54 protein-coding genes (1 of these 54 running past the window's edge) are annotated in these 55,563 nt (G+C 67.6%); 23 read left to right on the top strand and 31 right to left on the bottom strand.

Annotated features, from left to right (window positions below):
- Positions 1–377: 377 nt before the first annotated feature.
- From Q8S38_RS08380 to Q8S38_RS08370, 3 genes are read right to left on the bottom strand one after another with little or no spacing between them, the layout of a single operon-like run.
- On the bottom strand, positions 378–1,292 hold the full coding sequence (locus Q8S38_RS08380) for an ABC transporter permease (protein WP_305679965.1): 915 nt from the start codon (positions 1,290–1,292) through the stop codon (positions 378–380).
- Positions 1,289–2,257 (bottom strand): ABC transporter permease, encoded by a 969-nt coding sequence (locus Q8S38_RS08375; protein WP_305679964.1) that lies wholly within the window; start codon positions 2,255–2,257, stop codon positions 1,289–1,291. Before Q8S38_RS08375 ends, Q8S38_RS08380 begins: the two co-directional genes overlap by 4 nt.
- A 9-nt stretch (positions 2,258–2,266) precedes the next feature.
- Positions 2,267–3,814, bottom strand: coding sequence for an AMP-binding protein (locus Q8S38_RS08370; RefSeq protein WP_305679963.1), 1,548 nt, complete (start codon positions 3,812–3,814; stop codon positions 2,267–2,269).
- 190 nt (positions 3,815–4,004) lie between these two features.
- Between Q8S38_RS08370 and Q8S38_RS08365 the strand changes: the two genes are divergently transcribed.
- The 4 genes from Q8S38_RS08365 to Q8S38_RS08350 all read left to right on the top strand — a co-directional run bounded on the left by Q8S38_RS08365 (position 4,005) and on the right by Q8S38_RS08350 (position 9,007).
- Positions 4,005–4,781 carry an enoyl-CoA hydratase/isomerase family protein gene (locus tag Q8S38_RS08365; RefSeq protein WP_305679962.1) on the top strand — a complete coding sequence of 259 codons (777 nt, stop codon included), beginning with the start codon at positions 4,005–4,007 and terminating at the stop codon, positions 4,779–4,781.
- A gap of 24 nt (positions 4,782–4,805) precedes the next feature.
- Positions 4,806–6,320, top strand: coding sequence for an AMP-binding protein (locus Q8S38_RS08360; protein WP_305679961.1), 1,515 nt, complete (start codon positions 4,806–4,808; stop codon positions 6,318–6,320).
- A gap of 71 nt (positions 6,321–6,391) precedes the next feature.
- A complete protein-coding gene (locus Q8S38_RS08355; RefSeq protein ID WP_305679960.1) occupies positions 6,392–7,225 on the top strand; it encodes an IclR family transcriptional regulator in 834 nt (277 codons plus the stop codon).
- A gap of 186 nt (positions 7,226–7,411) precedes the next feature.
- Positions 7,412–9,007, top strand: coding sequence for an ABC transporter substrate-binding protein (locus Q8S38_RS08350; RefSeq protein WP_305679959.1), 1,596 nt, complete (start codon positions 7,412–7,414; stop codon positions 9,005–9,007).
- Between the two features lie 120 nt (positions 9,008–9,127).
- On the opposite strand, the gene Q8S38_RS08345 is transcribed toward Q8S38_RS08350, so the two are convergent.
- From Q8S38_RS08345 to Q8S38_RS08320, 6 genes are read right to left on the bottom strand one after another with little or no spacing between them, the layout of a single operon-like run.
- Positions 9,128–10,210, bottom strand: a complete 1,083-nt coding sequence (locus Q8S38_RS08345; protein WP_305679958.1) for a hypothetical protein — start codon at positions 10,208–10,210, stop codon at positions 9,128–9,130.
- Complete coding sequence (locus Q8S38_RS08340) at positions 10,207–11,742, bottom strand: class I adenylate-forming enzyme family protein (RefSeq protein ID WP_305679957.1); 1,536 nt, start codon at positions 11,740–11,742, stop codon at positions 10,207–10,209. Before Q8S38_RS08340 ends, Q8S38_RS08345 begins: the two co-directional genes overlap by 4 nt.
- Positions 11,743–11,767: 25 nt before the next feature.
- Positions 11,768–13,534 carry an ABC transporter permease subunit gene (locus tag Q8S38_RS08335; protein WP_305679956.1) on the bottom strand — a complete coding sequence of 589 codons (1,767 nt, stop codon included), beginning with the start codon at positions 13,532–13,534 and terminating at the stop codon, positions 11,768–11,770.
- Positions 13,531–14,589, bottom strand: coding sequence for an ABC transporter ATP-binding protein (locus Q8S38_RS08330; RefSeq protein WP_305679955.1), 1,059 nt, complete (start codon positions 14,587–14,589; stop codon positions 13,531–13,533). Before Q8S38_RS08330 ends, Q8S38_RS08335 begins: the two co-directional genes overlap by 4 nt.
- 23 nt (positions 14,590–14,612) lie before the next feature.
- Positions 14,613–15,683, bottom strand: a complete 1,071-nt coding sequence (locus Q8S38_RS08325) for an ABC transporter substrate-binding protein (protein WP_305679954.1) — start codon at positions 15,681–15,683, stop codon at positions 14,613–14,615.
- Positions 15,684–15,743: 60 nt separating this feature from the next.
- Positions 15,744–16,517, bottom strand: a complete 774-nt coding sequence (locus tag Q8S38_RS08320) for an enoyl-CoA hydratase/isomerase family protein (protein WP_305679953.1) — start codon at positions 16,515–16,517, stop codon at positions 15,744–15,746.
- Positions 16,518–16,635: 118 nt separating this feature from the next.
- Between Q8S38_RS08320 and Q8S38_RS08315 the strand changes: the two genes are divergently transcribed.
- From Q8S38_RS08315 to Q8S38_RS08300, 4 genes are all read left to right on the top strand, one after another.
- On the top strand, positions 16,636–17,469 hold the full coding sequence (locus Q8S38_RS08315) for an IclR family transcriptional regulator (protein WP_069054657.1): 834 nt from the start codon (positions 16,636–16,638) through the stop codon (positions 17,467–17,469).
- A 107-nt stretch (positions 17,470–17,576) separates the two neighbouring features.
- Positions 17,577–17,885: a (2Fe-2S)-binding protein gene (locus tag Q8S38_RS08310; protein WP_305679952.1), complete on the top strand. Its 309-nt coding sequence runs from the start codon at positions 17,577–17,579 to the stop codon at positions 17,883–17,885.
- A complete protein-coding gene (locus Q8S38_RS08305) occupies positions 17,878–19,245 on the top strand; it encodes an FAD/NAD(P)-dependent oxidoreductase (RefSeq protein ID WP_305679951.1) in 1,368 nt (455 codons plus the stop codon). The genes Q8S38_RS08310 and Q8S38_RS08305 overlap by 8 nt, the downstream gene beginning before the upstream one ends.
- Positions 19,242–20,450 (top strand): NAD(P)/FAD-dependent oxidoreductase, encoded by a 1,209-nt coding sequence (locus tag Q8S38_RS08300; RefSeq protein ID WP_305679950.1) that lies wholly within the window; start codon positions 19,242–19,244, stop codon positions 20,448–20,450. Before Q8S38_RS08305 ends, Q8S38_RS08300 begins: the two co-directional genes overlap by 4 nt.
- A 321-nt stretch (positions 20,451–20,771) precedes the next feature.
- Here the strand turns inward: Q8S38_RS08300 and Q8S38_RS08295 are convergent, their stop codons facing one another.
- Positions 20,772–21,815: an MBL fold metallo-hydrolase gene (locus Q8S38_RS08295; protein ID WP_371125858.1), complete on the bottom strand. Its 1,044-nt coding sequence runs from the start codon at positions 21,813–21,815 to the stop codon at positions 20,772–20,774.
- Between the two features lie 472 nt (positions 21,816–22,287).
- Here Q8S38_RS08295 and Q8S38_RS08290 point away from each other — a divergent pair, with 472 nt between their 5' ends.
- From Q8S38_RS08290 to Q8S38_RS08270, 5 genes are all read left to right on the top strand, one after another.
- Positions 22,288–22,701: a hypothetical protein gene (locus Q8S38_RS08290; RefSeq protein WP_305679949.1), complete on the top strand. Its 414-nt coding sequence runs from the start codon at positions 22,288–22,290 to the stop codon at positions 22,699–22,701.
- 219 nt (positions 22,702–22,920) lie between these two features.
- Positions 22,921–23,544 (top strand): hypothetical protein, encoded by a 624-nt coding sequence (locus Q8S38_RS08285; protein ID WP_305679948.1) that lies wholly within the window; start codon positions 22,921–22,923, stop codon positions 23,542–23,544.
- A gap of 58 nt (positions 23,545–23,602) precedes the next feature.
- The gene (locus Q8S38_RS08280) at positions 23,603–23,944 is read left to right on the top strand and encodes a hypothetical protein (protein ID WP_305679947.1); all 342 of its coding nucleotides are present in this window, start codon (positions 23,603–23,605) and stop codon (positions 23,942–23,944) included.
- A gap of 50 nt (positions 23,945–23,994) precedes the next feature.
- Positions 23,995–24,294 carry a hypothetical protein gene (locus Q8S38_RS08275; RefSeq protein WP_305679946.1) on the top strand — a complete coding sequence of 100 codons (300 nt, stop codon included), beginning with the start codon at positions 23,995–23,997 and terminating at the stop codon, positions 24,292–24,294.
- Between the two features lie 82 nt (positions 24,295–24,376).
- Positions 24,377–26,035: a tetratricopeptide repeat protein gene (locus tag Q8S38_RS08270; protein ID WP_305679945.1), complete on the top strand. Its 1,659-nt coding sequence runs from the start codon at positions 24,377–24,379 to the stop codon at positions 26,033–26,035.
- Between the two features lie 80 nt (positions 26,036–26,115).
- Here Q8S38_RS08270 and Q8S38_RS08265 read toward each other — a convergent pair whose 3' ends face one another.
- Positions 26,116–27,555, bottom strand: coding sequence for a hypothetical protein (locus Q8S38_RS08265; RefSeq protein WP_305679944.1), 1,440 nt, complete (start codon positions 27,553–27,555; stop codon positions 26,116–26,118).
- A gap of 311 nt (positions 27,556–27,866) precedes the next feature.
- Here Q8S38_RS08265 and Q8S38_RS08260 point away from each other — a divergent pair, with 311 nt between their 5' ends.
- The 4 genes from Q8S38_RS08260 to Q8S38_RS08245 all read left to right on the top strand — a co-directional run bounded on the left by Q8S38_RS08260 (position 27,867) and on the right by Q8S38_RS08245 (position 33,137).
- Complete coding sequence (locus tag Q8S38_RS08260) at positions 27,867–28,037, top strand: hypothetical protein (protein ID WP_305679943.1); 171 nt, start codon at positions 27,867–27,869, stop codon at positions 28,035–28,037.
- A gap of 192 nt (positions 28,038–28,229) precedes the next feature.
- A complete protein-coding gene (solA, locus tag Q8S38_RS08255; protein WP_305679942.1) occupies positions 28,230–29,381 on the top strand; it encodes an N-methyl-L-tryptophan oxidase in 1,152 nt (383 codons plus the stop codon).
- The gene (locus Q8S38_RS08250) at positions 29,374–31,470 is read left to right on the top strand and encodes a hydantoinase/oxoprolinase family protein (protein ID WP_305679941.1); all 2,097 of its coding nucleotides are present in this window, start codon (positions 29,374–29,376) and stop codon (positions 31,468–31,470) included. The genes solA and Q8S38_RS08250 overlap by 8 nt, the downstream gene beginning before the upstream one ends.
- Positions 31,467–33,137 (top strand): hydantoinase B/oxoprolinase family protein, encoded by a 1,671-nt coding sequence (locus Q8S38_RS08245; RefSeq protein WP_305679940.1) that lies wholly within the window; start codon positions 31,467–31,469, stop codon positions 33,135–33,137. The genes Q8S38_RS08250 and Q8S38_RS08245 overlap by 4 nt, the downstream gene beginning before the upstream one ends.
- Before the next feature lie 434 nt (positions 33,138–33,571).
- Here Q8S38_RS08245 and Q8S38_RS08240 read toward each other — a convergent pair whose 3' ends face one another.
- The 4 genes from Q8S38_RS08240 to Q8S38_RS08225 form a co-directional block, all read right to left on the bottom strand.
- Entirely contained in the window at positions 33,572–34,015 is a 444-nt protein-coding gene (locus tag Q8S38_RS08240) for a PaaI family thioesterase (protein ID WP_305679939.1), read from the bottom strand.
- A 12-nt stretch (positions 34,016–34,027) separates the two neighbouring features.
- Positions 34,028–35,029 (bottom strand): tRNA dihydrouridine(20/20a) synthase DusA, encoded by a 1,002-nt coding sequence (gene dusA, locus Q8S38_RS08235; protein ID WP_305679938.1) that lies wholly within the window; start codon positions 35,027–35,029, stop codon positions 34,028–34,030.
- A 56-nt stretch (positions 35,030–35,085) separates the two neighbouring features.
- Positions 35,086–36,099 carry a DNA topoisomerase IB gene (locus Q8S38_RS08230; protein ID WP_305679937.1) on the bottom strand — a complete coding sequence of 338 codons (1,014 nt, stop codon included), beginning with the start codon at positions 36,097–36,099 and terminating at the stop codon, positions 35,086–35,088.
- Between the two features lie 71 nt (positions 36,100–36,170).
- Positions 36,171–37,313, bottom strand: a complete 1,143-nt coding sequence (locus tag Q8S38_RS08225) for an alpha-D-ribose 1-methylphosphonate 5-triphosphate diphosphatase (protein ID WP_305679936.1) — start codon at positions 37,311–37,313, stop codon at positions 36,171–36,173.
- A 161-nt stretch (positions 37,314–37,474) separates the two neighbouring features.
- On the opposite strand from Q8S38_RS08225, the gene Q8S38_RS08220 reads away from it, so the two are divergent.
- From Q8S38_RS08220 to phnE, 3 genes are read left to right on the top strand one after another with little or no spacing between them, the layout of a single operon-like run.
- Positions 37,475–38,344 carry a PhnD/SsuA/transferrin family substrate-binding protein gene (locus tag Q8S38_RS08220; protein WP_305679935.1) on the top strand — a complete coding sequence of 290 codons (870 nt, stop codon included), beginning with the start codon at positions 37,475–37,477 and terminating at the stop codon, positions 38,342–38,344.
- Positions 38,344–39,189, top strand: coding sequence for a phosphonate ABC transporter ATP-binding protein (locus Q8S38_RS08215; RefSeq protein ID WP_305679934.1), 846 nt, complete (start codon positions 38,344–38,346; stop codon positions 39,187–39,189). The genes Q8S38_RS08220 and Q8S38_RS08215 overlap by 1 nt, the downstream gene beginning before the upstream one ends.
- Entirely contained in the window at positions 39,186–39,992 is an 807-nt protein-coding gene (gene phnE / locus Q8S38_RS08210) for a phosphonate ABC transporter, permease protein PhnE (RefSeq protein ID WP_305679933.1), read from the top strand. The genes Q8S38_RS08215 and phnE overlap by 4 nt, the downstream gene beginning before the upstream one ends.
- A gap of 61 nt (positions 39,993–40,053) precedes the next feature.
- Here phnE and Q8S38_RS08205 read toward each other — a convergent pair whose 3' ends face one another.
- From Q8S38_RS08205 to Q8S38_RS08130, 16 genes are all read right to left on the bottom strand, one after another.
- Positions 40,054–40,635 (bottom strand): HupE/UreJ family protein, encoded by a 582-nt coding sequence (locus Q8S38_RS08205; RefSeq protein ID WP_371125857.1) that lies wholly within the window; start codon positions 40,633–40,635, stop codon positions 40,054–40,056.
- Positions 40,636–40,657: 22 nt separating this feature from the next.
- A complete protein-coding gene (gene ureG / locus Q8S38_RS08200; RefSeq protein ID WP_305679932.1) occupies positions 40,658–41,290 on the bottom strand; it encodes an urease accessory protein UreG in 633 nt (210 codons plus the stop codon).
- A 291-nt stretch (positions 41,291–41,581) separates the two neighbouring features.
- Positions 41,582–42,256, bottom strand: coding sequence for an urease accessory protein UreF (locus Q8S38_RS08195; protein WP_305679931.1), 675 nt, complete (start codon positions 42,254–42,256; stop codon positions 41,582–41,584).
- An 11-nt stretch (positions 42,257–42,267) separates the two neighbouring features.
- Positions 42,268–42,981, bottom strand: coding sequence for an urease accessory protein UreE (locus tag Q8S38_RS08190; protein ID WP_305679930.1), 714 nt, complete (start codon positions 42,979–42,981; stop codon positions 42,268–42,270).
- A 29-nt stretch (positions 42,982–43,010) separates the two neighbouring features.
- Entirely contained in the window at positions 43,011–43,319 is a 309-nt protein-coding gene (locus Q8S38_RS08185) for a putative quinol monooxygenase (protein ID WP_305679929.1), read from the bottom strand.
- A gap of 72 nt (positions 43,320–43,391) precedes the next feature.
- Positions 43,392–43,595 carry a hypothetical protein gene (locus tag Q8S38_RS08180; RefSeq protein ID WP_371125856.1) on the bottom strand — a complete coding sequence of 68 codons (204 nt, stop codon included), beginning with the start codon at positions 43,593–43,595 and terminating at the stop codon, positions 43,392–43,394.
- Positions 43,596–43,653: 58 nt separating this feature from the next.
- Positions 43,654–43,905: a hypothetical protein gene (locus tag Q8S38_RS08175; protein WP_305679927.1), complete on the bottom strand. Its 252-nt coding sequence runs from the start codon at positions 43,903–43,905 to the stop codon at positions 43,654–43,656.
- Between the two features lie 73 nt (positions 43,906–43,978).
- Positions 43,979–45,715, bottom strand: coding sequence for an urease subunit alpha (ureC, locus tag Q8S38_RS08170; protein ID WP_305679926.1), 1,737 nt, complete (start codon positions 45,713–45,715; stop codon positions 43,979–43,981).
- A gap of 7 nt (positions 45,716–45,722) precedes the next feature.
- Positions 45,723–46,121: a PIN domain-containing protein gene (locus tag Q8S38_RS08165; RefSeq protein WP_305679925.1), complete on the bottom strand. Its 399-nt coding sequence runs from the start codon at positions 46,119–46,121 to the stop codon at positions 45,723–45,725.
- On the bottom strand, positions 46,121–46,402 hold the full coding sequence (locus Q8S38_RS08160) for an AbrB/MazE/SpoVT family DNA-binding domain-containing protein (protein WP_305679924.1): 282 nt from the start codon (positions 46,400–46,402) through the stop codon (positions 46,121–46,123). The genes Q8S38_RS08165 and Q8S38_RS08160 overlap by 1 nt, the downstream gene beginning before the upstream one ends.
- Before the next feature lie 51 nt (positions 46,403–46,453).
- Positions 46,454–47,074: an urease subunit gamma gene (locus Q8S38_RS08155; protein ID WP_305679923.1), complete on the bottom strand. Its 621-nt coding sequence runs from the start codon at positions 47,072–47,074 to the stop codon at positions 46,454–46,456.
- Positions 47,071–47,400 carry a hypothetical protein gene (locus Q8S38_RS08150; protein WP_305679922.1) on the bottom strand — a complete coding sequence of 110 codons (330 nt, stop codon included), beginning with the start codon at positions 47,398–47,400 and terminating at the stop codon, positions 47,071–47,073. Before Q8S38_RS08150 ends, Q8S38_RS08155 begins: the two co-directional genes overlap by 4 nt.
- 10 nt (positions 47,401–47,410) lie before the next feature.
- Positions 47,411–48,265, bottom strand: coding sequence for an urease accessory protein UreD (locus Q8S38_RS08145; RefSeq protein ID WP_305679921.1), 855 nt, complete (start codon positions 48,263–48,265; stop codon positions 47,411–47,413).
- A gap of 115 nt (positions 48,266–48,380) precedes the next feature.
- On the bottom strand, positions 48,381–49,274 hold the full coding sequence (locus tag Q8S38_RS08140) for a PfkB family carbohydrate kinase (protein WP_305679920.1): 894 nt from the start codon (positions 49,272–49,274) through the stop codon (positions 48,381–48,383).
- Positions 49,274–49,438, bottom strand: coding sequence for a hypothetical protein (locus Q8S38_RS08135; RefSeq protein WP_305679919.1), 165 nt, complete (start codon positions 49,436–49,438; stop codon positions 49,274–49,276). Before Q8S38_RS08135 ends, Q8S38_RS08140 begins: the two co-directional genes overlap by 1 nt.
- Before the next feature lie 45 nt (positions 49,439–49,483).
- Entirely contained in the window at positions 49,484–49,933 is a 450-nt protein-coding gene (locus Q8S38_RS08130; RefSeq protein ID WP_305679918.1) for a VOC family protein, read from the bottom strand.
- Positions 49,934–50,142: 209 nt separating this feature from the next.
- Between Q8S38_RS08130 and Q8S38_RS08125 the strand changes: the two genes are divergently transcribed.
- The 3 genes from Q8S38_RS08125 to Q8S38_RS08115 form a co-directional block, all read left to right on the top strand.
- The gene (locus Q8S38_RS08125; RefSeq protein WP_305679917.1) at positions 50,143–51,588 is read left to right on the top strand and encodes a cation diffusion facilitator family transporter; all 1,446 of its coding nucleotides are present in this window, start codon (positions 50,143–50,145) and stop codon (positions 51,586–51,588) included.
- Between the two features lie 100 nt (positions 51,589–51,688).
- Positions 51,689–54,334, top strand: a complete 2,646-nt coding sequence (pepN, locus tag Q8S38_RS08120) for an aminopeptidase N (protein WP_305679916.1) — start codon at positions 51,689–51,691, stop codon at positions 54,332–54,334.
- 212 nt (positions 54,335–54,546) lie between these two features.
- A protein-coding gene (locus Q8S38_RS08115; RefSeq protein WP_305679915.1) for a sensor histidine kinase crosses the window boundary here: on the top strand, positions 54,547–55,563 show its 5' portion. Its footprint extends 1,278 nt past the window's final position; the window shows 1,017 of its 2,295 coding nt (coding positions 1–1,017); it begins with the start codon at positions 54,547–54,549; the stop codon falls past the right edge of the window.

Genomic DNA, 55,563 nt, shown 5'->3' with positions numbered 1-55,563 from the left:
GGATGAAGAACGATACGAGACGGACAGCTCTGAAGAGAGAGGCACAGTGTTGCCTCGATTGTCGGTCGAGTTCCGCAATCTGACATCCGACGCCGGCTTCGCTCAGTTCCCAGCAGCAGGGTTCTGTCGACGCGAGCAATTCAGCCCGACCTGTGCAAGCGCGCCAGTTCCGCCAAGAACCTGCCGGAAAACGAGTGGCTCTTTGCCGGTCGGCTAACTTAGCGCAGCGGCTCCCCCTCCCCGCAGGCCGTCCATCGGATTCGCGGGCGGTCCTCGAAAGTCGATAGCAGCGACGACCTATCTGCCCTTGATCGTCGCACGAGGTGATGGGTGCGCTTGGAATAGACGACTGGCGTTGAGGGCGCGAACCGCAGCTGTCAGGCGACCCTGCGAGGGTTTAGAACGTCGCGCAGGTGATCGCCGACCATGTTGATCGCCACCACGGTCGCGAGCAGGGCGAGACCGGGATAGAAGCTGATCCAGAACTTGCCGGACAGCATGTACTGGTAGCCATTGGCGATCAGCATTCCCAGGCTCGGCTCGGTCACCGGAACGCCCAGTCCGAGGAACGACAGGGTCGCCTCCAGTGCGATGGCGCGCGCGATCTGGACGGTTGCGATGACCATCAGGGGCGGCAGGCAATTCGGCAGCAGGTGCCGGAACAGGATCCGCATCGGCCGCGCGCCCATCGCGAGCGCCGCCTCGATGTACTCCTTGCGGCTTTCGATCAGCGCGCTGGCCCGGGCCGTGCGGGCATAGGTTGCCCATTCGACGATCACCAGCGCGAGGACGACATTGGCGATGCCCTTGCCCAGAAAGGCGAGGATCATCAGCGCGATCAGGATCGTCGGAAAGGAGAGCTGCAGATCGACCAGCCGCATCAGCGCTGTCTCGATCCGCCCGCCTGCATAGGCCGCGAACAGGCCCAGCGTGGTGCCGACGGCTGCCGCCAGCAGAGCCGAACAGATGCCGACCGCGAGCGAGATCCGCAGGCCGTAGAGGATGGCCGAGAGCATGTCCCGGCCCTGGTCGTCCGTGCCGAGCCAGTAGGTCATCCCGGTGCCCGAGACGGAGCCCGGCGGCAGCCGTCCCTCCAGGATGTCGAGCTGCATCAGGTCATAGGGGTTCTGCGGCGAGATCCAGGGCGCCAGCAGCGCAGCCAGCGCGATCGCGGCAAAGACGACGAGGCCGCCCATCGCGAGCTTCGACGACGCGAAGGCCCGCATGAAGCGCCGCGCGGGCGTCGCGCGCGGCGGGGGGGCGATCTCCGGTATCGATGCGGGTGCCGTCATTTGCCCAGCCTCACCCGGGGGTCGAGCGCCGTGTAGAGGCAGTCGACCAGCAGATTGATGACCACGAACATCAAGACGATGATCATGAGATAGGCGACGATCATCGGGCGGTCGAGCACGTGGATGCTGTCGATGATCAGCTTGCCCATGCCGGGCCAGGCAAAGATCGTTTCCGTCACCACCGAGAAGGCGATCACCGAGCCGAACTCGAGCCCGATGATGGTGACGACGGGTATCATGATGTTTTTCAGCAGATGCCGAAAGATCACGCTGCTCTCGGGCAGCCCCTTGGCGCGCGCCGTGCGGATGTAATCCTGCGGGATGACCTCGCGGGTCTCGGCCCGCACCAGCCGCATGACCAGCGAGATCTTGAAGAGCGCGAGATTGAGCGCCGGCAGCACCAGATGCTGCAGGCCGTCGAGCGTCAGGAACGACCAGCCGATGCCCAGCAGCTGGCGTGTCTCGCCGCGCCCCCCCGAAGGCAGCCAGCCGAGCTGCACCGCAAAGACCATGATCAGCAGCAGGCCGACCCAGAAGCCCGGCAGCGAGAAGCCCAGGATCGAGCCGGTCATGATCACGCGCGCCATCGGCGCATTCGGCTTCAGTCCGGCATAGAGGCCGAGCGGGATGCCGATGACGGTCGACAGGAGCATGGCGCAGAGGGCGAGTTCGAGCGTCGCCGGCATGCGCTGGAGAATGACCTTCAGGGCCGGCTCGTTGTAGACGAAGCTCCGGCCGAGATCGCCATGAAGGGCACCGTGCAGGAACGACAGGTACTGCGCCCAGAGCGGACGATCGAGACCAAACGCCGCGATCGCCCGCAACCGCTCCGCCTGGTCGGCATCGGGGGAGATCAGCACCTCGACGGGATCGCCGATGACGCTGACGCCGATGAACACGATCAGCGTCATCGCCAGCATGACGAAGACGGCCTGGAGCAGTCGCTGAAGGAACCAGCCGGTCATGGCGTCCCGCTACCTCCCGATCTTGTAGCCGGAGGCTTCCAGGTCGAAGCTCTCGCCGACGCTCCGGCTCAGGTCGCTCTTCTTGATCCGTTGCGTGGGGGTTTTCGGGAATTCCTCGATCGCCTCGATATAGCGCGGAATCTGGAAATACGGCATCCGCGACTCGCACCAGCGGATCAGGTCGAGCGGTGCAGGCTCGCGCCCTGGCGTCGCACGAATGAAGAGCTTCAGGTCGTCGTCGCCCATCTCGCTGGGCACGCCGATCAACGCGCATTCCTCGATGTCGTCATGGGTCAGGACGATGCGCTCCACCTCCCAGGCCGAGATGTTGACGCCGCGCCGCCGGACGCTGTCCTTCTTGCGCCCGGAGTAGAAAAGGAAGCCGTCCTCGTCCTTGCGGGCGAGGTCGCCGGTCGAAAACCAGCCGTCCTTGACCAGAGCGGCGCCAGCCTCCTCCATGCGGAAATAGCCCTTGAACGCCAGGCCGGGCTCCAGCGGACGCACGACGATCTCGCCCGGCTCGCCCACCCCGACCTCGACGCCCTCATCGTCCAGCAGACGCACCTCGTAGAACGGCAGCGGGCGACCGCAGGAGCCCAGCCGCCCTTCGGGGTTGATGGTTACGAAGGTCGTCATCTCCGACAGGCCGTAGCCCTCATAGAGAGAGACCCCGAAGCGCTCCTCGAAGGCGCGCCAGACGTCCAGCGGGCAGCCGCCGCCCCAGGCCATGCGGACCTTATGGTCGCGGTCGCGCGGGCTTGCGGGCTGCTTGAGTAGCAGCGGCAGGACGCCGCCGAGATAGTGGATATGCGTCACCTCGAAGCGGCGGACCTGATCCCAGAACTGCGAGGCGCTGAACTTGTCGACCATGGCCAGCGTGATCGGCTCCATCAGCGCCGCGATCAGCACCGCGACGCCAGCGCCATGATGCAGCGGCTCCCAGAGCAGGAAGACGTCGCCGGCAGTCGCCCCCGTCAGCGCCAGCGTCCCCATCGGTCCGGCACGAAGGCTGCGATCGGTCTTGAGGACGCCCTTGGGCTCGCCAGTGGTGCCGGAGCTCGGCGTGATCGCGATGATGTCGTCCGCCTCGACGATTATCGGCGGCGGCAGCGGGCTGCCGGCCTCGACCAGTGCCGACAGGCTCCCTGCCCCATCGCGACCCCGCCAAAACACTGACAATCCGGGCGACCTCTCGACGATCGGCGCCAGCGCTTCGGCATAGGCCTCGTCGGCGATCAGGGCATGCGGTTCGAAGCGATCGAAAACGAAGTCGAGCGCCGCGGCCTTGAGATGAACATTGACCGGAATGCGGACGAGGCCCGCCTTGGCCAGGGCGAAGATGACGACCACGTGGTCGGGGTGGCTCGGCAGCATCACCGCGACGCGGTCGCCCTTCTGGAGCCCCGACGCCAGCAACGCATTCGCCACACGGTTGATGCGCTCGTCGAGCTGGCCGATGGTCCAGCTCTCATTCTCGAAACGGCAATAGACATGCCCCGGGTCCCGGGCCGCGCGCGCATTCCAGAGCTGTGCGATCGTGATGGCGTTGGTCTGCATGAGGCGGTCCGTGCTGACGGGCGGGTCGCGAGCAGATGCTCGCTCGCCGATATCGATATACAATAACAATAATTGGATTTTGATAGTGGATTGCGATCCTGTCAAGCGGCGGGGCTGATCGCCCGTTGACAGCCTGCACGGCCATTTATAATAAATGTTATTATATTGCAATATCAACTGAGCGGAGCGCATGGCCGATATCGAACTCGATCGCCGCGAGGGAGTCGCCATCGTGGCGATCAATCGTCCCGCCAAGCGCAATGCCCTGAACGCCGCCGCGTGGCAGGCCCTGGGCGACAGCTTTACCGCGCTGAGATCCGATCCCGCGATCCGCGCCATCATCCTGACCGGCCGCGGCGGAGCCTTCTGCGCCGGCGACGAGATCGGCGCCTTTGCAGCCGTTCGTGACGATCCGCCGGCCCGACAGGCCTATTGGGATTCGATCATGGCCTGCTATGCCGCCGTCTCGGCCTCGCTGGTCCCGGTCATTGCCGCCGTCAGCGGGCCGTGCGTCGGTGGTGGCTGCACGCTGGCGCTGCGGGCTGATTTCCGGATCGCGGACGCGACGGCGCGATTCGGCGTGCCGCCAGCCAAGCTCGGCCTGGTCTATCCGGCCGACAGCACGCAATTGCTGGTCGCGACGGCCGGCATCACCATGGCCAGACGCATGCTCTACACCGGTGAACTCATCGACGCGGGCTCGGCTCAGCACTGTGGCCTGGTCTCGGAGGTGGTCGAGGGCGACGTCGTCGAGGCGGCCCTGCGCATGGCGCAACCGATCATCGCCAACGCTCCCATTTCGATCCGGGCGTCCAAGCTCGCCTGCGATGCGCTGCTGCAGGGCCGCCTCGCCGACGTGGCCGGAGAGATCGCCGCGCTGTCTGATCTGGCCGACCGCAGCGACGACTATCGCGAAGGCTCGCGCGCCTTCGCCGAGAAGCGCAAACCCGTCTTCACCGGCCGCTAGCGCCGATATCAGCAGGACGACACGATGGCCGTCATCACCGTGCCCGACGATGCGAACGTCTACGCCGCCCTGATCGGCGGCGCGCGCGATCCGAAGCGCATCTTCATGGAGAACGCGGATGGTCGCGTTGTCCGTTATGGGGATGTGCCCGGCATCACCGCACGCTACGCCGATCTGCTGGCGAGCGAAGGGGTTGCAAAGGGCGATTTCGTCGCAGGCATTCTCGAGAAGTCGCCCGAAGCGGTTCTGCTCTACCTCGCCGTCTGCCGCCTCGGCGCCGTCTACGTCCCCGTGCACATCGGCCTGACCGATAGTGAGGTCAGTCAGATCCTCGGCGACGCGCGGCCCAAACTCGTCATCTGCGATCCGAGCCGGCACGCTGTCGCAAGTGGCGCGGGCTGTTGCGTCCTGACGCTCGATTCCGGCGGAGCAGGCACCCTCGCCGAACGCAGTGCGACGATGCCCGGCGGGAGCCCGCTCCAGACGGTCGCGCCATCCGACCCGAACGCGATGGTTTACACCTCCGGCACGACCGGGCGGCCCAAGGGCGCCCTGCTCTCGGCTGGAGCCGTGATTTGGAATGCGCGCGCTCTGGCGTCCTGCTGGGGGATCACCGAGGCCGACACGCTGCTGCACGCCAACCCGATGGCCTATGGGCTGTTCGGGACGACGACGCCTGCGCTGGCGGGCGGAGCGTCGATGATCCTGCTGCCGAAATTCGAGACCGAGAGCGTGCTGACCCAGCTTCCGCGCGCGACGATCTTTGCAGGCGTACCGACCTATTACAGCCGGCTGATGGCCGATCCCCGGTTCAACCAAGGCCTGTGCAGCGCGATGCGGCTGTTCGTGACGGGCTCGGCCCCGATGCGTCCCGACGCGTTCGAGGCGTTCGCGGCGCGAACCGGTCATCGCCTGCTCGACCGCTATGGCCTCACCGAAGTCCTGATCGCGACGTCGAACCGGCTCGACGACGTTCGCCAGCCCGACAGCTCAGGGCTGCCGCTGCCGGGATTGGAGATCCGCATCGTCGACGAGCAGGGCGGGGTCGTGCCGGCGGGGACCGTCGGCATGATCGAACTGCGCCAGCCCTATCCGTTCCTCGGCTACTGGCAGGATCCCGCCAAGACCGCCGCATCTTTCCGCGACGGCTGGTTCCGCACCGGCGATTTCGGGCGCCGGGACGTGGAGGGTTACGTCAGCGTGCTCGGGCGTGGCGCCGACCTGATCATCTCGGGCGGGCTCAACGTCTATCCCAAGGAGGTCGAGGCGGCCGTCAATGCGCTGGACGGCGTGGCCGAATGCGCCGTGATCGGCATCCCCCATGTGGACTTTGGTGAAGCCGTCATGGCCGTCGTTCAGCTGACGCCTGCGGCTGCGGATTTCGATCCGCGCGCCGCGATCGATACTCTCAAGCGCTCGCTGGCTGGATACAAGGTGCCCAAGCGGATCGAGGTCATCTCCGAAATGCCGCGCAACACCTTGGGAAAGATACAGAAAAATCTCCTCAAACAGCGTTTCGAGAATCAGTTCCGGGGCTGACTGACCGGGTTTGAGACGCAGCGCAAAAATGGTAACGCTGCGCCCCATCGACAGGAAAGCAAGAAGGCGCAATGCCGGACGCAACGACGAACGCAAGCCCGGGCCTGCCGCCGCAGAATGCCGGCCCCATGGTCGGGGAGATCGACGAACGTCTGTTCGTCGCCTCGGTCGGTAAGGCAATGAAGGTCTTGGAGACCTTCGACAAGACGACGGCAAGCCTGAGCCTGTCCGACATCGCGATCCGCACCGGGCTCGGCCGCAGCGCCTCGCAGCGCTTCATCTACACGCTCGAACGGCTCGGCTATCTCGACCGGGACGACCAGACCAAGCGCTACACCCTGGCCAAGAAGGTCTTCCGCTTCGCCCAAAGCGTCGTCTCGTCCAACACCGCGCTGGATGCCGCCTACCCGGCCATGCGCGAACTGGCCGAGCGCACGCGCGAGACGATCTCCTGGGTCGAGGTCGATCGCGCCGACATCGTCATCATCGCCACCATCGCGAGCACCCACATCTCCTCGATCAACCTGCCGGTCGGCACCCGATTCCCGGCGCTGTCCTCGTCTTCCGGTCAGGTCCTGCTCGGGCATTCCGCACCAGCCCATATCGAAAAGGTCTGGAACGCCTCGCATGAATCGGTCCCCGGTCGCACGCGGGCGAAGGACGCCGCCGAGATGATGCGCATTCTCGAAGCGGTCAAAGCCGAGGGTTTCGCCGTCACCGAGAAAAGCATGGAGCAGGGGTCGATCTCGGTCTCGGCCGCCGTGCATGACCGAGCCGGCCGTGCGGTCGGCGCGATCAATCTGTCGACGCTGACGACCCGCTATGAGCGCCCGGCGGCGATCCGGGATCTGGCGCCGCTGGTTATCGCCGCCGCCGCACGCGCAACCGAGACACTCAGCGCCTGATCATTGCTCACCGATGCCTGACGGGCGAGCCGCCGCGGCTCCCCTCGCCTGCGCACGCCCGTTCATCGCAGTCACGGCCGCAGGACGCAGACACGCTGCAGCCCCCGCACGGTCGCGAGCCTTGACAGCCAAAAGAAATTGTCTTCAAATATTAGTTATTACAATACAATAAAACAGGGGATGATCATGGCTTCTTTGCTGACGACCCGCCTGCGTATGTCGCTTCTGCTCGGTGCGGCGGCTTTCACGATGAGCCTGAACGCGGCCCATGCGGAAAAACTGACCATCGGGCTGGGCGGATCGGTCAATTCGCTCGACCCGCATTTCTATTCCACGACGCCCAACAATCTCGTCGCCTTCCACATGTTCGATCGGCTGGTCGATCGCGCGGCCGACGGTAAGCTGGCGCCGGGGCTGGCGACCGCGTGGCGCTCCGTGTCGCCGACTGTCTGGGAATTCACCCTGCGCGAGGGCGTGACCTGGCATGACGGCAAGCCCTTCACGGCCGACGATGTCGCCTTCACGCTGAAGCGGGCGCTCGATGTGCCCAACAATCTCGGCGGGTTCGCCGGCATCATCCGGCCGATCACCGGCGTCGAGGTCACAGGCCCGCATCTGATCCGCCTGACGACCACCACGCCGATCCCGAACCTGCCGAGCGACCTGACGCGCCTGGCCATCGTCTCGCGCCATGCAGGCCAGGATGCGACCACGGCCGACTACAACAGCGGCAAGGCGGCCATCGGGACGGGCCCCTTCAAGTTCTCGGGCTATACGCCGGGCGAGCGCATCGAGTTCGTCCGCAACGACAGCTGGTGGGGCAAGAAGAGCGACTGGACGAGCGTAACGCTGCGGCTGATCCCGAACGTCGCCGTCCGGACCGCGGCTCTGCTCGCGGGCGACATCGACGTGATCGACTCGCCCTCCGCCAGCGATCTGCCGCGCCTGCAGGCGTCGGACAAGGTCAAGGTCGCGGAGGTGGCCGGCATGCGGGTCAACTACGTCGTGCCGATGATCCAGCCGGCGCCGGATGCGCCTGCGATCCTCGACAAGAAGGGGGCGAAGATCGAGCCGTCGCCGCTGACGAACCAGAAGGTCCGCGAGGCGCTCTCGCTGGCGATCAACCGCGTCGGTATCGCCGACCGCGTCGTGCTGGGCACCGCGACCCCGACCGGCCAGTGGCTGCCGGCAGGCATCCTCGGGCATGACTCCAAGACTCCGGTGCCGGCCTACGACATGCAGAAGGCCAAGAAGCTCCTGACCGAGGCCGGCTTTCCGGACGGCTTCAAGCTGACGCTGTCCACGGCCAATGACCGGACGCCCTACAGCGTCGAGGTCGCCCAAGCGCTGGCGCAGATGTGGAGCCGCATCGGCGTCGAGGTCGCTATCGATGCGATGCCCTTCAGCGTCTACTCCTCGCGCGGCGCCAAGAGCCAGTTCGCAGCCTATCTCGGAAGCTGGAGCAACAACTCCATGGAGGGAACGGGCCTGCTGCGCGACCTGCTGGCGACCCGCAGCCAGGCGACCGGCTGGGGCCTGTACAACTGGGCCCAGTATTCCAATCCCGCGCTCGATGCCCTGACGGCGGCGGCGATCGGCGAGGTCGACGAGGCCAAGCGCGAGAAGCTGGTGCTGGATGCCGTCAAGCTCGTCTCCGGCGACGTCTCGATCATCCCGCTCTATCACTTCAAGAACATCTGGGCGACGCGCGGCACGCTGCGCTACGATCCCCGGATCGACGAACTGACGCTGGCGACGGACGTCCATCGCACGGCCAAATGACAGCCGAAACGGCCGTTGACGACGGTGTCAACGGCCTTTGCTCCTTGAGACGAAGGATCCGGTTCGCGGTCTGCGGTCTGCTCGTCTCGCGACGCGCGCTGCCGGAATGCCGATCGTCGCTCAGGGCGTCGCGATCAGCCGATCGCGCAATTGCTGCAGGTCATCGCAAACAGCCTCGAGATCGCCGACGGCAAATCCGTTTTCGAGCGCCGGATGCTGGGCCACGAGACGGTCGCGCAGGATCCCGGTAAAACGCACCAGGCCGTCCTGGCCAATGGTCATGCCGCTTTGCGTCTCGAACGATGCGTTCCAGGCGATGGCCTCGGCCTCGCCGAGCCCCGGCGGCAGGTCAAGCGCGAGCTCACCTTGCGAAAGCCGTACCGGGTACCCGCCCGGCAGGCCGTTGGGGCCCGGCACATGGCCCGACCAGTCCCGGCCGGCGGCCATGGCGAGCAGCATCGGCACGCCGCTCGCGCCGGAGATCTCGATGACCGGCTCGGGCGTCAGCTGGATGTCGGCGAAACGGTCAAAGACGTCCTCGACCTCAACGCCGTCGATCCAGACGCGCGGCGCCCGGCCCGATCGCAGCTCCGGCGGCTGACGCCAGGCGGCCAGATTCTGGTAATGCGCGAGAACCTTGATGGCGGCTCCGCGCGGGACGCTGGCCGAGCCCGCGAAGACATTCGACAGGATCGCGACATTGCCCATGCCGCAGGCGACCCGATAGCCCTGCGCCGTGATCAGCCCATTGACGACATCGGGAAAGCTGCAGTTGATCAAGGTCACGGGCTGGCTGCGCCGCGCGATCGCAGCCGCGACGCGCGAGCTGATCAGCGCCTGGAACACGGCCGTTGCACTCAGCCCCCCCTCCGCCACCAGCCGCGTCCAGGCGTTGCCTGTCTGGGCGATGATCTGGGAGGTCTGGATCGAAGCCGCCTGCACGAGGATGCCCGGATTGGTCGCGGCGAGCAGTTGGTCGGACGCATCAGGCGCAAGGAGATCCACCGCATGGGCGGTGAAGCGCGCCTTGCTGCCGAACATGGCGGCCCGGGCGTTCGCCGCCGTGCGTAGCCAATTCAGCCGGCTGCGGTTTCGCCCGGCGATGACGACCTCGACCGGCTCGGTTGCCACGGCGGCGATGTCGAAGGCGATGCGGGCGGCAAAGGAACCGGTGCCCGAAATCAGGATGTCGCAGGAGCTCATGTCAGCGGGACCATCGCCAGTGCCGCGCGGTCCCAGGCGTCATCGAGCCGGGGCGAGAGCTTGTGCTTCATGATGCGCTGGCTGGCCGTGCGCTCGAACTCGTCGACGAAGGCGATGTAGCGCGGGTTCTGGTAGGGCGCGAGGCGGGCTGCGAGCCAGTCCGAGAGCGCCGCCTCGTCGATCCTGGCGCCCGCGCGCGGCTTGACGAAGAGCTTGATGTCCTGCTCGCCGACATCCGACGCGACGCCGATCATGGCGCAGTCCTCGATGTCCTCGTGCTCGGCCGCGACATGCTCGACCTCCCAGGCCGAGACGTTCTCGCCCTTGCAGCGAACGCTGTCGGTCATGCGGCCGTGGAAGAAGAGGTTGCCGGCCTCGTCCCAGGAGCCGAGATCGCCGGTGTGGAGCGCGCCGCCGCGCAGCGCCTTGGCGGTCGCCTCGGGATTGTCGAGATAGCCGGGGAAGATCGCGCCGGGGATATCGGTCTCGACCACGATCTCGCCGCGCTCGGCCGTCGCGACCGGCGTACCGTCCGTCCGCAGCAGCCTGACCGTGAACCACGGCATCGGCTTGCCTACAGATCCGACGACGCCGTTGTCGTTGCAGGTGGTGATGCTGGAGGCTTCCGTCATGCCGTAGCATTCGCGGATTTCGATGCCGAACCGATCGCGAAACAGCGGCCAGATGTCGGCCGGGCAGCCGCCGCCCCAGGAAATCCGAACGCCATGACTGCGGTCGAGCAGGCTCTCGGGCTGCTTCAGCAGGATCTGCAGGATGCCGCCGAGATGGTGGATATGGGTCGCGCCCTCGGCCTTGACCTGGCTCCAGAAGCGGCTGGCGCTGAAGCGGTCGACCATGGCGAGCGTCACGTCGCGGATCATCGGCAGCGGCAGCAGCTGCGCCCCGCCGATGTGATAGAGCGGCTCCCAGACGAAGAAGACCTCGCCGGGCTTCGCGGCCGAGACGCGCCCGACGCCCTCGGCAGCCAGCCGCAACATGCGGTGCGAGACGACCACGCCCTTGGGCCGTCCCGTCGTGCCGGAGGTGTACATGATCGCGAAGACGTCGTCGGGCGCGGGCGCGGGCTCCGCGAATGCAACCGGCTCGGCCAGAATGCGGTCGAGTTCGGGGCCCCGGCGCAGCAGCGGCGGCGCGCCAGCCCCCGCCAGCGCCTCCGTAACCAGCGTCGCGAGATCCTCGTCCGCAACGACGAGCTTCGGTTGCGAATGGGTCAGCAGATAGCGCAGCCCCTCGCCGCGCTGCTGGGCGTTCACCGGAACCCAGGCCACCCCCGCCCGCGCCAGGCCGAAGACGACGGCGATGGCCGCGACGGAATTGCGCATCATCACCGCGACGCGGTCTCCCGGCTGCAGGCCCCGCGCCCGCAGATGCGCGGCGAAGGCCGAGGAACTGCGCTCGATCTCGCCATAGGTGACGGGCTCGCCGCAATAGCGGGCGTAGATCTTTTCGGGGTCGCGGGCGGCGCACCGCGTCAGGAGATCGACAAAGCCGGCATCGTCGGTGGGAGTCATGGTCGGTCGTTCGGTTCGCGCGATGTCAGGAGGCGGAAGAGGACGAGGAGCGGAAGCGTTCGGCCAGCAGCAGCATCACCGTCACCACGACGAAGACGACCACGGACACCGCCGCAAGCGTCGGGTTGAGCTGGAGGATCATGTCGTCCCACATCTGCTTGGGCAATGTCGTCTTGACGCCGCCGCTGATGAAGATCGCGATGGTCAGCTCGTCGAAGGAGGTGATGAAGGCGAACAGGAAGGCCGCGACGAGACCGCCCTTGACGAGGGGGATGGTGACGCCGGTCAGCGTCTTCAGCCGGTTGGCCCCCAGCGTCGCCGCTGCCTGGTCGAGCCTCTGGTCGTAGCCCTTGAGGACGGCTGCCATGGTGACCAGCGTGAAGGGGATGGCGAGCACGGTGTGGCCGATGATCAGGCCGAGATCGGTCGCCACCAGCCCGATGCGGGCGAACAGGTAGAAAAGCCCCACCGCGATCACGATGCGCGGCACGATCATCGGCGCGAGGAAGAAGGCGAAGATCAGCCCGCTCCAGCGCGTGCGGCTGTTGGCCAGCGCCAGCGCGGTGAAGCCGCCGATGGCGGTCGCCGCGATGGCCGTCGCGAAGGCGACCAGGAAGGAGCGGATCGTCGCCTGGATCCAGAGCGGGGATTCGAAATAGGTCCGGAACCAGGTCAGCCCATAGCCGGGCGGCGGGAATTCGAGGAATTGCGAGGAGGTGAAGGCCAGCGGGATGACCAGCAGCGTCGGCAGCACGAGGAAACCGATCACGAGCCAGGCGAAGGCCGGCAGGATGAGCCCGCTGCCGCGCCGCCCGAGCAGGGTCTGCGCGAGACGCGACAGGGTGCCTGCGATGCGGGCAAGCACGGCGAGAATAGCCAGGCCGAGATCGCGGATCCGCCCCGTGCCGACCTGCGCCGCGCCGCCGGCGATGGTCGAGATTCCGAAAACCCGATCATAGACCCAGCAGGAGATCAGCGCCGCCGCCAGCATCATCGCGGCGAGCGCACCCGCGAAGGGCCAGTTCAGCAATTCCTGCACCTGCGTGATGATCAACTGCGCCAGCATCGTCTCGCGACGCCCGCCAAGGAAGGCGGGCACGATGAAGAAGCCCAGCGAGGAGATGAAGACCAGCAGCCCCGCCGCTGCGACGCCGGGCAAAGACAGCTTGAAATAGACCAGCCAGAAGGCATGCGCCGGCGAGGCGCCGAGCGTCTGCGCCGCCTGGACGAGCCGTCGGTCGATGCCCGCCATGACCGGTAGCATCGTCATCACCGCCAGCGGCACCATGGCGTGGACCATGCCGACCATGACGCCGAATTCGTTGTGCAGCAGCGGCAGCGGCTGATCGACGACACCGGAGCCCATCGCCAGCGAATTGATGATGCCACTGCGGCCGAGCACGATCATCCAGGCGAAGGTCTTGACGAGGTAGCTCGTCCAGAACGGCACCATGACGAAGAGCAGCATGCGGCCGCGATACATGTCGGGCAGGCGCGACAGCCAATAGGCCAGTGGATAGCCGATCAGCAGCGAATACAGGGCGGTATAGCCGGCGATGCGGAAGGTGATTCCGAGCACGCGCAGATAGACGTCGGTCGCGGCGATCCGCTGATAGGTGGCGATCGAGGGCTTGCCGCTGTCGGGATCGAACAGGCTCAGGCCTAAAAGCTGCGCCACCGGCCAGACGAAGAAGACGGCCAAAAACAGCAGGCCGGGCACGGCGAGCCAGAGCGCACCGAAGCGGAAGGCACGCGTCTCCCGCGCTTGGGAAGGAGCCGCGACGGCGCTCATGCGACGAGCACCGCGCGGTCGCGGGCCCAGCCGGCGACGATCTGCTCCTGAAGGCCGGGCACGGTATCGTCGGGGCCGAGTCGCAGGACCAGTTGGCCGCCATCGGCCAGCGTTGCGATGATGCGGGTTTCGGAGCCGGCATAGACGATTTCGCTGACGCGGCCGGTGACGGCGTTCCCGTCGGGCGCGCCGATCTTCAGATGCTCGGGTCGGATCACGAGCGCGGGCTCCGCGCCTGGGCTCGCGGCATTCTGCGGGAGCGCGAAGCGGCCATGGGCCGTCTCGAGCGAGCCATTGCCGTCCCAGCGGCCGCGGAAGATGTTGGAGATGCCGATGAAGTCGGCGGCGAAGGCGGTCCGGGGCCGCTCATAGATCTCGCGCGGCGTGCCGAGCTGTTCGATCCTGGCGTGGTTCATCAGGCAGATCCGGTCGGAGAGCGCCAGCGCCTCCTCCTGATCATGCGTGACGTAGACGATGGTGGCGCCGCTCTCGCGGTGCAGCCGCTTGATCTCGATCTGCATGTGCTCGCGCAGCTTCTTGTCGAGCGCGCCGAGCGGTTCGTCCATCAGGATGATCGAGGGCTGGTAGACGAAGCAGCGGGCGAGCGCGACGCGCTGTTGCTGGCCGCCGGAGAGTTCGCGCGGGAAGCGTTTCGCCAGCTGGCCGAGATGGACCATGGCGAGTGCGGCCTCGACGCGCTGACCGATCTCGGCCGAGGGCCGCCTGCGCATTTTCAAGGGAAAGGCGATGTTCTCGGCGACGGTCAGATGCGGGAACAACGCATAGTGCTGGAAGACGAGGCCGATGTCGCGCTGGTGGACCGGCATGTGCGACTGGTCGCGCCCATCGATCACCACCCTGCCCTCGCTCGCCTCGACCAGACCGCAGATCAGCTGAAGCAAGGTTGTCTTGCCGGAGCCCGAAGGCCCCAGCAAGGTGAGGAACTCGCCCTCGGCGACGCTGAGCGAGCTCGGCTCGAGGGCCGTGGTCGCGCCATAGCGCTTGCACAGCCCTTCGATGACCAGCTTGCTCTTCGTCGCCGCGGCGGCGGGCATGTCGGTCCCTATCGTCATCGCGATCAGGTCAGGAGCCAGGAGTTGAACCGCTCCGAGACCTTGGCGCGGTTGGCGCTCCACCACGCTTCGTCGGCGATCGTCATCTGCTTCAGGTTTTCCGGAGAGGTCGGCAGGACCTTGGCGCGCTCGGCGGGAATCGTCTGGTACGCGTCGAGATTGGTCGGGCCATAGGCCAGGATCTCGGTGAAGAGGGCCTGGGCCTTCGGGTCCGAACAGAAGCGCACGAACTGGCGGGAGACTTCGGCCTTCGGGCCGCCCTTCGGCAGGGCCCAGCCCTCGATCGAATAGAGGCCCTGGTTCCAGACGATCTTCGCGGGCGTGCCACCATCGATCGCCGCCTGCAGGCGGGCATTCCAGCCCGGCAGCATGTCGACCTCGCCGCTCTGGAGAAGCTGCGTCGACTGGGCGCCGCCAGTCCACCAGACCGCGACATGGGGCTTGATCTTGTCGAGGACCTTGAAGGCGCGGTCGACATCGAGCGGATAGAGCTTGTCGAGCGGCACGCCGTCGGCGAGCAGCGCCTGCTCGAGCGTATCGATCGGGTTCTTGCGCAGCGCGCGCCGGCCCGGGAACTTCTCGACATTGAAGAAGTCGGCCCAGCTCGCGGGCGCCGTCTTCACACGGTCGGTGCGATAGGCAAAGACCGTCGAATAGACATCCGTGCCCATGAACAGCGGCGAGATCGCCTCCGGCATCAGCTTGGGCACGTCGGCATGGGTGAAGCCGATCGGATCGAGCAGGCCCTGGCCGGCGAGGATGTCGCGCGCCGAGAGCGTCAGCGTGCAGACGTCCCAGGTATAGGATTTGGTCTCGACCATCGCCTTGAACTGGGCGGTCGGCTCGGCCTCGCGGGCGACGTTGACGACCTTGTTGCCGGTCGCCTTCTCGAAGGGATCGTAGAAGGCCTTGCGGAACGCCGGCCCGAAGGGACCGCCGGGATCGGCGACGATGATCTGCGTCGCGGCGCTGGCACGCCCGATCAGGGCCGGCGCCAGCATTGCGCCGGCGGCGACACCGCCGGCCAGTTGCAGAAGGTGGCGCCGGTTGGGCTTGTTCATCATGCTGCTGGTCATCGTTCTCTCCCGTTCACGCGGTTTTCCGCGTTTTCCCCATGGTCGTCCGGTCGTCTCGCTTCAGGCGCTCTTCTTGGCGGCGCGCTTGGCGAGGAACTCCTCCATCATCCGCGCCGGCTCGCCGGTCGCGTAGGCCTCGCGCTGGTTGCGGATGCCGGCGGCCAGGCAGTCGCGGAAGCCGGCCTCGGTCACCTCGCGGAAGCGGGCGCGGTTGAGCCGCATCGCGACCGGCGGCTTGCCGGCGAGCTCGGTGGCGAGTTCCAGCGCGGCCGCCATCACCTGCTCCTGCGGCACGAGCCGGTTGATCACGCCGATGCGGAAGCACTCCTCGGCATCCATCATCCGCCCGGTCAGGGTCAGGTCGATGGTGCGGCCGAGCCCGATCAGCTCGCGCATGATCCAGGGGCCGGTGGTCGAGGCGATGCCGGAGTTGATCTCGGGCTGGCCCATGGTGACGCCAGGATGGCCGACGCGCAGGTCGCACAGCAGCGACACCTGGAAGGCCGATCCGGCCGCGACGCCGTTGAGCGCGGCCACGATCGGCTTCGAGAGCGAGCGGATCCGGTCATACATGCGCTCCCACTCGCCGATCCACAGCTCGGCCCGGTCGGGATCGAAGGTCTTGGTCTCGTTGAGATCCTGCCCGGCGCCGAAGGCGCGGTCGCCCGCGCCGGTGAGGATGATGGCGCGCACGGCCGCGTCGGCCTCCAGCTCGTCCAGCGCCTCGACGAGGCGGGCCCGCATCGGCGCATTCCAGGCGTTCAGCTTGTCCGGGCGGTTCAGGATCAGGATCCCGACCGCGCCGCGCACCTCGCTGAGGATGAAGTCCTTCATGGCACTCTCCGATGCACTATTATCGATATGCGATAAGTTCTATTGAATGATCGGCGCGAATGACCGATCTTGTCAAGGCCGCAGGCCGCAGCCATTGATCGCCGCAGGAGAACCATCGATGTCCGAGACGAGCGAGCGCAGCGGCGCCAGCCTCAAGAGCGAGCGGCCGGTGCGCGGCAAGGGCGACCAGGGCGGCCGATCCAGCGCGCTGATGGTCAACTCGGTGGAGAAGGCTTTCCGCGTGCTCTCGGCCTTTGGCCGCCAGCATCAGACGCTCAATCTCTCCCAGGTCGCCTCGGAAACGGGGATGGATCTCAGCGCGGCGCAGCGTTTCACCCATACGCTGACGCAGCTCGGCTACCTCCACAAGGACGCCGAAACCAAGCGCTTCGAGCTCACGGCCAAGACGCTCGATCTCGGCTATCACTTCATCCGCAGCAGCCGCCTCGTCGACCGGGCGATGCCCTATCTGATGCACCTCAGCAAGGAGACCGAGGAAACCGTCAATCTGACGATGCGGGAGGGCACGGAGATCATCTTCGTCTCGCGTTTCCTCAGCCGGCACGTCCTGAACACCGACGTCATCATCGGCACGCGCATGCCGGCCTATTGCACGGCGCCGGGCATCGCGATGCTGTCGCGCCTGCCGGAGGACGAGGCGATGGCGGTGATCGACGCCTCCGACCTCAAGGCCTACACCCCGTCCACGACCTGGCAGCGCGACGCGCTCCGGGAGAAGATTCGCCAGGCGGCCGCGCAGGGCTTCGCCACCGCCTTCGAGGAGGTCTATCTCGGGGACGCCTCGATCGCCGCGCCCATCCTCGACCATCGCGGCCGTCCGGAAGGGGCGGTCAATGTCGCGGCCTCCTGCTCGCGCTACAGCCGCGAGGAGGTCGTCGCCCGCTTCTCATCCCTGATCATCGCCGCCGCCCACGCGATCTCGCGGGTCTGATCGTCTCGACGCGCATGATCCGGCATGCCGGCATCGCTTGACAGAGCCCTCGGCCACCTTACCAATATACACATGACTTTATCGCATTGCGGTAGTTGGGTGTCGTCATGAGCACTGACGGCGCCCAGTTCATGCGCGTCGCCACGCGTCGCGGGGCCGCGATCGCTGTGGAGTTCGACGGCCTGCCCCTGGCCGCGACGGAGGGCGACAGCATCCTGGCCGTCCTGCTGACCAACGGCCTGATCCTGCGCCGCCACGAGTTCGGGAGCGAGCCGCGTTCGGGCTTCTGCCTGATGGGCGCCTGCCAGGATTGCTGGGTCTGGAGCGTGCAGGGCGGCAGGTTGCGTGCCTGCACGACGCCGGTCGCGGACGGTATGATCCTCGCCAGCCAGCCGCCAGCCGGTCCCCATGAGTAGCATCGTCATCGTCGGGGCCGGGCCGGCCGGTATCGCGGCGGCCGAATTGCTCTGCAGCCACGGACACCGGCCCGTCGTGATCGACGAGGGCGAGCGCGCCGGCGGCCAGGGTTATCGCCGCCCCTCGCCCGATCTCGCGCTCGACATGCACGCTCTGATGGGCAGCGAGGCCGGCCGCTACGAGGCGCTGCACCGCCGCTTCGCCGCCCTGGCGGAGCACATCGACTACCGCCCGCGCACACTGGTCTGGGCGATCGAGGGGCGCACGCTGCATCTCCTATATGACGGGCGGGCGGAGACGATCGAGGCCGATCAGCTGCTGCTGGCGACAGGAGCCATGGACCGGGTGGCACCATTGCCCGGATGGACTCTGCCGGGGGTCTTCACCCTGGGCGGGGCCCAGGTCGCGCTCAAGGATCAGGGCTGCCTGATCGGCCGGCGCGTCGCCTTCCTCGGCTCCTCGCCCCTCCTGCTGCTCGCCGCCAAGCAATATCGGCAGATGGGCGGCACCGTCGCCGTCATCGCGGACACGACGGGCCTCGCCGCGAAGGCAACGGCGCTGCCGGGACTTCTGGCCTCGCCACGCACGCTGCTGCGCGGGCTCGGCGGCATGGCTGGCGCGCTGCGCGCCGGCACGCCCCTCCTGCACGGCGTCACCCCGCTCGCGATCGCGGGGAACGGCCATGTCCAGTCCCTGCTGCTGCGCGATGCGGCAGGGCGCGAACGCCGCTTCACCTGCGATGCGGTGGCGCTGGGCTACGGCCTCAAGCCCGAAACCCAGCTCGCCGATCTCGCTGGGGCCCGCTTCGTCTATGACGAGGCGTTCCGGCTCTTCCTGCCGGAGACGGATGCCTTCGGCCGGGCGCGCCCCGGCCTCTATCTCGCCGGGGACGGCGCCAGCATCGGCGGGGCCGACGCGGCCGAGGCCAGCGGCGCCCTCGCCGCCCATGCGATCCTGGCCGATCTCGGCGGAGCACCCGCTGCTGCTGAGGTCCGGACGCTGACGCGCAAGCTGGCCAGGCTGCGCGGCTTCCAGCGCAGCTTGGCGCGGGCCTTTGCCTGGCCGGCTTCCCAGATCCGGGCCCTGCCCGACGACACGCTGTTGTGCCGCTGCGAATCCGTCACCATCGGCACGGTGCGCGCGGCCATGGCGCAGGCGCTGGGCCCGATCGAAGTCAACCGCGTCAAGGCGATGACGCGCTGCGGCATGGGACGCTGCCAGGGCCGCGTCTGCGGGCCGGCCCTCCAGGAAATCGTGGCCGGAGCGTCCGGCCAGGACGGGGCTGGCGCCGGCCGCCTGCGTGGTCAGGCTCCGGTCAAGCCGATCGCCCTCTCCGCCGCCGGGGAGTCGACGCCATGAGCCGCGCGAGCACCGACGTCGCGATCATCGGCGGCGGTCTGATCGGTGTCTGGACGGCCTTCTTCCTGGCGCGGCGCGGCCAGAGTGTGACGCTGTTCGAGAAGGGCGTGGTCGGCGCCCAGTCGAGCGGCACGAATTTCGGCAATCTGCGGCTGCAGGGCCGCTTTCCCGGCCAGTATCCCCTGTCGTTGCGCTCGCATGCGCTGTGGGAGGATTTCGAGGCGCTGATCGGCGAGGGCTGCGAATTCGCGCAGACGGGCCATCTCTATTGTGCCTTCGACTCCGACGAGGCGGCACGGCTCGAAGCCTATGCGCAGGTCTCCCAGTCGCACGGCCTGGCCATCGAACGGCTCGCGCCGAGCGATCTACGCCGGCGCTTCCCCTGGCTGAGCGAACGGGCGATCGCCGCCACCTTCTGCGCGCGCGACGCAACCGCCAACCCGCGGCTGGCAACGCCGGCCGTGGCGCGTGCGGCGCTGCGGCAGGGCGTGGAGATCCGCGAGAATGCTCCCGTCACGGCTGTCACCCGGCAAGGCGACGGCTTCAGGATCACCACCGCCGACGGGCGCGGGCTGAGCTGCGCGGCACTCGTCAACGCGGCCGGCGCCTGGGCCGTCCAGATGGCGGAGTGCTTCGGGGAGACGGCGCCGGTCTTCGCGGCAGGGCCGCCGCAATTCGTCACCGAACCGATGCCGATGGTGTTCGCGCCTTCGCTCCAGACGATCGACGGCTCCGTCATCGCCCGCCAAACCGAGCGCGGCAATGTCATCCTCGCGGGCTACCCGCGCACGGCGGCCGATGCGGTGGCAAACCGTGCGCCGGTGCCGCCGGCCAAGACGCTGGCTGCCATGCGTGCGCTCGCAGGACTCGTGCCGGCCCTCGCGCAGGCGCATGTGATCCGCGTCTGGTCCGGCATCGAGGGCTATCTGCCCGACATGATCCCGGTGATCGGGAGGAGCGACACCACGCCGGGCCTGTTCCACGCCTTCGGCTTCTGCGGCCATGGCTTCCAGATCGGCCCCGGCGTCGGGCTTTGCCTGAGCGAAATGATCCTCGACGGATCGACACCCACCCCACTTGAAGACTTCGCGATCGGACGGTTCCGGACGCCCGCTGTGGTGAGCGAAAAATTCCAGAAGGAGTTTGACCGCCCCAGCGACATGGGGATCGAGCGATCGGCCGAAAAAGGGCGAGCGATCGGTTGAGGCGAGCTCGTGGCAGGCCGGCCAACTCACAGTTCCCAGGCGGGCTTGAGCGTTAGGTACTGGCCCACCGCGCTCCCCGATCAATCGAGAACGGACAGTCGAAGATCACCGTTCGAATGTAGGCTTGTCAGCATGGGTCGAATGGCAGCTATCGGCCCATCTCGCCCGGACCGGCATCAGGCGTCTCCGGCGCCTTGCGCGATCGGCGGCCGGTGACATCTGCTTTCGGGCAAAGACCCCATATACGGAACTTGCGCAGCCCGTTGAAACCGTCAATGGCGCTGCTGGACTGCGATCAGGTTGTCCCGATGTGGCTGGCGCTCAACCAGACCAGATTTGACCCGGCCTCGCCGCCGGGAAACGCTTCGACGGGATATCCCGGGCTGCTAGCGCGCGGCCAAGATCGAGAGCCGGCTGGTCGACCGCCTCGTCTGTCAGCTGGAACGTCCCCCAGTGGAATCCGAGAGCCTGTTTGGCGCGCAGCAGCTGGAAGGCGCGGACCGCATCGTCCGGGTTCATGTGCTGCTCCGCCATGAACCAGCGCGGCTCATAAGCACCGATCGGCAGAAGTGCGAGATCGATCCGCCCATGCCGGGCGGCGATGCCGGTGAAGATCCGTCCGTCGCCAAAGCCTGTATCGCCGGCGAAGTAGACGGTCCGGCCACGCGCCTCGATCACGAAACCTGCCCATAGTGCATGGTTGCGATCGTTGAGCGTGCGCGCCGACCAGTGCTGGGCCGGGACGGCGCTGACCGTTGCGCCGGGGACCAGAACAGTGCGCTCTCCCCAGTCTAGCGTCGTCACCGCGATCGCAGGATCGCGCGCCTTGATGATCGCATCATTGCCGAGCGGTGCGACGATATGGGGTCGGTCCCGACGCCAGAGACGCTCGATCGTCGGCAGGTCTAGATGGTCGTAATGGTTGTGCGAGATCAGGACCGCATCGATCCGGGGAAGATCGTCGAAGGCAATGCCTGGAGGATTGTAGCGGCGTGGGCCGACGTTCGGGAAGGGACTTGCACGCTCCGACCAGACCGGATCGGTGAGGATCGATAGACCACCGATCTGGAGAAGGAAGGTCGCATGCCCTACGAGAATCGCCCGCATTCCGACCGGCGCGAGGCCTAGCGGGCGTGCGCCTGCGAAAGGGCTCGGATAGGGATAGGGCCAGTTCTGCCTGGCACCGGTCAGGCGCCATTTCAGCACATCGCCCAAGCCCCGGGGCTCCGCCCTGCGATCGGGATTAAAGAAGCGCGTACCGTCGAAATGGTCGCTGAGCGGGCCCGAATAGTAGAATGTTCTGCCGGCTGGACCACGCGTCTCGGCGGACTGAGCCCGCCCTGCGCCAAGAATGCTGCCGATCATTCCGAGGGCTAGGCGTCCGCCCCCTCGCCTGGTCCAACCCACAAATCGCCTCTCTCATGAACCTCGTCATAGACGATGATGGCAACGGACAAGTCGCGAGACCAGCCCCACACGGCATGCCTCACAGCATTGCGAAGGCCGCGCGACGCGCAGATCATCAAGCACCAGAAGCAGGAAATCGCCGAGATGCGCGGGTGGCATGATGCCGCCACCCTCGGCACCTGTCCGGAGACGACGCAGGGAGGCGGCTAGATATGAAACCCGGACAGCATCAGCGTTGGCGCGCCTTTCTCGGGACCAGGGGCATCGCCAGTTCCTGTGCCATGAGGGGGCTGACGGATCGCAGCGCCGGGGCGTCACCCGTCCACGGCAAGCCTGCAGCCTCCGAAGCCGGACCGCGTCGCGACGCCAAGACCTTCGCGGCGCCAAGAACCCTCCGGCTCCCATTGCCGTGCATCTGAAAGGTCGCGCCATGACGATCCTACGACGCTTTGTCCTCCTTGCCGGCGTTTTCGCAGTCGCTTTCGCCGCGTCCGCGGTCCATGCCCAGCCCGACCGTGCGCCTGCGGACGTCCAGAAGAGCTATGATCGGTTCATCACAGCCTTCCGCGCCGCTCTGAAGGCCGACGACTCCGCCGCCGTCGCCGAGCTGACGCTGTTTCCGTTCTACTGGGACGAGATGCGGGACGCGGCTTATTTCCGCAAGACCATCTACGCCAAGGTCTTCACACGGAAAGCGCGGGCCTGCATCGCGCGCGGCAGGGGCGTTTATGCACGCGACGGCCTGGGCAAGGACAATTTCACGATGATCTGCGGCGAGGACCTGTTCCTCTTCACCGGAACACCAGACGGCTTCCGCTTCTCCGAGGTCGGCGTGAATGATTGATGGGTGAGCCGGTCGCCCGCTTCCCGTGCAGATCCGAACGCCGGCCTTGGCGCGGCCGGGACAATCGGCGCCTCACTCTCGCGTGCTGAGGCTCAATCGAGCTCACGAGCCGCGACGCCGCGATTGACGCGCTGAGCATCCCGAGAGAAGCTCGACCGCGCCGGGCGCGCGATCCGGCGGGCCCGGCCTTCCAGTCGGCGGAAGGGAGGATCGCAGGTCATGCGGAATGTCCTCTTCGGTCTCGCAATTGCGACGACCTGCGCTTCAGTCCCTGCCAGGGCCGTCCCTGCCATCGAAGCGCTGCCTGGCGTGATCGGGCAGACCAAGGGCGACCGCGCCTGCTATCTCAGGGTCTATGACGCCGCGCATCTGGCGGCCAATCCCAGGCAGCGCACGACGAGCCTGCGGATCTCTTTCAGGCGCGAGAACTGGCCAGATGCCGCGCCCGAGGCCGGTTCCCAGAACCGCATCCGGATCGAGGCGGCACGGCGCGGGGTGAAGGAGCCACTGCGCGCCATCGGCGACTGCCGCTACCGTGCGGACGCCAATCAGGACGTGCAGGGCCGGCGACGCATCCGGAGCGCGCCCGTCGCTCCCGGTATCGTCTGCAGCATCAAGGGCGACGCGACCGACGAGGAATCGGGGACCGAGCCGGTGCTGGTCGTCAGCGGCGACGTTCTCACCATGCACATGCAGGACTCGCTCCCGATGCGGCGCAATCGCCAGCTGTCCGACGGGCCGAGCCAGGAGATCGCGTTCGCCGGCGCGGACGCCGTATTCCGGCTGCAGCGCATCGCCGACCGCGACTGCGACGCACTCGATGCGGCGATCGTCGCAGAGTGAACCGGCGGCCTTTGATCCGATTCTGAGACGTCGATCGAGCAGGAATGAGGTGAAGCCCATGAGTGAACAGGCCGGCCCGCCACGCACGAACTGGATCGTTTACGTCTGCGCAAGCCTCTACCTGTCCGGCCAGGCGCTCTGGCGCTTCTTCGCCCGCGCCGGCGAGTGGCCGCCCCGCAGCGTCATGCTGCTGGAGCTGGCTGTCGATGTCGGCATGTCGGCGGCGGCGATCGCCCTCTATGTCCAGCTCAATCGGCAGTTTCCCGATGACGACCGCCGGCGGCCCTTCGCCGTCGTCCTGCTGGTGATGCTGATCGTCGCGATCCTCACGATCTTCGTGATCCGCTTCTCCAGCGACGTGGGCTGGTGGACGGGACACCGCCGCAACTGGAATGATTGAAGCTGGCATCGAGAGGTGCCGCCCGAGCCCCGATCCGGAAGATTGACGACATGCGACGGCTTCTGGGGATGATCGCGCTTGTGGCCCAGTTCGGCGCAGGCTCCGCATGGTCGCAGGACCGCATGGTGACTCTCGTGCGGTCCACGCTTGCATGCACGAGCTGGGCGGCATGGCGTGAGTCCGTGCAGGCCTCGCTCACGCCCACGGGCGCCAGGATGAGCCGGCACTGCCCGATCCGCATCGCGGCCGGCAGCAGGGTCATCGTCGTGGACGACGATGCCGGCCACGGTGCCGCCGAGGTTCGGCGGGGTGGCCAGACGTGGTTCGTGGATGGCGACAAACTGAAGTGAGCCTTGCCGGGAAAGGCGCTCGGCGCAAGACTGCCGCAGGCTCAGCTCCGCTGGAGGACGCGCGATGAAGGACACGCGTTTCATGGCTCGGATCGGCGCCCTGGCTGCCGCGTGCCTGCTGCTGGCGGCTCCGGCACAGGCGCAATCCGTGCCCCCATCCGACGATGTGCGTCTCGCGCCCTGCATGGATCGCCAGCGTCCGGCTGCAGAGCGGGCTCGCCTGTGCCGGGCGCTTGGCGATACGGCCGAAGTACCCGTCGCGCTCCGGCGCCAGGCCAGGGAGGCCGAAGCGCGTGCGTTGCTCGAAGCGTCCGATTGGGACGGGTTGCTACGGGCGGCGGATGCGCTTCTGGTCGCGGACCCGGCTGACCGGCTCGGCCACGCGATGCGGGGGCACACCTATCTCTACCGGCAGGGGCCGGGTGACGCCGAGCGCGCGCGCGACGCCTACACCGAGGGCATGAAGCACGCACCGAACGCTTACCTCTTCCCCAACAACCGGGGCATCGCCCGCAGCATGCTGGGCGACGCCGACGGTGCGCTGGCGGACCACAGCCTGGCGCTGTCGCTGCAGGGCGATTACGGGCCCGCGCTGCTGGCCCGCAGCCGTTTGCTCAATGCGCGCGGCGACCATGCCGCCGCCCTGAAGGATATCGAGGCCGGCCTAAAGCCCGCTCCTGACAGCATTCCATTGCTCGACGAGCAGTCGCGTGCGCTCGTCGGCCTCGGTCGCCAGCGCGAGGCGATCACGGCCCTGGACAAGGTGACGTCGCTCGCGCCGCAACGGCCGCTGTTGCACTTTCGCAGGGGGCTGATCAGGGCGGAGCTTGGCGACAATGACGGGGCCATCGCGGATTTCACACGCGAGATCGCGGTCAGCCCTGAGCTACCCGGCGCCTATGTCCAACGCGGCCGCCTGCGCCTCGATGTGAAGAAGGACGATGCCGGCGCCCGCGCGGATTACGACAAGGCTATCGCGGTCGCGCCCGCTTTCGCCATGGGCTGGTCGCACCGATCACGGGCCCGGCTCATGGCCGGCGACGTGCCGGGTGCGGAGGTGGACGCGATTCAGGCTCTGAAGCTGGACCCCAGGGATCCGATTGCAAAACTCACGCTGGCGGGGCTGGCTGACATGAGGGGCGCTCCTGAGGAGTCCGTGAAGCTGCTGGACGAGGTGCTGGCGGTCCAGCCCGCCGTCGTCGAGGTTCGCCTCGAGCAGATCGCGCTCCTGATGCGCCTCAATCGCGACGAAGACGCCCTGCGCTCGGTGCGCGCGGGCCACGCGCTCGCGCGCGCAAACCTCGACCTCATCGATATCGAAGCCGCGCTGCTTTTGCGCCTCCGCCGGATCCCCGAAGGCAAGGCTGTGCTCGATCGGGCGATCGCGGACGGCCATCGGCGCGCGTCGATCCATGCCAACCGGGCGGCCTTCGCGGTCTATCTGCGCGACTTCAGCCTGGCACAAGGCGATGTCGCCGCCGCGCTGGCGCTTGAACCGGGCCATCTGGCGGCCAACGCCTTGTCGGGACTTCTCGCCGTCCGCGCCAGGGACTGGAGGAAGGCCGAGGCCACCGCAGGGGTCGCTCTGGCCTCAGATCCCGACCATGGCATGGCTCTGGCCGTGAAGGCTGAGGTGCTGCGCCAGCAGGGAAAGACGGCGGAGGCCGACCGGGTCCTCGCCATGGCGCGGCGGAAGGATCCGCGCTTCACGGACCTCGTCAGGATGATCCAGGAGCGATGAAGTCCTGCGCTCGGACGCGTGACCGTCCCACCGTCTGGGAACTGCTGCTGGCTCCGCACCCAGACGATCGGCGATCGGGCTCATCGTGGCTTCACGCCGTTCCGAATCTTGACGAACCGGGCCGGCAGATCAGACCTCGCTGGCGGAAAGTGACCGACCATGAACAGAGCGGAGCCCCCCTGCGCCAGCGCCCAGGCGACGCCGGCCACGGTCGTGGTCTTGCCGGGAGGCGTCCGCGTGAAAACGACGGTGGCGGCCGGGCCTTGCGGCGTCGGCTCGACCTTCTGCGTCAGGATCGTCGCGCCCGGATAGCGCTCGCGGAGGAGCGCCGCCATCTTCGGCAGATGGCGCGTTGCGTCGAAGCGCTCGCGCGTCGTGATCGGATAGAGGGAGAGTATCGCGAAGGGCTGGTCCGTCGCCGCGTCCATCAGGTCGCCCGGCCCGTCGGTCAGGACGACGACGCTGTTGGCGACGATGCTGACGACCCGCATGCCCGCCAGTTCCGTGAGGCGGAAGGGCAGGTCGCCGAGGCGCTGCTCCGGGCTGCGTCTCGTCTCGGTTACACTGAGCAGCGAGGCCCGGATGGCGGCGGCGTCAGGATGCGCCGCGGCGTCCGGCACATACATGAGGGCCATGACGTTGCCGCCATCGCCCTCGACCACCATGAGGTAGGCGAGCAATGCCCGTTGCGTCATCCGCATCCTGATGAGCGCGGCGGGACGCCCGGCCGCAGTGAGCGGCTCGACCTGCTCCACGCGGCTTTCATTCCGTGTCCCTGCATGCAGCACTTCGCCGATCTTGTAGGATTCCTGTGCGTCGATGCGCTCCTTCGGCTGTTCAATGAGCATGATCGCCGCGCCGTTCGGATGCCTGATCATCGCGGGCGATGTGCCATCGAGAGCAAACTCCGCCGGGGGGACGATCGACCAGCTCGTGCCCGGAAACCGCACTGAGGCCAGGTGGGGGACCGACACTGGGCGAGCCGCGGCTTCGGCGATCCTGTCGGTGACGCTCAGCAGCGCGGCGCGGATGGCACTCAGGTCGATGTCCGTGGCCGCATCCGGCACTGTCAGCGTCACGCCGACGTTTTGGCGCCCCCCTTCCACGATGAGGCTGTAGGCCAACGCCTTCTGCTGCGTCATACGCGCGATGGCCAGGAACGCCGGCCGGCCGCCGGCCATGACGGCCTCGACGGATTCGAGCCGTCCCTCGTCATGCGTGCCAGCCGCCGTGAGGGCGCCGATCGCGCCGAAGCTCGCCTGCGTCAGGGGCTGCTTCGCAAACTCGACGAGGGCGATGTGCGCGCCGCTGCGATGACGCAACACGGGCCAGGGCGGACTTGATTGCACGAAACCAGGCGGTGGCGCCAACCACCAGCCCGAGCCCGGGAACTGCATCAGGGCCGTCTGCTCCGCTGCTGGGCGGTCGGAGGGCTGCTGCGCAGTCGCGGGCTTGGCCGCCGCCAAGCTGATCGCAATTGCGCCTCCCAGGCAATGGATCGCTATCAGAACGAGGCGCATCCTTGATCACCTCCGGTCGAAGGCAAGGATCGTGCGGCGTGTTCGGGACGGCGTCAATTGGCATGGCCAGGCAGCGATTCATGCGACCAACGGGACACTCCCGATCAAGAATTCCGGCTGCCAACCGATCCACGATCCGCCTGACGAGGCGCCACCAAGGCACTCCGGCCAGTCGTGAATATCAGCTTCGGAGTATAGCCTCGATTTCAGGACGTGGCGCATTGGCCCTCCGGGTAGCCCGGCAGTTCATGGCGCTCGGGCGCCGACTCGACGATGAGCCACGGCCCAGCGCGCTGCCCTGCATGTCAGACATGCTGCCGTTCGTCGGCGAGGGCCCTCGTCATGCCGAACTCTGGCTCGCTTCAGCTCGAGCTCATCACGGGTTCACGCTGGGCGCCATGACCGGACGCCTCTTCGCCGATTTCGTCGCCACTGGAACGAGGTTCATCGACGCGCAGCCGTTCCGACCCGGCCGATTCTGACCGCAGCCATGCTTGACCCCGTTCAAGCTCGCTCGCGCATGTGTCTGGTCGCGCTCCTCATCGCGCCATGTACAAGCCGATTCGTATCACTGGCTGGTGATGCCTTGGCCGCGTTATTGCGTAGACTGGAGGACCGGCAGGGTGTCGGAATCGCAAGCCATGGCGTGGCGGGTGTTGGGGGACGTGTCGAGAATGGCCTATGACGTGATCGTCGTCGGGATCGGCGGCATGGGAAGCGCCGCCGCCTGGCATCTCGCCCGGCGGGGCGTGAAGGTTCTCGGTCTCGAACGCTTCGACATCCCCCACAGCATGGGCTCGTCGCACGGCATCAGCCGGATCATCCGCATGCCCTATTACGAGGACCCGGCCTACGTCCCTCTGCTGCGGCGCGCCTATGAGCTTTGGGGCGAGATCGAAGCGGCGACCGGCGAGGAGCTGCTGGTCATCACCGGGTCGATCGATGCCAGCCCGGAGGATGACGCGCTGTTTCAGGGGGCCTTGAATTCGGCCCGCCTGCACGAACTGCCCCATGAGGTTTTGACCGGCGATCAGGTCAATGCACGTTACCCCGGCTATCGCCTGCCGTCATCGCATCGCGCGGTGTTTCAGGCGCGTGGCGGGCTGATCGCCAGCGAGCGGGCGATCGTGGCGCATGTTCGCGCCGCCCAGTCGCATGGCGCGGAGATCCATGCCCGCGAGGCCGTGCTCGGCTGGGAGGCGAAACCCAATGGCGACGGGGTGCTGGTGACGACCGATCGCGGCCGCTACGAGGCCGCGCGGCTGGTGCTGACTGCCGGAGCCTGGATCGGCGACCTCGAACCCTCTCTCCGGGCCGTTGCGGTGCCCGAAAGGCAGGTTCTGGCCTGGCTTCAGCCCGCGAAGCCGGAGCTGTTCGCGCTCGATCGCTTCCCGGTCTTCAATTTGCAGGTCGATGAGGGCCGCTATTACGGCTTTCCGATCTACGAGGTGCCCGGTTTCAAGTTCGGCCGCTATCACCACCGCGGCGAAACCAGCCGTGCCGACGATGTCAGGCGCGAGCCGGACGCGGAGGACGAGCGCCTCCTGCGGGATTTCAGCCAGCGCTATTTCCCTGATGGCAGCGGCCCGACCATGGCGCTGCGGAGCTGCATGTTCACCAACACCCCCGACGAGCATTTCATTCTCGACCGCCACCCCGCCCATGAACAGGTCGTGCTGGTCTCGCCCTGCTCGGGGCATGGCTACAAGTTCTGCAGCGTGATCGGGGAGATCGTCGCCGATCTCGCCAGCGGAGACGGCACGACCCGGCACGACATCGGATTCCTGCGCCTGGCGCGGACGGCGCTGGCTGCCCCTCATGCATGATGGCCTCGATGTCGCGCCACGCGGCGGCCTGCGCCTGGGCATCGATATCGGCGGCACCTTCACCGATTTCGCGCTGGTGGATTCGCTGGGCTCGCGGGTCGGCGTCCACAAGCAACTGACGACGCCGCGTGATCCCTCCCACGCCGTGCTCGAAGGCACGCTCGCGATCTGCCAGGCCGTCGGCTGCTCCCTGTCCGAGCTCGTCGAGATCGTCCACGGCACGACGCTGGTCACCAATGCCCTGATCGAGCGTCGCGGCGACCGCACCGGCATGCTCGTCACGCAAGGCTTCCGCGACCTCTTCGATATCGGCCGCGAGCAGCGCTACGACCTGTTCGATCTGCGGCTGCGTTACGCAGAACCGATCGTCGAGCGAGGGTTGCGGGCCGACATTCCCGAGCGACTGAAACATGACGGCTCCGTGCTCGTGCCGCTGGACGAGGAAGCCGTCGCTGCGCAGACGCGCCGGCTGGTCGAGGACGAGCGGATCGAGGCGCTGGCGATCTGTTTCCTCCACGCGCATGTCGACGACCGTCACGAACGCCGCGCCCGCGAGATTGCAGGGGCGCTCTATCCGGCGCTGCACATCTCCCATTCGGCCGATGTCTTCCCCTATCCGCGCGAATTCGAGCGCTGGACCACGACCTGCGCCAACGCCTATTCGCAGCCGCTGGTCGACCGCTATCTCTCCCGGCTGGAGACGGGCCTGGCCGAGGCCGGCTTCCTGGGGCGGCTCTGGATCATGGCGTCGAGCGGCGGTCTCATGAACCTCGACATGGCCCGGCGCTATCCGGTGAAGCTGCTGGAATCGGGCCCCGCCGCCGGTGTGCTCGTCGCGGCCCGGATTGGCACGGCGGTCGCGGGAGGCGACCTGCTCTCCTTCGATCTCGGCGGCACGACCGCCAAGGGGGCTCTGATCCGCAAGGGCAGGCCGTTTCGCGCCTATTCCTTCGAGGCGGCACACGCTTACGAGTATCGCAGCGGCAGCGGCCTCCCGCTGCAGATCCCCGTCCTCGACATGACCGAGATCGGGACCGGGGGCGGCAGCCTGGTTGCGCCCGATGCGCTCGGCCGGCTCAGGGTCGGCCCGCGCAGCGCCGGCGCCGAACCCGGGCCTGTGTCTTATGGCCGTGGCGGCAAGACCGCGACGTTGACCGATGCCAATCTCCTGCTCGGCTACCTCCATCCCGACAGCTTTCTCGGCGGCACCATGACGCTGGATCTCGACGCCGCGGCTGAGGCCTATCGCGAGCAGATCGGCGTGCCGCTGGGCGTCGATGCGCTGCGCGCCGCCTGGGGGGCGCATGACATGGCCAATGAGGACATTGCGCGGGCCTTCCGCATGCACGCCACCGAACGCGGCTTCGACTATCGCGGCTGCGCCATGGTCGCCTTTGGCGGCGGCGGACCGCTGCATGCGGCGCGGATCGCCCGCAAGCTGCGGGTGCCACGCGTGATCTTTCCGCGGGGAGCCGGCGTCATGTCGGCTTTCGGAATGCTGTCGGGCGCGCAGTCCTTCGAGACGGTGCGGGCTTTCCGGCGCGGGCTCGACGCGGTCGAGGAGAGCGAGCTCCAGGCCCTTCTCGCGGATCTCGATGCCGAGGCTGCGGCGCCGCTCGGCTCCGGCGGAGCCACGCACTGGCACCGGCGCTTCGACATGCGCTATCGCGGCCAGCACTACGACATCGAGGTCGAGCTTCCCGAGGCCTGCGGGGACCTCCGCGAGGCGCTGCGGATGCGTTTCATCGAGCGCTACCGCGAGATCTTCCACACCAGTCTCGATGAGCCGATCGAGATCGTCGGGTGCAAGGTCGAGGCGAGCGCTGCGGCTTCCCAGAGTTTCTCGACCAGCCCGGAGGACGAAAACGACGGCGGCGAGGCGATGACGGGCCATCGTCAGGCCTATTTCCCGGCCGCCGGTGGCCTTGTCGACTGCGCCGTCCTGGCGCGCTCGCGGCTGCGGCCAGGCATGGTCGTGGACGGGCCGGCCCTGGTCGAGGAACCCGAATCGACGATCCTGCTCGACGCCGGTGACCGCGCTACGGTGCATGGCGACATGAGCCTCGTTGCGGAGATCGCGACCCCATGACGAGCCCTGTCGCGGCATCCCGCCGAACCCTCGATCCGATCGACCTCGCCATCGCCTGGGACAGGCTGATCTCGATCACCGACGAAGGCGCGGCGGCCCTGATCCGCACCTCCTTCTCGATGCTGGTGCGCGAGGGCTTCGATCTCTCGGTGATGATCTTCGACACGCGCGGCCGGCTGATCGCGCAGAGCCGCAAATGCATCCCCGTCTTCATCGGCACGGCGCCGGTGACGATGGCGCATATGCTCAAGCGGTTTCCGCCGCAGACGCTGGCGCCGGGGGATGTCGTCGCGTCCAACGACCCCGTCATCGGCACGGGCCATATGTTCGACCTCGCCCTGATGAAGCCGATCTTCCGGGGCGGGCGCATCGTCGCCTATGCCATGAGCATAACGCATCTGCCCGATATCGGCGGCATGGGCTTCTCCGCCGCCGCGACCGAAATCTACCATGAGGGTCTGCGGCTGCCGATCTGGAAGCTCTTCGCGGCGGGCCAGCGCGACGAGACGCTGATCGAGCTGATCAAGCTGAATGTCCGGGTGCCCGAGCAGGTGCTGGGCGACATCATGGCGAGCGTGAGCTGCCTCGAGGTCGTCGACCGGCAGCTCGGCGAGTTCCTGTCCGAAGCGGGGCTCGCCGATGTCGACGAGCTCGCCGTTTCGATCATCGACCAGACCGAGGCCGCCGTCAGGGCAGCGCTGGCCGCGATTCCCGATGGCGCCTACCGCAACGAGGTCGAGGTCGAGGCCTTCGGCGACATCCGTCGGCTCGTCTGCCGGATCGACAAGCGCGGCAGCGCGGCGGCGATCGACTTCGCCGGAACCGGCCCCTGCGTCGGCGCCGGCATCAATGTGCCGCTGTCCTATACGCGCTCGATGGCGCTCTACACGCTGAAATGCATCACCGCGCCCAGGCTGCCCAACAATGACGGCGCCACCGTGCCGATCTCGATCAGCGCGCCCGTGGGCTGCCTGCTCAATGCCGTGCCGCCGGCACCGTCGGCCGGGCGGCATGTGATCGGCCATTTCATCCCCCCGCTGATCTTCGGCGCGCTGGCCGAGGTCGTGCCGGACCGGGTGATGGCGGGCAGCGGGCTGATCGACTTCATCACCCTGCAGGGCCGCCGGCCGGACGGCTCGGGCATGACCACGACGTTCTGCGCGGCGGGCGGCTTCGGCGCATTGAGCGATCTCGACGGCCAGCCGACGACGCCGGGCTCGTCGAATATGGGCGGCATGTCGGCGGAGCTGTTCGAGCCCGAGAGCGGACTGACCGTCGAGCGCAAGAGCTTGCGGCCGGATTCGGGCGGGGCAGGCGCCTATCGCGGCGGCCCCGGCCAGGAGATCGTGCTGCGCAATGACAGCGGCTTTCCGGTCAGCGTCTTCTCCATGGCCAACCGCACCCAGTTTCCGGCGCAGGGCTTCGCCGGCGGGCAGCCGGGCGCCTGCCGCGAACATCTGGTCAATGGCGAGACGATCTCGCCGCAGGGGCGGCATGAGCTCGCGCCGGGCGACCGCCTGACGCTGCGCGAGGCCGGCGGCGCCGGCTTCGGCAACCCGCAAGCGCGGCCGGCGAGCAAGATCACGGATGATCTCAGGCGGGGCTACGCCACGCCGGAGGGGGCCGCTCGCGCTTATGGGCCGGACTGGCCGCGTCGCGGGACGTAACCGCTTTGGTCGCAGCCGGCACGGCGGCGCAGGATCGCGATGATCCGTGATGCCGAGCAACGGCTGCGCTTCACGCTCTGGTCCTCGCGATGGACCAGAACGACATTCAGACTGGATCAACCCAGAGGGACAACGTCACCGGCTATGCCGTCATGACGTTATGGCCACTGACAATACGTCTGCTTCGAGCTGCACAGCAGACATTCAATTCTGTCAACGCCGAGGTCCGGTATGGGCCAGCGCCGGAAGCTGACCATCTCGGATGCCGCCAAAAGGTCGGTTCCCATCGCCATGTTAGCAGCGCGGCACCCTGTTGCGGTCGTACTTCGCCTTAACTGCGGCACTTTCTGTTTAAGCACTCTCAAACGGCGATCTCTATATTTCAGAGACTTATCAAGCGATTGAATTGCGAGTGCGGCAAACTTCGGTTTCCCCTAGACCTCGCGCCCGCCGACCGCCATGCAGGTGGCGGTGAGCATGGCGCAGAGCTTCTCGGCTCCGTCCCGGACCGCGAAGACCTCGGCGAGCGCAAGCGTCAGCGTCCGCCCGGCCTTGACCACCCTGCCCCGCGCGATGAGCCTCTCGCCGACAGCGGGCGCCAGCAGGTTGATCTTGAACTCGGCGGTCAGCACGCCCGCCCCTGCCGGCATCCGCGTCAGCGCCGCATAGCCGCAGGCGGAATCGGCGATGGCCGCGACCGCACCGGCATGGACGAAACCATGCTGCTGCGAAACGAGCGGCCCGACCGGCAGTTCGATCTCGACCTCGCCCGGCGCCACGCGCAGGAGCCGCGCGCCCAGCGTCGTCATGAAGCCCTGCTTGTCGAAGCTCTCGGCGACGCGGCGGCCGATTTCGGTGTCGGAAGGCGCTTCAGCCATCGTCAGGATCCCTCAGGCGGCGCGCACGGCATCGTGCCGGGAGACATGGGCGATCGCCGCACGCAGATCCGCCAGGCCCGCGCCGGCCGCGACGCAGTGCTCGGCGAGATGGCGGCGGAACTGGCGCGCGCCCGGCCGGCCTGGGAACAGCCCGACGAGATGGCGGGTGAAGGCATGCAGCCGCCCGCCGGCCTCGAGATGACGCGCGAGATGCGGCTCCAGCGCCTCCAGCATGGCGAAGGCGTCCGCCACCGGCGCCTCCTCGCCGAAGAGCAGCGGATCGACGCGCAGCAGGATCTCCGGGTTCTGGTAGGCCTCGCGGCCGACCATGACGCCGTCGAGATGCACGAGATGGCCCGCCCACTCCTCCGGGGCGCGGATGCCGCCATTGATCGCCACCGGCAGCGCGGGATGGGCCGCCTTGAGGCGGTAGGCGCGGTCATAGTCGAGCGGCGGGATCTCGCGGTTCTCCTTGGGCGAGAGCCCCTGCAGCCAGGCCTTGCGGGCATGGACGATCAGCGCATCGACGCCCGCCGCCGTCACCACCTGGGTGAGCGCGTCGAGCGCCGCTTCCGGGTCCTGATCGTCGACGCCGATGCGGCATTTCACCGTGACGGGGATCGCGACCGCCGCCTTCATCGCCGCGACGCAGTCGCCGACGAGCGCCGGCTCGCGCATCAGGCAGGCGCCGAAAGCCCCGCCCTGGACGCGGTCGGAGGGGCAGCCGCAGTTGAGGTTGATCTCGTCATAGCCGAACTCGGCGCCGATCCGGGCGGCCTGCGCCAGCAGGGCGGGATCGTTGCCGCCGAGCTGCAGCGCGACCGGATGCTCGACCGCGTCGAAGCCGATCAGCCGCGGGCGGTCACCCCGGATCACCGCCTGCGCGGTCACCATCTCCGTGTAGAGCCGGGCGCGGCGCGACATCAGGCGGTGGATGACGCGGCAATGCCGGTCGGTCCAGTCCATCATCGGCGCGACGGAAAAGCGCAGCAGTTCGGGCGAAAGGGCGGTCATGGCGGCTGACTAGCGGAAAATGCGGCGCGATGCACCTGTGGCGACCGCCCGCAGGATCAGGCCGCGACCAGCCCCAGCGCCCGCTCGATCCGCGAGCAGGCGCCGCGGGCCTTGGCTCTCTCATAGCAGCGCTTCAGGCGGCCGGTCGCATAGGCGCGCAGCACGATGGCGTGGACATAGCTCTTGCGGACCACAGCCGGCGTGTTGACCAGTCGCTCGGAGATGGCCCGCATGATGTCGGCGAGTTGCCGCTTTTTGCCCGTTTCGGTCGCGACCACCTCGCCCGCCAGCAGCAGTTCGGCCGCAGCCGCGTTGGCGGCGAGCATTCGCAGGTCCTTGGCGCTGACCGGCAGGCCGCTGACGCGCTTGAGATAGGCGTTGATCTCGCTCGCCCTGACCTCGGCGATCTCGCCGTCCTCGCGCACATATTGCAGCAGGCGCTTTCCCGGAAGCGTCATGATCCGCGTCAACGCCCGCACCAGCGCCGGATCGGCATGGGCGCAGGCGATCTGCTTACCGCTCTTGCCCTTGAAGGAGAGCTCGACACGCCCGCCGGTGATGGTGACGTGGCGCTTGAGCAGGGTCGAGGCGCCGTGGCTGCCATTGGTCTTCGCATAAGTCTCGTTGCCGACGCGGATATGGCAGCGGTCGATGATCGCCGCCGCGCAGGCGAGCGCCTTGTCGCGGCTGAGACGCCGGTCCTTGAGATCGCGGGCGATCGCCGCGCGCAGCTTCGGCAGCGCGTCGAGCAGGCATTTCAGGCGCTTCAGCTTGCGCCGCTCGCGCACCTTCTCCCAGCCGGGATGATAGCGGTGCTGCACGCGGCCAGCCTCGTCATGACCAACCGCCTGGAGATGGGCGCGGGGATCGGCCGCGATGCGGACATCGGCATAGGCCGGCGGGATGGCGAGCGAGCGGATGCGGGCGAGCGTCGCCGCGTCGGTGACGCGGTTGCCGTCGCTATCGCGATAGGTGAAGCCCTTGCCGGCACGGTGGCGGGTGATCGAAAGGTCCGGGGCCTTGGCGCGCTTCAGACGGACTGAAGCCTCATCCTTTTCTAGCAACGCCATGGCACCGTTCCCGATCGCAACGGCTCTACAATCGGCGCGGACGGCGAAAGTTCCGGCTGGAACCGGGAGCCTCAGCCGAGCAGGCGCTGATCGGCGAGATGGACGAGCCGGCCGCCGGCGATGGTCGCGACGATGCGGGGATGGGGTCCCTCCTCGACGAGGACGAGATCGGCGCGCTTGCCCGGCGCGATGACGCCACGGTCGTGGAGGCCGAGCGCGTGGGCCGGCGCGCGCGAGACCAGCGCCCAGGCTTCGGCGAATGAGGCCGCGCCGCGGCGCGCCAGCAGGAACGGCGCCAGCGCCAGCGCCGGATAGTAATAGTCCGAGGCCAGAATGGTGCAGAGCCCGGCCCGCACCATCTCCTCGGCGCTCGGACAGCCCGTATGCGAACCGCCGCGCACGACATTCGGCGCGCCGAAGACGATCGCCTCGCCGTGGGTTGCCGCCTCGCGGGCGGTCGCCTCGTCGATCGGGAATTCGGCGACGGCTACGCCCAGCGAGCGGTACCAGGCGCGCATGGCGGGCGTCATGTCGTCATGGGAGAACATCGGCACACCAGCCGCGCGCGCCGCCGCGGCGAGCCGCGCGATCGAGCCCTCGACATCGCCCTTGCGGGCATAGACGGTCTCGACCAGCGCCATGAAGGCCTCCGTCGAGAGGCCTGTCCGCTCCACCATCTTGCCGATCTTGTCGGGTCGATGCCTCGTCTTCAGCGTGCCCTCGGTGTGGTCGTTGAAAGCGAGTACGCCGACGCGGCCCTCCGCCAGCCAGGCGAGGATCTGCGGCTCGGCCTCGAGGTTGAAGGTCTCATGGCGGAGATGAAAGCGGGTATCGGCGTCCAGTTCCGGCTGCAGCCGCGCGATCGCATCGGCCAAAGCCCGGGCAGTCTCCGCCCCGCGCAGGCCCGGCTCCCAGGACCAGGTGACGCCGTGAAAGGCGGTGGTGATGCCATTGGCGAGCAGGGCACGGTCGGCATCCCTCAAAGCGAGGTCGATGTCGAAGGCGACGCGCGGCCGCGGCATGATGTGGCGCTCGAAAGCGTCGCCGTGGCAATCGACGAGCCCAGGCAGGACGAGGAGACCGGTCGCATCGAGCCTGAGAGCGCCCGCGCGCGGCGCGGTGTCGAAGGCCGCGATCATGCCATCTTCAAGCGTGATGTCGCGGCGCTCGAGGCCCTCGCCCAGGATATCGCCGCCCGTAATCGAAATCGCCACGTCCATCTCCCTGCCGCGATCGAAGGGTGCGGCCGACCGCGCATGGAATCCCGGCATGACGGCAGCATGACAGGGCCCGTCACCGAACCGTCAAGCAGCCGTCACCTGCGCGTCGCATGCCGGCCCTAGCGGCAGAGTCCCAGGGAACGGGAGGACACCCCATGTTGAAGCCCATCGCCGTCGCGCTGCTCGCCGCAGCGGCCGCCTTCGTCACGCCTACCGCCCAGGCGCAGGACGCGATCCGCTTCGCCGTCACCGACATTGACGGTGCGGAATCGCTGCAGCGCGAATTCGGCCCATTCAAGGCCGCCTTCGAGAAGGTCGCCGACGTCAAGGTGCAGTTCTTCGCGGTTTCGGGCCGCACGGCCGCGGTCGAGGCGATGGCCGCCGGCCAGATCGACTTCGTCCTGACCGGTCCGGCCGAGTATGTCGTGTTCAAGGCCCGCACCCAGGCGGTTCCGGTGGTCGGCTGGCAGCGCCCGGACTATTTCAGCCAGGTCGCGGTCCTGGCGACCGGGCCGATCAAGAGCGTCGCCGATCTCAAGGGCAAGACGATCTCCTTCGGCGAGATCGGCTCGACCTCGCAGCATCTCGGGCCCGCGCAGGCGCTCGCTGATTTCGGCCTGAAGTACAATGTCGACTACAAGCCGATCTTCGTGAAGCGCAACGTCGCAGTCGAGGCGATGAAGCGTGGCGACATCGCCGCCATCGGCCTCAACCTCACCCATCTCCAGCGCATCCGCGAGAGCGACACCAAAACCGGCTTCACCGTGGTGGCGCGCGGCCGCGACCTGCCCAACGACGTGATGATCGCCAGCCCCAAGGTGAAGCCCGAGATCGTCGCCAAGGTGCGCAAGGCCTTCCTCGACCATGGCACGGAGCTGATGAAGGCGGTCGTCACCGGCACCGACGACAACCGGAAATTCACCGGCGGCGTCTTCCTGCCCGAGGTCAAGGACAGCGACTACGATTATGTCCGCTCGATCTACGCCACGATCGGCATCACCGAATTCAACAAGTTCATCGAGTGATGACATCCTCGCCCGCCACCGGGTCATTACCGACGGGGGCGCCAGCCCCCGTCATCGCCATCGACAGCCTGCGCAAGAGTTTCGGGCCCCGCACTATCATCGAGAAGCTCGACCTGTCCGTGCCCGCCGGTGAATCGCTCGCCCTGATCGGCGCGAACGGGACCGGCAAATCGACGCTGCTGCGGATGATCGTCCGGCTGGCGGAAGCCGACCAGGGCCGGCTGAGCGTGCTCGGCGAGACGGTCGGCGATCTCAGCGGATCTGCGCTGAAGCGCTTCCGGGCGCGGGTCGGCGTCGTCTTCCAGAAGCATAATCTCGTCGCGCGGCTCAGCGCGCTCTCCAATGTCGTGCATGGCGTGCAGGCGCGTCGCTCAGGGCCGCGCACATGGGCGCAGTCGCTCGCGCCGGCCGCGGTGCGCGACGAGGCGATGGCCTGTCTCGAAGCCGTCGGGCTGGCCGACAAGGCGCTGCAGCGGGCCGATTCCCTCTCGGGCGGGCAGTCGCAGCGCGTCGCCATCGCGCGCATGCTGATGCAGCGGCCCGAACTCGTTCTCGCCGACGAGCCCGATGCGAGCCTCGACCCCCGCGCGGGCCGCGAGATCATGGAGCTGTTGTGCAGGCTGACGCGCGACAAGGGGCTGACCCTGGTCTTCGTCTCGCACCACATGGCGCATGCGCTGCGCTTCTCCGACCGCATCGTCGGGCTGGGCGGCGGCACGGTCGCGCTCGACCGCAGGGCCGGGCATTGCACCGAGGCCGAACTCGCCGCCTTCTTCGAGGAGCCGGGCGACGGTGCCGAGCCTCAAGAGGAGCCGGCCCGCGCGCCGGCGACGGTGTTCGCATGAGCCTGCCTCAGACCGCGCGGACGACCTTCGCCGTCGACCGCTTCGAACGTCCGAGCGCCGTCGCTTTCATCGGCGGTTTCCTGGCGCTGGCGCTGGTGATCTGGTCGTTCAGCGGCTCGGAGCTGTCAGCCGAGAAGCTGATCCGCGGCATCCCCTATATGGGCAACATCCTGAGCCGGATGTTCCCGCCGGACCTCAGCCGCATCGAACAGATCTTCTGGTCGCTGGCGACGACCTTCCAGATGGCGGTGTCGGGTTGCGTGCTCGGCCTGATCCTGAGCTTTCCGCTGGCGATCCTCGCCGCCGACGGGCTCTCGCCACATCCGATCGTGCGGACGCTTGCGCGCGGGCTGATCGCCTTCTTCCGGACGGTGCCGGATCTGATCTGGGCGCTGTTCTTCGTCATTGCCGTAGGCCTGGGGCCCGCAGCCGGCGTGCTGGCGCTGATGATCGACACGATCGGCTATGCAGGGCGCTTTTTTGCCGAGGCGATGGAGGAAACCGACAAGGGCCCGCGCGAGGCGCTCTCGACGATCGGGGCGAGCAAGACCGGGCTGATCTTCTCGGCGGTCGTGCCCAATGCGATGCCGTCCTTCATCGCGACCTCGCTGTTTTGCGTGGAGAAGGCGACGCGGGCTTCGGTCGTGCTCGGGCTGGTCGGCGCCGGCGGCATCGGCGTCGAGCTCAAGGTCGCCTTCGACCTGTTCGACTACGACACCGCACTGACCATCATCCTGGCCGTGTTCGCGCTGGTGGTCGCGGTCGAGCAGATTGGCGGCTGGCTGCGGCGCCGGATCATCTGACGCCGAAGGCCGGATCCCGCCTGATCCTGCCGCCCCCCGGGGTGGCAGGATGCTCACATTGCTAGCTGGCGAGGATGGCGACGCCCGCTAGCGCCAGCCCGCCGCCGGCGACGCGGGCGAGCAGCGGCGCGCGCGCCGCCAGCAGGCCGGCCAGCGCGAGGCCGGCACCGTGCAGGGCGGCGGTCGCCAGCACGAAGCCGAGCGCATAGCCGAGCCCGCTCGACCCTTGCGGCAGTTCGGCGCCATGGGCATGGCCGTGGAAGATGGCGAAGATCGCGCAGGCGGCCGCGCCCGCCGCCAGCGGCGGCGTCGCCCGCAGCGCGATCGCCAGGCCCAGCACGACGACGGAAACGGCGATGCCGATCTCGACGCCGGGCAAAGCGGCCCCGGACATGCCCCAGAGGCCGGAGAGAACCATCATGCCGACGAAGGCGAGCGGATAGGCGAAGCGCGCCCGCCCGCCGGTGAGCCCGGCCCAAAGACCGACCGCGACCATGGCAAGCACGTGGTCGACGCCGAAGAGCGGATGCAGGAGGCCGGCGCCGAAGCCATGCACGGCGCCGACGCCCGTATGCGCCAGCGCGGGCCCGGCGAGCGCAGACGCGATCACCACGAGCCCCATTCGTTTCGCCATTGCGCGCATCGCCGTCTCCCTTGCACGTCCGTCACGCCGCCGAAGCGGCGCGCAGGCCACCCGCCGTCTCGATGAAGTCGATCACGACATCGACGCCCTCGCCCGCCTTCGTGTTGGTGAAGGCGAAGGGGCGCTTGCCGCGCATCAGCTTCGAATCCCGCTCCATGACTGCAAGATCCGCGCCGACATGGGGGGCGAGATCGGTCTTGTTGATGACCAGCAGGTCGGAGCGGGTGATGCCGGGGCCGCCCTTGCGCGGGATCTTCTCGCCGGCCGCGACGTCGATCACGTAGATCGTCAGATCCGCCAACTCCGGCGAGAAGGTCGCGGCAAGATTATCGCCGCCGGATTCGATCAGGATCATGTCGAGGTTCGGGAACTTGCCGCGCATCTCCTCGACGGCGGCGAGGTTGATCGAGCAGTCCTCGCGAATCGCGGTGTGCGGGCAGCCGCCGGTCTCGACGCCCATGATGCGCTCCTGCGGCAGCGCGCCCGCCACCGTCAGAAGCCGGGCATCCTCCTTGGTGTAGATGTCATTGGTGATGGCGCAGATGTCGTAGGTGTCGCGCATGCGCTTGCAGAGCACCTCCATCAGCGCGGTCTTGCCGGAGCCGACGGGGCCGCCGATTCCGACGCGAAGGGGGCCGTGAGGAGAGCGCGACATGGGGAGGAATCCTTATATCTCAAACGGCAGCGTAGCCGGCCGGTGCGGCGAGGCAAAGCGCAGTGCGGAAGCAACTCTTGCGCCGTGCTGGAATCCATTGGCTCTCAGCGCAATCATTCCCTCGCCGTCATTCCGGGCCAGCGAAGCGCAGACCCGGAATCCATCATAGGGCACCGGCGGCACTCTAGGATCGATTCCGGAGCGGCGCCGCTTGGCGGCTTGTCCGGAATGACGGCGCGGTTGAACGGCCGAGGGACCATCTGATCGCGTGACTGACCTTTAATGGGGCGCTCACGAGCGGAACAGCCGGGAATACTGCGTCTCGTGGCGCAGCGAGGCGAGGTCGGAGCGGTAGCAGCAGCCGCCGAGATCCTCCAGCGTCGCCGGGCCGGCCTCGGCGGCGGCCGCGCGCACGGCAAGCATCAGTGCGGCGGTCAACTTCTGCCCGTCGGTCTGCCCGACGATGCCGAGCCGGACCGAGGCCGAGACCAGATTGGCGACGAAGGCCAGCCCATAGGCCTCCAGCGACGCATCGAGCGGCAGGCCGTGGCCCGCGCTCGCCGTCGCGACGGCAACGGGATAGGCAACGTCGCCCGGGCAGACCCGCTTGAGGCGTTCGATGGCGTCGCAGGGCCAGGCGGCGCGCAAAGCCGCGACGAAAGCATTGCCCTGCGTCACCGTCTCCAGCCGGCGCTCGGCGGAGTTTGCCAGCGCCAGCGCCAGTTCGGCGATCTCGGTCAGCGCCGCGTCGTCCCCCGCCTCGATTGCCCGCAACGTGCAGGCGAAGAGGATCAGATCGTTGCGCAGCGACCCTTGCGAGACCAGCGCGTCGAGCCAGTCGTGCAGGGACTGCGCATCATGCAGGTCACCGCTTTCGAAAGCCCATTCCAGGCCATGCGAATAGGCGAAGGCGCCGACCGGAAAGGACGGCGACAGCCAGATCATCAGGGGCAGATGCGCCGCCATGGCTGTGGCGATCAGTGATCGTGCGTATGGCCCTTGGGGCCGTGCTCGGCGCCGTGCTTGTGGCCATGGTCGTGAGGCGCATGATCGTGGCCGCAGCCGCAGGCGTCGCCCGCCGCGTGGCTGTGGGATTCCGCATGGCTGTGGGCGTGGGCCTTGTCGCCATGGGCGTGCGCTTCGGCATGACCATGGGCATGCGCCGCGTGATCATGCCCGTGATGGTCATGAGAGTGATCATGATGGGCGTGATCATGATGGCCATGAGCATGGCTGGGATGATCGCAATTGGCGTGGTCGTGGTCGTAGGCGCCACGCTCGGGCTGGAACGGCCGCATCACGGCGCTCATCGCGCAGCCCTGCCCGCGCACCATCTCGGCCAGGACATGGTCGTTCTCGATGTAGATCGCGTCTGCCGTGATCTCGGCGGGGGTGTGGCGGTTGCCGATATGCCAGGCGACCCGCATCAGCCGCAGCGGATTCTCGGCGCGGATCTCGAGCAGGCTCTGCGGCGCCGCCTTCACCAGTACGAGACGGCCATCCTCCAGCTTGACGGCGTCGCCATCGCCGATCGCGGTGGCCTTGTCGAGATCGAGCAGGATTCCAAGCCCACCATCGGCCTTGAGCGCGAGGCGGCGGCGGTTGCGGTCGTCATGGTCGAGCGTCAGCGTATCGACGACGCGGTCTTGCCTGACGGCGGCCTTGCGAACGACGGAGGTGGCGCGAAGCATGATGAGGACGTCCGTAAGAAAAGCGTGGATCAGAGGCGGTCGATCGACCGCGGTTCGACCACTTCGATCACCGCCGGCGTCGTGACGCAAGCCCTCACCGTCTCCAGAAAGGCCAGCATGTGCGAGGAGCGCATGTGGCGGTCGATATCGGCGCGCGTCTCCCAGCTTTCATAGGACACGAAGCGGCAGGGCTGGGTCAGGCTCTCGTGGATTTCATAAGCGAGGCATCCGGTCTCGCGGCGCGTGGCTTCGATACAATGCCCGGCGGCGGCGACGAAGGGCTCCCACGCCTCGGGGCGGACCTCGATGCGGGCAATCACGAGAAAAGGGTCAGACAAACAGCAGGCTCCGAAGCGCAACGGACGTGAAGGTCGTTTACGCGATGGAGCGGCGGGCGGATGCAGGACGGCTCAGGGAAAGCCCGCGCCGATCTGCGACAGCGAGCGCTCGATCGGCTTCGCCCAGCCCTCGCGGCCGCGAGCGCTCGCATCGGCCATGGCATCTGCGAAGGCAAAGGGGGCGGACTCCCGCAGCGCCGCGACCAGCGCCGCCGCCTGGGCTAGATCCTTGCGGCTCTTGGCCACTTCGTGAGCCCCGCCGGATGCGCTGCACATCGTCTTAGTAGCACGATGATCATCCGTGCTACTAAGACGGTCTCAATGTCAGACGCCTTCAGTCGGAGCGCGTCCGATCCGGCAGGCTGTCAACCGCCTCGTCCGCGCCTTGGTCGCGACCGAGCACGCCTTCGCGCAAAACCTTGGTCGCGGCATCGGCCTTCTGGTCCGGTGCCGTCGCCAGGGGCTGCGTTTCAGCCGTCGCCGTCAGACCGATGTCTTCAGGCTTTTTGCCATCATTGCGGGCAGTGGCGGCGAAGGTGGCGAGCGCTTCGGGCTGTTGTCCTGCAGCTTTGGTGTCGTCGGCCATGGCGAACCTCCCTGTTCTGGCAGGGACAAAACGCCGGGCCCGCGCAGGCTGTTCCGCCCGCGATCCGTCTCGCTCAGAACAGGAAATACCGCTGGGCCAGCGGCAGTTCCTTTGCGGGCTCGCAGACCAGCAATTCGCCGTCGGCGACGACCGCATAGGTCTCCGGGTCGATCTGGATGTCGGGCGTGGCGTCGTTGTGGATCATGCTCTTCTTCGAGATGCCGCCGCGCACGTTCTCGACCGCGACCATCTCCTTCTCGGTGCCGAGCCGGTTGCGCAGGCCGTTGGCCATCGCCGCCTGCGAGACGAAGACCAGCGAGGTCGAGGTCACGGCCTTGCCGAAGGCGCCAAACATCGGGCGGTAATGCACCGGCTGCGGCGTCGGGATCGAGGCGTTGGGGTCGCCCATCGGCGCGGCGGCGATCATGCCGCCCTTGATGATCAGATCCGGCTTGGTCGCGAAGAAGGCCGGCGACCAGATGACGATGTCAGCGAGCTTGCCGATCGCGATCGAGCCGATATGGCGGGATATGCCATGCGCGATGGCCGGGTTGATCGTGTATTTCGCAACATAGCGCTTGGCGCGGAAATTGTCGGCGCCGGTGCCGACGTCCTGCGCCAGCGTGCCGCGCTGGACCTTCATCTTGTGCGCGGTCTGCCAGGTGCGGGTGATGACCTCGCCGACGCGGCCCATGGCCTGGCTGTCGGAGGACATCATCGAGAGCGCGCCGAGATCGTGCAGGATGTCCTCGGCGGCGATCGTCTCCTTACGGATGCGGCTCTCGGCGAAGGCGAGATCCTCCGGGATCGAGGGCGACAGGTGATGGCAGACCATCAGCATGTCGAGATGCTCGTCGAGCGTGTTGACGGTGAAGGGCCGCGTCGGATTGGTCGATGACGGCAGGACGTTGGGCAGGCCTGCGACCTTCATGATGTCGGGTGCGTGGCCGCCACCCGCCCCTTCCGTGTGGAAGGCGTGGATGGTGCGGCCCTTGAAGGCGGCGATCGTGTCCTCGACGAAGCCGCTCTCGTTGAGCGTGTCGGTGTGGATCATCACCTGCACGTCGTAGTCGTCGGCGACGGAGAGGCAGTTGTCGATCGCGGCGGGCGTCGTGCCCCAGTCCTCGTGCAGCTTCATCGCGCAGGCGCCGGCCTCGACCATCTCGATCAGGGCGCCGGGCAGCGCCGCATTGCCCTTGCCGGCGAAGGCGAGGTTCATCGGGAAGGCGTCGGCGGCCTTGATCATCTGGCCGAGATGCCAGGGGCCGGGCGTGCAGGTCGTCGCCAGCGTGCCGTGCGCGGGGCCGGTGCCGCCGCCGAGCATGGTGGTGAGCCCGCTCATCAGCGCGTCCTCGATCTGCTGCGGGCAGATGTAGTGGATATGGCTGTCAAAGCCGCCGGCGGTCACGATCTTGCCTTCGCCGGCGATGACCTCGGTGCCGGGGCCGACGATGATCGTCTCGGTCGGGTCGAAATTGCCGAAGCCGCTCTGGATGTCGGGATTGCCGGCCTTGCCGATGGCGCAGATTCGCCCGGCACGGATGCCGATGTCCGCCTTGACGATGCCCCAGTGGTCGAGGATCAGCGCGTTGGTGATGACCGTGTCCACCGCGCCGTCGGCGTTGCGGACCTGGCTCTGGCCCATGCCGTCGCGGATGACCTTGCCGCCGCCGAACTTCACCTCCTCGCCATAGGTGGTGAAATCCTTCTCGACCTTGATGACGAGCTCGGTGTCGCCGAGGCGCACCGTGTCGCCGGTGGTGGGGCCGAACATCGCGGCATAGGCATTGCGGGGGTAATTGAAGGGCATGGCAGCCTCAGTTCGGGATGGGCGAGAACAGGGACGAAATGGCGACGGCCTTCCGGTCGAAGGACAGTGTGGTCGTGCAGCCGGATGCAAGATTCGTCGCGCCGATCAGGCAGTCAGGGAACTGAGCCTTGCTCTTCTCGAAGGCCTCGATCGCCTGTTCGACGAGTTCAGGCCGCTGGACGACAAATTCCGGAGCCTCGAGGACATGACGCAAGCGCGTGACGATCTCCTGCCGTGAGCGCTTGTAGGTTCGTTCCAGTGTCCAGGCGAACTCGCTGAGAACGACATGATTGACAAACAACGGCTCATCGACGGCCTGATCAAGCAGTCGTTCGACTGCGTCCGTCTGGACCTGATTGGTTAGATCGACCGTCCGCAGCAGAATATTGGTATCGATGCCGCGCATCAGTTGCCCGACCGAACGCGCTGTTCCTGCTCGTCCATCGCTGCAGCGACGGCATCGTCAATATCTGCCTGCGTCAGATCCCGCCCCAAGGTCAGCGGAGGCAAGGTGGCGCGCAACTCGCGAATGCTTCGCCGGCGTCTCGGAGCAACGTTGAGTTGCTTGTCATCCGTCAGTTCAAAGCGCAGCTCGTCGCCGGGCCTCAGATCGAGGGCCTGCCGGATCTCCGCAGGCAGCGTGAACTGGCCCTTCGAGGTCATCGTCGTCGTCAGCTTGAGCACCATGACGCATACTCCATTGCGAAGGCGCCTTACATTACCAGAAAGTAAGGAGCTTCACAATTTCCCCATCACCTCCTGGCGGAAACCATAGACCTCGCGCTTGCCGGCGAGCGCCACCAGCCTGACCTCGCGGGTCTGGCCCGGCTCGAAGCGCACCGCCGTTCCGGCAGGGATGTCGAGGCGGAAGCCGCGCGCCTTGTCGCGCTCGAAGCGCAGCGCCGGGTTGGCCTCGAAGAAATGGTAATGCGAGCCGATCTGGATCGGCCGGTCGCCGGTATTGGAGACGCTCAGCGACAGGCTTTCACGTCCCTCGTTCATGATCAGGTCCCCCGGCAGGGTCGTGACCTCGCCGGGCTTCATCGCATCAGAAGCGCCGCGGATCGGCTCATGGACCGTGACGAGCTTGGTGCCGTCGGGAAAGGTCGCCTCGACCTGGACGTCGTGGATCAAGGCGGCGATGCCGTCCATGACCTGGTCGGCGCGCACCACATGGGCGCCGGCCTGCATCAGGTCGGCGACGGATCGGCCGTCGCGCGCACCCTCGACGACGAAGTCGGTGATCAGCGCGACGGCCTCGGGGTAGTTCAGCTTGACGCCGCGCTCAAGTCGTCTGCGGGCCACGATGGCGGCCATGGCGACGAGCAGCTTGTCCTTTTCGCGCGGCGTCAGATTCATTTCTTGCCCTTCTCTTCGTCCTCGTCGGAGCCGTCCTCGGAAGCCTCGTCACCGGCCTCCTCATCCTCGGCGTCCTCGTCTTCTTCGTCTTCGTCCTCGACGCCGAAATCGGCGTATTCATAGGCGAAGACGATCTCGCCGGTGGCCGGATCGAAAGCGCTTGAGGTGGAATCCTCGAACGCCTCGATCAGCATTTCGGCGTCGTCGGGTCCGTCGACGTCGAAGCGGCGCACCGCGTCCTCGCCCTCGCCGCTCAGCGCCAGTTCGATCGCCCAGCCCCGCGCGCCGGTGTCATAGATGCATTTCAGACCCTGGATCGCCAGCATGATGCTCTCCTCAAGTTGACCAGGTGCGCGGCAGCGCACGGCCGGTCAGATGCCGCAGCAGCGTGACGAGCACGCGACGCAGCGCCTGGGCATCGGGCGAGAGCAGGCGGATCAGGAGCAGATCGGAGACGATCCCGGCGCCGATCTCGACCGCGCCCTGGAGTTCGCCGGCCGCCAGCGCCCGGATCTGCTCCAACCGCTCGGCCAGATCCGGACCGGCCGCGACGATCGTGGCGGCGGCGCGGGCGCCGGCGCCGATCGCCGGTCGCGCCAACCGCTCCGCGATCGCGCCCTCCAGCCGGACATCTTCGGCGAAGACGAGCTTTCCCCCGCGGCGGATGCGCCAGCGGTCCCGCAAGGCGCCGCGCTGCATCGTCTCGCCCATCGCGCTGCGCCCGAAAAAGACGCTTTCGCAAGCGACCAGCCGGGCATCGGGGGCGAGATCGAGGGCGAGATGGCGGGCCAGTCTCGCGCCGGAAAACAGGATCGTTTCCTGCGGCAGCCAGGCGAGGCTCGCCCCGGAAGCCACCGACAACCGGGTGTCGATGCGGGTGTCGGCGCCCTGGCTGCGGTAGATCTTTTCCGCCGCCTGGGTGGTGACGATCGCATCGCTGCCGGGCCCGAGTTCGATCTCGACGCTCATCGCGTCACCGCCGGCCATGCCGCCGCCGGTGTTGATCAGCACGGCTTCGCTGGTCGCGTCGAAGGTCGTCGGGAAACGGGCGCGGTAGCCGCCCGACTCGGCGACGTCGAGGCGGTGGGTCTGCCCGCCGACCCGCCCGAAGCGCAGGCGCACGCCGCCTGACGCACGGACATAGGCCGGAAGCAGCGGCTCATGGGCTGCCGGAACGGGCGGCGCGTACATGGACAATCCCGACACGAGGAACGACACCTATCTTCCGCGCGTCCGTTTATCGGGCAAGAGCCTGCGCGTCTCGGTCTGCCTCAATTTAAGGCATTCCTCCTGCGCGAACCGCCGATCAGCCGGCGGCGTCCAGGAAGGCCATCACCTCCGCGCGCCGCGGTGCGCCGGAGCGCCCGCCGAAGCGGGTGCATTTGATCGCGGCCGCGGCGGAGGCGAAGCGGATCGCGGCGCGCGCGCCCTGCCCTTCCGCCAGCGCCAGCGTGAAGGCGCCGTGCCAGACATCGCCCGCGCCCAGCGTATCGACGGTGTCGACTGCGAAGGCCGGCAGGTGAACGACCGTGCCATCTTCGACAAAGAGCACGCCGTCCTTGCCGAGCGTGACGGCGAGCCAGGTCGGAACGCCCTGCGCCAGCCGCGCGAGCCCGACCCGCGGATCGGCCTCTCCCGACAGTTCGGCCAGCGCCTGCGCGCTGAAGGCGACATGGCTCGCGGTGGTGACCAGATCGGGATGGGGCGGCTTGCGGTCGCCGTCGAGAACGCCGGGCACACCGGCCGCCCGCGCCAACTGCAGCGCGGCGAGCGCGCCCTCACCCCAGCGCGTGTCCGCGAGCACGGCGCCGACGCCCTGCGGCAGCTCGCGCGGAAGCCAATCGGCCTCCTCCGGCATCTGCGGGTCCGAATAGGAAATGATCATGCGCTCGCCCTGCGCATCGACGAGTATTGCCGAAACCGGCGAGCGCAGATCGGGAAAGCGGCAGGCGAAGCGCGTATCGACACCCTCGCCCGCCAGATCGGCGACGATCTGGTCTCCCGTGAGATCATCGGCCAGGCGCGTCGCCAGCCAGCAGCGACCACCGAGCCGGGCGATCGCGACTGAGGCGTTGCCGGCGCAGCCACCGCCGACCACGGCGAGCCCCTTCGAGCGGTATTTCTCGCCGCGGGTGGGAAGGCTCTCGACGCTGTAGACATAATCCAGCGTCGAGATGCCGAGACAGAAGACGCCGGTCATCAGGCCTCGTCGAGCCCCGCAGCGGCCTTGCCGAGGATGGCCAACTCCGCCCGGACTGCAATACCGATCGCCTCCTCCTCCGAGCACGCGCAAAGCTCGGCCAAGCGCGCGACGGAGTCGAGTATGGCGGGATCATCGACGAAAATCGGTTCTTCAAGATTCATGCCGTGACCCTCTCACAGATGAGCGTCAGCCGCCACTATCCGGGCTCACCAGACCCCGGTGTTGGCCATGCTCGCCCAGGGTTCCGCCGGGGGCTTCGCATCGCCCTTCTGGAGCAGTTCGATCGAGATGTTGTCGGGCGAGCGGATGAAGGCCATGTTGCCGTCGCGCGGCGGACGGTTGATCGTGACCCCGGCCTTCATCAGCGCCTCGCAGGTGGCGTAGATGTCGTCCACTTCATAGGCGAGATGGCCGAAGTTGCGCCCGCCCGTGTAGGTTTCGGGATCCCAGTTGTAGGTCAGCTCCAGCGTCGGCCGGCCACGCGACCCGGTCGCCTTGACGGCGTCGAGATCGTCGGGCGCCGCCAGAAACACCAGCGTGAAACGGCCCTTCTCGGACTCGATCCGGCGCGTCTCGACCAGGCCGAACTTGGTCACGTAGAAATCGAGCGCGGCGTCGAGATCGGTGACGCGGACCATGGTGTGGAGATAGCGCATGTCGGTAGTCCTCTCTGGCCGGCCTTGAGGAGCCGGGCTCGTGATGGCGGGGTCCGTCGGTCGGGACCGGGTTGATCCTACCGCTGAATCGGGCGAAAGCATCGCCGCTCACGAACACAGTTCCAAGACGCATGAGCATGACGCCGAAAGTGGGGCCGGTCTTCGGACGACGCCACGCTTCCCACGTCGACCCAATCGCAGGACAGGCCATGAGCACGATGCAGGACGGCCGCGGCGACGCCCCTATTCGCGCCACCCCGGCCCAGATGGCGCAGATCAAGCAGCGCGCCGCATTGCTTTCTGTGATGGCGACGCTGCTGTTGACCGGCGCGAAGTTCATCGGCGCGATCCTGTCGGGCTCGCTGGCCTTGCTCACGGACGCGCTCCAGGGCCTGATCGACATCGGCTCGACGCTGTTCACCTGGTTTGCCGTGCGCGTGTCGGACAAGCCGGCCGATGACGAGCATCATTACGGCCATGGCAAGGTCGAGGCTCTGGCCGCGCTGGTCGAGACCGCGATCCTGTTCACGCTGGCCGGCGCGATCCTGTGGGAGGCCGGCAACCGGCTTTGGACGGGCCTGATCGATCACGTCCAGGTCACCCCGATCGTCATCGGCATCATGCTCATGTCGATGATCGTGGACGCCATCCGCTGGCGCTCGCTGACGCGCGTGGCGAAGGAAACCGGATCCGAGGCGCTGGCGGCTGAGGCGACGCATTTTTCCACCGATTTCGTCGGCTCCACGCTGGTGCTGCTGGGGCTGATCGGAGTCTGGTACGGCATCGCGCGGGCCGACACGGTGGCGGCCTTCTCGATTGCCGCCTTCACGGCGCTGTCGGCCTACCGGCTGGGCCGGCGCACCATCGACACGCTGCTCGATGCAGCGCCCAAGGGGGTCAGCGAACGCCTGCGCGAGGCCGCCGAGGCGGTTCCCGGCGTTGTCGGCGTGAACTGGCTCAAGGTCCGGCCGACGGGCGGCCGCGTGCTCGGCGAGATCGGCATCAACGTATCGCGCACCCTGCCGCTGGAGCGGGTCGCGACGATCCGCGAGGTGCTGGCGAGCGAGTTGCAGCGCATCGAGCCCGGCGCCGAGATCGCAGTGACGACCGACCCGGTGCAGGTCGACGACGAGACGGCGCTCGAGCGCGTCCTGCTGATCGCGCTGAAGCTCAAGATCCCGGTGCATCACGTCTCGGTCCACACCATCGGACCCCGGCTCTCGGTCAGCCTCGACATGGAGGTCGAGGCCAGGCTGCCGCTGGGCCAGGCGCATGAGATCGCGACGCGGCTGGAGGCGGCGATCCGCGACGAGTTCGGCGGCGAGACCGAGGTCGAGACGCATATCGAGCCGATGGAAACCGGCGCGCCGGCCGGCCACGACGCCGCCTGGGACACGGTCGAGGATATCGGCAAGGCGCTGGCCACCGAGACCGCGAAGCTCGATGGACCGATCCACGACATCCACAATGTCAGGGTTCGCCAGACCCTGAACGGCCTGGTGGTCAACTACCATTGCCGCGTCGACCCCACGCTCGACGTCGCCTCGGTCCACGCCGCCGTCGACCAGATCGAACGGGCGGTCCGGATCGCGCGGCCGCAGGTCTGCCGGCTGGTCAGCCATGCCGAGCCGACGATCGCGGACGTCGCGCGCTAGCGACAATCGCGTCCCTTTCAGCCCATCGGCCGGCGAGCTACAGACAACCGACGCCCGCTAGCCTGTCACGATCTTTTCGTCTGCTTTTCCAGAGTCCGTCATGCGCTCCGAAGACAATCCGCTGATCCGCCTCGAGGATTACCGCCCCTCGGACTGGCTGATCGACACGGTCGATCTCGACATCAGCCTGCATCCGACCAAGACGCGCATCCGCGCGCAGCTCGGCCTGCGGCCGAACCCGGCCGGCCGCCCGGGCGCGCCGCTCATCCTCGACGGCGACGAGCTGAAGCTGGTGGCGCTGCGGCTCGACGGCCTGCTGATCGACGAGGCGGCCTACAGCGCCACCCCGCAACAGCTGACGCTGCATGCGCCGCCCGCACGCCGCTTCACGCTGATGATCGACACCGAGATCAACCCCTCGGCCAACACCAAGCTGATGGGGCTCTACCTCTCCTCCCATGTCTATTGCACCCAGTGCGAGGCGGACGGCTTTCGCCGGATCAGCTATTTCCTGGATCGGCCCGACGTGATGTCGGTCTACACGGTGCGGCTGGAAGCCAGGAAGCTGATCGCGCCGGTGCTGCTCTCCAACGGCAACCTCGTCGCCTCCGGCGAGGTGCCCGGCGGCGAACGCCATTTCGCCGTCTGGCACGATCCCCACCCCAAGCCCGCCTATCTCTTCGCGCTGGTCGGCGGCGCGCTCGACCATGTCCGCCAGAGCTATGTGACGGCCGAGGGTCGCCCGGTGGAGCTCGCCGTCTATGTCGAGCCCGGCAAGGCCGACCGCGCCGGCTGGGCGATGGACTGCCTGGTGCGCTGCATGCGCTGGGACGAGCGCGTCTTCGGCCGCAACTACGATCTCGACATGTTCAACGTCGTCGCCGTCTCGGACTTCAACATGGGCGCGATGGAGAACAAGGGCCTCAACATCTTCAATGACAAATACGTGCTGGCCGACCCGCAGACCGCGAGCGATGGCGACTATGCCTCGATCGAGGCGATCATCGCGCATGAGTATTTCCACAACTGGACCGGCAACCGCATCACCTGCCGCGACTGGTTCCAGCTCTGCCTGAAGGAGGGCCTCACCGTCTTCCGCGACCAGGAATTCTCGGCCGACGAGCGCTCGCGCCCGGTGAAGCGCATCGCCGATGTGCGGACCCTGCGCACGACCCAGTTCTCCGAGGATGCGGGGCCGCTGGCGCATCCCGTGCGGCCGCGCGCCTACAAGGAGATCAACAACTTCTACACGCCGACCGTCTACGAGAAGGGCGCGGAGGTGATCCGCATGCTCAAGCTCCTGGTGGGCGAGGCCGCCTTCCGCGCCGGCATGGACCTCTATTTCGAGCGCTGCGACGGAACGGCGGCGACGATCGAGGATTTCCTCGCCTGCTTCGCGGAGACCTCGGGCCACGACCTGACGCATTTCGCACGCTGGTACGAGCAGGCGGGCACGCCGACCATCGTCGCGTCGGGCCGCTATGACGCGGCCGCCTCGACCTACACGCTCGACCTCGCCCAGACGACGGCGCCGACGCCGGGCCAGCCCGACAAGCAGACTGTCGTGCTGCCGGTCGCGCTCGGCCTCGTCGGGGCAAACGGCGACCTGCCGCTCAAGACGACCTCGGCCGCCTATGCCGGCGACGGACTGATCGTGTTCGACGAGGCCTCGCTCTCGGTGACCTTCAGCGAGATCGAGGAGGCGCCGACCCCTTCGCTGCTGCGCGGCTTTTCGGCGCCGGTGCGCCTCGAACTCGATCTCGGCGACGCCGAACTGCTGCGGCTGTTCTCCGCCGACAGCGACCCGTTCAACCGCTGGCAGGCCTGGCAGACCGTCGCCAGCCGGGCCCTGATCGAGGCCGGCCGCGATCCGGCGCGGCGCGGCGCGCTGCTTTCGACGGCCGGCGCGCTGGCAGAGGTCCTCGACGGGTTCCTGCACAGCCAGGCGCCCGCCGACCCGGCTTTCGCGGCGCAGGTGCTGCGGCTGCCCAGCCAGGGCGATATCGCCCGCGAGATCGGCCGCGACGTCGATCCCGACGCGATCCACGCCGCCCATCGCGGGCTCTCCACCGAGATCGGCCGGCTGATCGCGCCGCAGCTTCTGGCGCTGCGCGACACCCTGACGGGAGCGGCGCGCTATAGCCCCGACGCGGCCTCGGCCGGCCGGCGCGCCCTGCGCAACGAGGCGCTGGGCCTCCTCGCACTGGCCTCGCCCGAGACCGGCGCCCGCCTGGCCGAAGCCCAGTTCGCGGGCAGCGACAACCTGACCGACCGGCTGGCGGCGCTCGCCGCGATGACGCTGATCCCCGGCGAGGCCCGCGAGGAGTTGATCGCGCGCTTCGCCAGAACCTATGCAGCCGAACCGCTGGTGCTCGACAAATGGCTGATGGCGCAGGCGCTGATCCCCGAAAGCGGCACACTCGACCGCGTCCGGGGCCTGATGCAGCATCCGGCGTTCTCGCTCGGCAACCCCAACCGGGTTCGGGGGCTGATCGGCGGCTTTGCCGCCAACCTCACCCAGTTCAACCGCACCGACGGCGAGGGCTACGCCTTCCTGGCCGATATCGTGATCGCGCTCGACCGCACCAATCCGCAGGTCGCCTCGCGTCTGCTCGCCTCGTTCAAGAGCTGGCGCATGCTCGAGCCCGGCCGCCGGGCGCTGGCAGAGGCGAAACTGGCCATGGTCGCCAACACCCCGAACCTGTCGCGCGACGTCGCCGACATCGCCGAACGCACACTGGCCTGAAAGGTTAACGACGACCTGTCGAGAAGGTTAACGTTTCATTACCCGCACAAGATTCAATCACGCGAGCGATACAACCCAGGGATGAATTCGACACCGTAGATTCAACTCAAGGCTAGACAAATCAGGCCCCACGGATTCAACTAAAAGTGATTCGCGGGGATGCGGCACGTCTCCCGATCTACTGACGGCAAGGTATCCGAAGGGGGACGGGCATGACGCGTGCCAACGCGGGCTGCGCATCTGTGCGCGCAGATTCGATTCTGGGTGTCGCTAGGTCACTGACACATCCGCTGTATCAGCGTTTCGCCAATCTCGAGCCGACGCTCCGGGCCGTCATCCCCGGCCTCGTCGCTGTGTTCATCATCATCCTGGCGGCAGGCGCTGCGCTGCAGACCACCGCAATGCGCGACGACGTGCTGGCGGATGCAGCCGGCGACATCGATCTCGTCTCGTCCCTGCTCGCCCGCGAGATCGACAACGCCACGCTGAAGGGCGTCGCGCCGACCTTCGCGCTGACGACACTGGCCACCCGCCACCTCTCCGCCCATGGCCGCATCGTCCATGTCAGCGCCGAAGACGGGCATGTCGTCGCCAGCGAACCGGCCATCGGCCAGACGCGGCGCACGCTGGTGGATTTCCTCGGCCAGTCACAGCCCCTGACCGCATTCGCAGACCGCGCCGGCGTCATGCGCATCACCCTGCCCGACGGGGTCGAGGCGCTGGCGACCGTCCGCAACCTCGCCGCCCCGCTGGGGCAGGTGGCGGTGCTGCAGCCGATCTCGCGTGCGCTTTCGATCTGGCAGCAGCGCCGCGGCGCACTCGCCATTCTGTTCGCCGCCGCCGGCCTCGTGCTGACCGCGATCACCATCGGCTTCATCGTGCAGTCGCGCCGGGCCCGGGCCGCCGACGAGGATTGCGACTGCATCCGCGAACGCATCGACACCGCCCTCAACCGCGGCCATTGCGGGCTGTGGGACTGGGATCTGGCGCGGGGCCGGATCTACTGGTCCGATTCGATGTACGCCATGCTCGGCTATGATCGCGCCGGACAGTACATGTCCTTCGGTGAGGTCAGCAGCTTCGTTCACCGCGAGGATGTCGATCTCTATGCGCTGGCCGACGCGATCAGCCGCGGCGAGGCCACCCATCTCGACCAGGAATTCCGCGTCCGCGACAGCCTCGGCAACTGGATCTGGATCAAGGCCCGCGCCGAGCTCGTCACCGATCGC

Origin of the sequence: Allobosea sp. (genome assembly GCF_030695125.1) — a bacterium.
In the GTDB taxonomy this organism is placed as follows: domain Bacteria; phylum Pseudomonadota; class Alphaproteobacteria; order Rhizobiales; family Beijerinckiaceae; genus Allobosea.
This window is presented reverse-complemented; position numbering and strand designations above follow the sequence as displayed.

Coding starts and splice junctions, on each gene's coding strand:
- Q8S38_RS08380 (WP_305679965.1), bottom strand. CDS start 1,292: ATGACGGCACCCGCATCGATACCGGAGATCGCCCCCCCGCCGCGCGCG.
- Q8S38_RS08375 (WP_305679964.1), bottom strand. CDS start 2,257: ATGACCGGCTGGTTCCTTCAGCGACTGCTCCAGGCCGTCTTCGTCATG.
- Q8S38_RS08370 (WP_305679963.1), bottom strand. CDS start 3,814: ATGCAGACCAACGCCATCACGATCGCACAGCTCTGGAATGCGCGCGCG.
- Q8S38_RS08365 (WP_305679962.1), top strand. CDS start 4,005: ATGGCCGATATCGAACTCGATCGCCGCGAGGGAGTCGCCATCGTGGCG.
- Q8S38_RS08360 (WP_305679961.1), top strand. CDS start 4,806: ATGGCCGTCATCACCGTGCCCGACGATGCGAACGTCTACGCCGCCCTG.
- Q8S38_RS08355 (WP_305679960.1), top strand. CDS start 6,392: ATGCCGGACGCAACGACGAACGCAAGCCCGGGCCTGCCGCCGCAGAAT.
- Q8S38_RS08350 (WP_305679959.1), top strand. CDS start 7,412: ATGGCTTCTTTGCTGACGACCCGCCTGCGTATGTCGCTTCTGCTCGGT.
- Q8S38_RS08345 (WP_305679958.1), bottom strand. CDS start 10,210: ATGAGCTCCTGCGACATCCTGATTTCGGGCACCGGTTCCTTTGCCGCC.
- Q8S38_RS08340 (WP_305679957.1), bottom strand. CDS start 11,742: ATGACTCCCACCGACGATGCCGGCTTTGTCGATCTCCTGACGCGGTGC.
- Q8S38_RS08335 (WP_305679956.1), bottom strand. CDS start 13,534: ATGAGCGCCGTCGCGGCTCCTTCCCAAGCGCGGGAGACGCGTGCCTTC.
- Q8S38_RS08330 (WP_305679955.1), bottom strand. CDS start 14,589: ATGCCCGCCGCCGCGGCGACGAAGAGCAAGCTGGTCATCGAAGGGCTG.
- Q8S38_RS08325 (WP_305679954.1), bottom strand. CDS start 15,683: ATGACCAGCAGCATGATGAACAAGCCCAACCGGCGCCACCTTCTGCAA.
- Q8S38_RS08320 (WP_305679953.1), bottom strand. CDS start 16,517: ATGAAGGACTTCATCCTCAGCGAGGTGCGCGGCGCGGTCGGGATCCTG.
- Q8S38_RS08315 (WP_069054657.1), top strand. CDS start 16,636: ATGTCCGAGACGAGCGAGCGCAGCGGCGCCAGCCTCAAGAGCGAGCGG.
- Q8S38_RS08310 (WP_305679952.1), top strand. CDS start 17,577: ATGAGCACTGACGGCGCCCAGTTCATGCGCGTCGCCACGCGTCGCGGG.
- Q8S38_RS08305 (WP_305679951.1), top strand. CDS start 17,878: ATGAGTAGCATCGTCATCGTCGGGGCCGGGCCGGCCGGTATCGCGGCG.
- Q8S38_RS08300 (WP_305679950.1), top strand. CDS start 19,242: ATGAGCCGCGCGAGCACCGACGTCGCGATCATCGGCGGCGGTCTGATC.
- Q8S38_RS08295 (WP_371125858.1), bottom strand. CDS start 21,815: ATGATCGGCAGCATTCTTGGCGCAGGGCGGGCTCAGTCCGCCGAGACG.
- Q8S38_RS08290 (WP_305679949.1), top strand. CDS start 22,288: ATGACGATCCTACGACGCTTTGTCCTCCTTGCCGGCGTTTTCGCAGTC.
- Q8S38_RS08285 (WP_305679948.1), top strand. CDS start 22,921: ATGCGGAATGTCCTCTTCGGTCTCGCAATTGCGACGACCTGCGCTTCA.
- Q8S38_RS08280 (WP_305679947.1), top strand. CDS start 23,603: ATGAGTGAACAGGCCGGCCCGCCACGCACGAACTGGATCGTTTACGTC.
- Q8S38_RS08275 (WP_305679946.1), top strand. CDS start 23,995: ATGCGACGGCTTCTGGGGATGATCGCGCTTGTGGCCCAGTTCGGCGCA.
- Q8S38_RS08270 (WP_305679945.1), top strand. CDS start 24,377: ATGGCTCGGATCGGCGCCCTGGCTGCCGCGTGCCTGCTGCTGGCGGCT.
- Q8S38_RS08265 (WP_305679944.1), bottom strand. CDS start 27,555: ATGCGCCTCGTTCTGATAGCGATCCATTGCCTGGGAGGCGCAATTGCG.
- Q8S38_RS08260 (WP_305679943.1), top strand. CDS start 27,867: ATGCTGCCGTTCGTCGGCGAGGGCCCTCGTCATGCCGAACTCTGGCTC.
- solA (WP_305679942.1), top strand. CDS start 28,230: ATGGCCTATGACGTGATCGTCGTCGGGATCGGCGGCATGGGAAGCGCC.
- Q8S38_RS08250 (WP_305679941.1), top strand. CDS start 29,374: ATGCATGATGGCCTCGATGTCGCGCCACGCGGCGGCCTGCGCCTGGGC.
- Q8S38_RS08245 (WP_305679940.1), top strand. CDS start 31,467: ATGACGAGCCCTGTCGCGGCATCCCGCCGAACCCTCGATCCGATCGAC.
- Q8S38_RS08240 (WP_305679939.1), bottom strand. CDS start 34,015: ATGGCTGAAGCGCCTTCCGACACCGAAATCGGCCGCCGCGTCGCCGAG.
- dusA (WP_305679938.1), bottom strand. CDS start 35,029: ATGACCGCCCTTTCGCCCGAACTGCTGCGCTTTTCCGTCGCGCCGATG.
- Q8S38_RS08230 (WP_305679937.1), bottom strand. CDS start 36,099: ATGGCGTTGCTAGAAAAGGATGAGGCTTCAGTCCGTCTGAAGCGCGCC.
- Q8S38_RS08220 (WP_305679935.1), top strand. CDS start 37,475: ATGTTGAAGCCCATCGCCGTCGCGCTGCTCGCCGCAGCGGCCGCCTTC.
- Q8S38_RS08215 (WP_305679934.1), top strand. CDS start 38,344: ATGACATCCTCGCCCGCCACCGGGTCATTACCGACGGGGGCGCCAGCC.
- phnE (WP_305679933.1), top strand. CDS start 39,186: ATGAGCCTGCCTCAGACCGCGCGGACGACCTTCGCCGTCGACCGCTTC.
- Q8S38_RS08205 (WP_371125857.1), bottom strand. CDS start 40,635: ATGCGCGCAATGGCGAAACGAATGGGGCTCGTGGTGATCGCGTCTGCG.
- ureG (WP_305679932.1), bottom strand. CDS start 41,290: ATGTCGCGCTCTCCTCACGGCCCCCTTCGCGTCGGAATCGGCGGCCCC.
- Q8S38_RS08195 (WP_305679931.1), bottom strand. CDS start 42,256: ATGGCGGCGCATCTGCCCCTGATGATCTGGCTGTCGCCGTCCTTTCCG.
- Q8S38_RS08190 (WP_305679930.1), bottom strand. CDS start 42,981: ATGCTTCGCGCCACCTCCGTCGTTCGCAAGGCCGCCGTCAGGCAAGAC.
- Q8S38_RS08180 (WP_371125856.1), bottom strand. CDS start 43,595: ATGTGCAGCGCATCCGGCGGGGCTCACGAAGTGGCCAAGAGCCGCAAG.
- Q8S38_RS08175 (WP_305679927.1), bottom strand. CDS start 43,905: ATGGCCGACGACACCAAAGCTGCAGGACAACAGCCCGAAGCGCTCGCC.
- ureC (WP_305679926.1), bottom strand. CDS start 45,715: ATGCCCTTCAATTACCCCCGCAATGCCTATGCCGCGATGTTCGGCCCC.
- Q8S38_RS08165 (WP_305679925.1), bottom strand. CDS start 46,121: ATGCGCGGCATCGATACCAATATTCTGCTGCGGACGGTCGATCTAACC.
- Q8S38_RS08160 (WP_305679924.1), bottom strand. CDS start 46,402: ATGGTGCTCAAGCTGACGACGACGATGACCTCGAAGGGCCAGTTCACG.
- Q8S38_RS08155 (WP_305679923.1), bottom strand. CDS start 47,074: ATGAATCTGACGCCGCGCGAAAAGGACAAGCTGCTCGTCGCCATGGCC.
- Q8S38_RS08150 (WP_305679922.1), bottom strand. CDS start 47,400: ATGCTGGCGATCCAGGGTCTGAAATGCATCTATGACACCGGCGCGCGG.
- Q8S38_RS08145 (WP_305679921.1), bottom strand. CDS start 48,265: ATGTACGCGCCGCCCGTTCCGGCAGCCCATGAGCCGCTGCTTCCGGCC.
- Q8S38_RS08140 (WP_305679920.1), bottom strand. CDS start 49,274: ATGACCGGCGTCTTCTGTCTCGGCATCTCGACGCTGGATTATGTCTAC.
- Q8S38_RS08135 (WP_305679919.1), bottom strand. CDS start 49,438: ATGAATCTTGAAGAACCGATTTTCGTCGATGATCCCGCCATACTCGAC.
- Q8S38_RS08130 (WP_305679918.1), bottom strand. CDS start 49,933: ATGCGCTATCTCCACACCATGGTCCGCGTCACCGATCTCGACGCCGCG.
- Q8S38_RS08125 (WP_305679917.1), top strand. CDS start 50,143: ATGAGCACGATGCAGGACGGCCGCGGCGACGCCCCTATTCGCGCCACC.
- pepN (WP_305679916.1), top strand. CDS start 51,689: ATGCGCTCCGAAGACAATCCGCTGATCCGCCTCGAGGATTACCGCCCC.